Source organism: Sphingomonas mollis (assembly GCF_016427505.1).
Classification (GTDB): Bacteria; Pseudomonadota; Alphaproteobacteria; order Sphingomonadales; family Sphingomonadaceae; genus Sphingomonas; species Sphingomonas mollis.
The window spans coordinates 171,901-226,104 of sequence record NZ_JAELXS010000008.1; the positions used below are offsets into that span (position 1 = coordinate 171,901).

Consider the following 54,204-nt stretch of genomic DNA (forward strand, 5'->3'; position numbering starts at 1 on the left):
CAGCAGGAGACGGCGCTGCTGTCGGCGCGCAACGGTTTGACGCAGGCGCGCGCCGATGCGTCGTCGGCGCAGATCGCGCTGTACGTCGCGCTCGGCGGCGGATGGGATGCAACGACCGTGCCCGAAGCGCCGCCGCGGACGATCGCCGCCGGCACCAGCGCCGTGCCCGTTCCCGTGACGACGACCACTCCCGCAAGCGAGACCCGTTGATGGCCGACCAGAGCACCGATGAATTTCTGGGCGTGAAGGCGGCGCCGGCGTGGCGTCGCTACGTCAAATGGGTGGTGATCGCGGTCGTCGTGGTGGCGCTGGCGCTGTTGCTCAACCGTTGTTTCGGTGGATCGGATGCGGTGCAATATTCGACTGCTCCGGCGCAGCGCGGCAATCTGACGGTCAGCGTGTCGGCGACGGGCAAGCTGGCGCCGACCAATCAGGTGACGGTTGGATCGCAGTTGTCGGGTCTCGTCACCAAGGTGGTGGTCGATGTGAACGACCGCGTCACCGCCGGCCAGCCGCTGGCGCTGATCGATCCCGAACAGATCGACGACCAGATCCGCGCAGGCGAGGCGACGCTGGCCGCCAATCAGGCGCAGGTCGGGCAGGCGCAGGCGACGGTGGCCGAGGCGAATGCGCAGTTCGCGCGGTTGCAGGAGGTGTATCGCTTGTCGAATGGTCGTGTGCCGTCGGCCACCGAATTGCAGACCGGTCGCGCCAATGCGCAGCGCGCGGTGGCGGGGCTGAAGACCGCACAGGCCAATGTCGCCGCCGCGCGTGCGCAGCTGGCGCAATCGCAGACGCAGCGCAGCCGCGCGATCATCCGCAGTCCCGTATCGGGCGTGGTGCTGGCGCGGCAGGTCGATCCCGGCCAGACCGTCGCCGCCTCGTTCAACACGCCGACGCTGTTCGTGATCGCCGAGGACCTGACCAAGATGAAGCTGGAGGTCGCGATCGACGAGGCGGATGTCGGCGAGGTGAAGCTGGGCCAGAAAGCGAACTTCACCGTCGATGCCTTTCCGGGACAGACCTTTCCGGCGGAGATCACGCGGGTCGATCTGGGATCGAACCTGACGGTCAGTTCGGCCACCGCCTCGACATCGACCACCACGACGTCGACCACCGGGCAGGTGGTAAGTTATGCCGCCGATCTGACGGTCGCCAATCCGTCCGGGCAATTGCGGCCGGGGATGACGGCAACGGCGGATATCGTGACGTCGGACAAGCGCAACGTGCTGCTGGTGCCCAACGCGGCCTTGCGGTTCAAGCCGACGGCGGGAGCCGGTGGCGCGCAGGGAGGCATCGCCAGTTCGCTGACCTTCCGTCCGCGTCGCGACCGGCCGGAGCGGACCGCGACGCTGGGCCGGGGTGCGACACAGACGGTGTATGTGAAGTCGGCGGACGGCACGCCAAAGGCGGTGCAGATCACCACCGGCGACAGCAACGGCACGATGACCGAGGTGCTGGGCGGCGACCTGAAACCCGGTGCGCAGGTTATCACCGGGCAACTGGCGAGCGGCGACACCGCCGCCGCGCCGCGCGCGGGCGGGCAGCGTCGACAGGGTGGCGCCGGTGGGCAGTGAGGTGTTCTCCCTCTCCCCTTCAGGGGAGAGGGTCGGGGAGAGGGGGATGTCATTGACGTTTCGCACTCCCCCTCTCCCGCCATCGCTTCGCTCGGCACTCTCTCCCCTGAAGGGGAGAGGGCAGGGATGACCGTTCCCCTCATCTCCCTTCGCGGCGTCACCAAGGTCTATGGATCGGGGGCGACGCAGTTTCAGGCGTTGAAGGGCGTCGATCTCGATATCACCGGCGGCGATTTCGTGGCGGTGATGGGACCGTCGGGATCGGGCAAGTCGACGACGATGAACATTCTCGGCTGTCTCGACATGCCGTCGGCGGGCGAGTTCACGTTTCGCGGCCATCATATCGAGACGCTGGACCGCGATCAGCGGGCGTTGCTGCGGCGGAAGTATCTCGGTTTCGTGTTTCAGGGCTTCAACCTGTTGTCGCGCACCTCTGCACTGGAGAATGTCGAACTGCCGCTGCTGTATCGCGGCGAGGACAAGCGGTCGCGGCGAGAGCTGGGGATGGCGGCGCTCGACAAGGTGGGGCTGGCCGACTGGTGGGACCATACGCCCGCCGAACTGTCCGGCGGCCAGCAACAGCGCGTGGCGATCGCTCGGGCGATCGTGACCAGTCCCGACGTGCTGTTGGCGGACGAGCCGACCGGCAATCTGGATTCAGAACGCTCGGTGGAAATCATGCAACTGCTCACCACGCTGAACCGGGACAGCGGCATCACTGTGCTGATGGTGACGCACGAGCCCGACATGGCGGCGTTCGCGCGGACGGTGGTGCATTTCAAGGACGGGCTGGTGGAGCGGATCGAGGCGCAACATCGGCAGGGTGAGGCGGTGGAGGAATCCCCCTCCCGCTTGCGGGAGGGGTTAGGGGTGGGGCTGTCCCCAACAACTAGCTCCGATACTGGTGGACAGGCCCACCCCCAGCCCAGTTCGGGGTCGGCTGTGCCCCCGGCACAGCCTGAACAGCGTGGGACGCTGTTCACCCCGAACTCGCAAGCGGGAGGGGAGTAGATGTTCGGCACGACACTCGTCCTCGCGCTGCGGTCGATCCGGCGGCATCTGTTGCGGTCGTTCCTGACCATTTTGGGCATCGTCATCGGTGTCGGCGCGGTCGTAACGATGGTGACGCTGGGCAAGGCGACCACGGCGGCCGTGCAGCAGCAGATTTCCGCGCTCGGCACGAACGTATTGCAGGTCCGGCCGGGTCAGGGCTTCGGCCGGGGCGGCGGCGGACCGCGACCGCCCGATTTCAAGCCGGAGGATGTCACCGCGATCGCCAATCAGGTCGCCGGCGTGACCGCCGTCGCCCCGCAGGCCAGTGCGACCGCCACCGCGATCTATGAAGGGGCCAACTGGTCCACGACGATCAACGGTACGACGGCGGCGTTCCTGACGGTGCAGCCATGGCCGCTGACCGCCGGGCGATACTGGACGCCGGCGGAGGAAGAGGCGGGCAAGGCGGTGTGCCTGATCGGCAATACCGTGCGCCAGAACCTGTTCCGGGGTGGCGCGGCGGTCGGTACGCGGATGCGATTGGGCAATATCAGTTGTGACGTGATCGGCACGCTGTCGACGCGCGGGCAGGGCGGGTTCGGCGATCAGGACGATGTCGTGGTCATGCCGATCAAGGCGGTGCAGCGCCGCTTCACCGGATCGCGCGACATCCGGTTGATGATGGTCGGCGTCGATACCGCCTATTCCACCGCGACGGTGCAGGCGGGGATCATGGACCTGCTGCGCGAGCGGCGGAATATCACCGGCGGCAAGGAGGATGATTTCAACATCTTCGACACCAAGCAGATTTCGGACACGCTGACCGGCACGACGACGCTGTTGACGCGCATCGTCGCGGCGGTAGCGGGGATCAGTCTGGTGGTCGGCGGCATCGGCATCATGAACATCATGCTGGTATCGGTGACGGAGCGGACGCGCGAGATCGGCATCCGCCTGGCGATCGGTGCGGTCGCGCGCGAGGTACTGTTGCAGTTCCTGGTCGAGGCGGTCGCGCTGTCGTGCCTGGGCGGGCTGATCGGGCTGGCGCTGGCGCAGCTCGTCATCCTCGCGCTGGTGCCGGTGATGCAGGTGCCGTGGACGTTCGATCCGCAGATCAACGTGGTCGCCTTCGCGATCTCGGCGGTGATCGGTGTCGTCTTCGGCTATTTCCCCGCCCGGCGCGCGGCGGCGCTCAATCCGATCGACGCGCTCCGGCACGAGTGATCGCTTCCGGCGCGTGGACCAGCGCGCGGAGCTGCTCCAGTTCCTCGGGCGTATCGACGTCGATCAGTTCGGCCGGGGCGGTCACGACATGGCGGCCCGCCTTTATCATCTGACTGGCGCCGTGTTCGCCGGTCAGCGCGAGCAATTCATCGAAGCGGTCGCGGCCGAACAACGCGGGGGGCCTGGGTTCGCGACCGTCGCTCGACGCCACGACCGCACCCATGCCGTCCACCGCATCGTACAGGCGATAGATGTGCGTGGCGGTGACGCGTGGCATGTCGGCCAGCGCGATCAGCACCGCGTTCGCGCCCAGTTCCCTGGCACGCTGCACGCCGATCTTCACCGATTTCGACATGCCCTCGCCCGGATCATGATTGTGCAGCTGGGTGAAGCCATGGGGCGTGTAATCGATCCGGCCGCCGTCGACGATCGCCAGACGTTCCATGAACGGCATGCTTTCCAGCGCGACGGCAACGTGCAGGCCCAGTTCGCGGCCCAGGAACGGTTCGGTCAGCTTGGACCCGACATCGCCGAAGCGGCGCGACTGGCCGGCGGCGAGGAGGATCAGGACGGTGTTCTCAACGCTTATCATGGAACGCTCCCACCATGGCGGCGGCGATCGACAGGGCGATTTCCGACGGGCCGATCGCGCCGATGTCGATGCCGACGGGGGCGTCGATGCGGTCGATCTGCTCCGTCGCAACGCCCGCGGTGGCCAGCCGCTCCCGCCGTGCGGCATGGCTCCGGCGGCTGCCGAGCGCGCCGACATAGGCGGCGTCGCTGGCGAGCGCCGCAATCAGGCCGGGATCGTCAATCTTGATATCGTGGCTGAGCGTGACGACGGCGGTGGCGGGGCCGGGCCGATACGCCGCGATCGCCTCGTCAGGCCAGCGATCGTCCAGCGTCACGCCGGGGAACCGTTCCTCGGTCAGGAAGCGCGCGCGGGGATCGATCACCACCGTCGCGATACCCAGTTCGCGGGCAAGGCCGGCGAGCGCCTGTGCGATCTGGACCGCACCGACGATCAACAGGCGGCGCGGCGGATCGTAGCGGTTGAGGAACACCTCGCCGGTTTCGGCGGGGCGCAGATCGGAATGGCCGGTCGCCAGATCGGTGGTGACGGTCAGCGCGTCGCCCTGATCGCGGGCCTCGGCGATGCGGTCGAACAGTTCGGGGTCGAAACCCTCGGCCGATACCGGCTGCACCATCACCGCGATCTCGCCGCCACAGGGCAGGCCGACTTCCCATGCCGCGGCGTCGGCGACGCCATAGTTCCTTACCTGGAACGGCGCGCCCGCGATCACCTCGGCGGCGGTCTGGAGGATGTCGCTTTCGACGCAGCCGCCCGACACCGACCCCTCGAACCGGCCATCGGCGTGGACGAGCATGTGGCTGCCGCGGGGACGCGGGGCGCTGCCCCAGGTCGACACGACGGTCGCCAGTGCCAGCTTCTCGCCCTTCCAGTCGCGTGCTGCCGCCAGCACGCTGTCATTTTCGGCCATGGTCTCTTCTCTCGTTTTCCCCTCTCGCGGGGCGGATTTCAGATCGGCGGCAGGTCCGCCAGCAATTTGTCCAGCGTCACCGGCATGGCGCGTACGCGGACGCCGGTGGCGTTGTAGATCGCGTTCACCACCGCCGCGCCGGCGCCGGAGATGCCCAGTTCGCCCACGCCCTTGGCACCGACCGGATTGGCGGAATCATCGATTTCCTCGATGAAATGCGCCTCCAGTGCCGGAATGTCGGCGCTGACGGCGACGTGATATTCGCCGAAATCGGGGTTCACGAAGGTGCCGGTACGGGTGTCGACCACCGCATCCTCGGACAGGGCATAGGCGATGCCCCAGGCCATGCCGCCGATCAACTGGCTGCGCGCGGTCTTGGCATTCAGGACGCGGCCGATATCGAACACGCCGAGCATCCGCCGCACGCGGACCTCGCCGGTGACGGCGTTCACCGCGACCTCGCAGAAATGGACGCCGTGGCTGGCCTGGCTGGTGCGCTGGCTTTCCTTGCCGGGGCCGGTCTTGCCGTAGCCGGTCAAAGGCTCGCCGCGCAGCAGGTCGGCGAGCGGGACCTGCCGTCCGCCCGCCATGACGCAGCCGTCCTTCAGGCGCAGTTCCTCGGGCGAGGCGTTCATCCGGCGGGCGAGTTCGGCGAGGATGTCCTCGCACGCCAGTGCCACGGCGGAGCCGGCGCTGCCTGCGCCGAATGACCCGCCCGATCCCGCGCTGGGTGGCAGGTCGGTGTCGCCGAGCCGGACATCGACGCGTCCTATCGGCAGACCCAGCATCTCGCCGGCCACCTGCGCCAGCACGGTATAGGTGCCGGTGCCGATATCGGTCATGTCGCACTCTACCATCGCGCGACCGTCCGGCGTCACATGTACCCGTGCCTCCGCCTTCACGGTGAAATTACCACGCAGCGCCGCCGCCATGCCGATGCCGACCAGCCACTCGCCGTCGCGGACCGACGCCGGATCGGGCAGCACGTCCGGCCAGCCGAACCGCCGTGCGCCCTCGTCGTAGCAATCAAGCATCCGCCGCGTGGAGAAAGGCTTGCCACTGGTGGGATCGACCGTCGGTTCGTTCAGCCGGCGAAAGGCGAGGGGGTTCAGCCCCAGCCGTTCCGCCATCTCGTCCATCCCGCATTCGACCGCGAAGGTGCCGACCGCCTCGCCCGGTGCGCGCACCGCGCCGGTTTCGGGCAGGTCGACGCGGACCAGCCCGGTCGTGAACCTGCGGGCCTTGCCGGCGTAGAGCGGCAGCGTGCCGAAGGGGACGGGTTCCAGGAACTGCCCCTGATCGTTCTGGGCGACGACGCTCTCGTGCGCCATGGCGGCGATGTGGCCCGCCGCGTCGCAGCCGATGCGGATACGCTGCACTGTGTCGGAGCGATGGTGGACCATATAGGCGGTCTGGCGACGGGGCAGGGCGATCTTGACCGGCCGGCCGACATGTTGGGCGGCGATCGCCGCGAGGATCGCCTCGGCCCCGACGCCCGTCTTGCCGCCGAAACCGCCGCCGACATAGGGGGCGAGCACGCGGACCTTGTCCTTGTCGACTTTCAGCGCCTGCGCGATCGTGTTGCGGGCGGCGCCGATCACCTGGTTGCTGATCCGCAGCGTCACCGCATCGCCGTCCCACCACGCAGTGGTCGCATGCGGTTCCAGCGCGGCGGGAAAATGCACGGGCGTGGTATAGGTCGCGTCCAGCGTGACGGCGGCATCCGCCATCGCGCTATCGACATCGCCGATCTCGATCGGCGGCAGGAAGCCGATGCCGGGCTTTGCCTCGACCGGCTGGGCGCGTGGATCGAAGCGGCCGGGGGCGGCTTCGACCTCGACATGGACCAGCCGTGCCGCTTCGTTGGCGATGGCCTGCGTTTCCGCCACGACGATCGCCACGGGCTGGCCGTAATGGAAGATCGTGTCGGTCTGAAAGGCGGGCATCGCGCGGGAATTGGCCTGTCCCGCCGGCATCCGGGGATCGTCGGTGATGACCGCCACGACACCGTGGATCGCTTCGGCGGCCCTGGTGTCGATGCGGATGATCCGGCCGGCCCCGACGGGTGTGCCGACGATGGCCGCCACCGCGACGCGATCCGGGGCGTGTTCGAAGGCATAGATCGCAGCACCGGCGACCTTGGCCGGCCCGTCGATGCGATCGAGGGGCCGGCCCAATATCTGCTGCTGGCCCTGCGCGAGACCCGAGGGGCGCAGGGGATCGTCCATCATCACGTCACTCAACCGCGCCATCCTCTTGTTCTTCGCGGATGTAAGAGCGCGGAAGGCGCTTTACAGGGGCGGCAACCCGTCCAGCAACTTGTCGCAGGTGATCGGCATGTCGCGCACGCGGACGCCGCACGCATTGTAGATCGCGTTCACTACTGCCGCCGCAGCGCCGGCGATGCCCAGTTCGCCGATCCCCTTGGCATGGATCGGGTTGGCATGGATGTCGCGTTCGTCGATGAAATGCACTTCCAGTTGCGGCACGTCGGCGTTCACCGGCACATGATATTCGGCGAGATCGCGGTTCACCAGCTTGCCGTCGCGGGTATCGTGGATCAGGTCTTCGGTCAGGGCGGTGCCGATGCCGAAGGTCATGCCGCCCAGACATTGCGAGCGCGCGGTCTTTGCATTTAGCACCCGGCCCGCCGCGAAGATGCCGAGCATCCGCCGGACGCGAACCTCACCCGTCACCACGTTCACGCCGACTTCGGCGAAATGCGCGCCGTACGACGCCTGCGTGGTTTCCTTTTCCTGCTTGCCCGGCTTGATCTCGCCGGTGGCCTCCATGCCCTTGCCGACCAGATCGCCGATGGCGCGCGAGCGGTTGTCGCCGATCGCCATGCCGTCCTTCAGCGTCAGCGAATCTTCCGGTACGTCCATCGCCTTCGCGAGATTGCTGCGCAGCATTTCGCAGGCGAGGTAAACCGCCGATCCGGCCGACCCCGCGCCCCACGATCCGCCCGACCCGGCGGCGGGGGGATCATTGGTGTCGCCCAGGCTCATCGTGATCGTCTCGACCGGGATGCCGAGGATTTCCGACGCGATCTGCGCCAGGATCGTATAGCTGCCGGTGCCGATATCGGTCATCGCCGACGATACCGTGGCCGACCCGTCCGGGTGGATTTCCACCTTCGCGGACGATTGTTGCAGCATGTTGGCGCGTGTGGCGGAGGCGACGCCCATACCGATCAGCCATTCGCCCTCACGCTGGATGGCGGGTTTTGCGTGGCGCTTGTCCCAGCCGAACAGTCGTGCACCATCGTCGAGCGCGCGACTCAACTGGCGCGACGAGTGCGGCACCTGCTTTTCGGGATCGGTCTGCGTGTCGTTCACCTTGCGCAGCGCGATCGGGTCCATCCCCAGCTTTTCGGCCAGTTCGTCCATCGCGCATTCCAGCCCGACCATGCCGACCGCCTCGCCCGGTGCGCGCATCGATCCCGATAGCAACAGGTTCAGCCGCACCATGTCGTGCGTGATCGACCGGTTCTCGCCGGCATAGAGGAAGTGGGTGCCGATACCGACGGGCTCGAAATATTCCTCGCTGGCGAGGTTAGAGGTCAGCGAGTCGTGCCCGATCGCGGTCAGCTTGCCGTCGCGGCCGGCGGCCAGCCGCACGCGCTGTTCGGTATTGGATCGGCGCACGGTCGCGTCGAAAACCTGCGTACGTGCCATCACCGCCTTCACCGGCCGGCCAAGCTGCTTGGCGGCGATCGCCGCCGCAACGCTTTCCGGGGCGATGCCCAGCTTCGATCCGAAGCCGCCGCCGATATAGCGCGCGATGATCCGGACCTTCTTGGCGCTGATGCCGAGCGACTTGGCGAGCTGTTGCGCGCCCGATGTCGGCATCTGGTGCGAGCTGTACAGCGTCAGTGCGTCGTCTTCCCACACCGCGATCGACGCGTGCGGCTCCATCGCCGCCGAGTTCTGGCTGGGGGTGATGTAGGTCAGGTCGACGGTGACATCGGCATCGGTCATCGCCTGATCGACATCGCCCTGCGTGTAATGGGCGGGGATCATCGCGTCGGAGGGCTTGTCGGCTTCGTCGCGATGGGCGGCGAAGTCGTAGGTGCCTTCCGACTTTTCATAGGTAATCGGCAGCAACTGCGCCGCTTCCCGCGCCGCTTCGAAACTCTCGGCCAGCACGATCGCGACGATCTGGCCGAAATAATCGATCTCCTTGACGCCCTGCGTCGGCGCGCCCGTCTCGCCACCCTGTTGCGGCACCTTGATGAAGGTGTCGAAGTCGGTGACGACGTCGATCACGCCGGGCAGGGATTTCACCGCATCGGCATCGACCGACACGATCTTGCCGTGGCCGATCTTCGCACCGACCAGCACGCCATGCGCCAGACCGTCGATCTGGTATTCCGCCGAATAGGTGGCGCTGCCCGATACCTTGAGCGGCCCGTCCACGCGGTCGAGCGGGTGCGAGATCACGCCCTGCACACCGGTATCGAGCAGGCTGACGGGATGCGGCTTATCCATCGTCAGGCTGTTGGTCTTGCCGTCACCGAAATCGAACATCGCTTATGCTCCCGTCAGCTCACGCAGCGACGCGATCAGCGTGCGCCGCATGAGCGGAATCTTGAAATCGTTGGACCCGAAGCCGCGCGCGTCGGCCAGCAGCGCATCCGCCGCCGCCGCGAACGTCGCATCGCTCGCTTCCTTGCCGACCAGCGCGGCCTCCACCGCCGGGTTGCGCCAGGGCATCGGGCCAAGCCCACCAAAGGCGAGTGCGGCGGACTTCACCGTCGTCCCGTCCATCACGACGACCCCGGCGACCGACACCAGCGCAAAGGCATAGGAGGCACGGTCGCGGACCTTGCGGTACAGATGCCGCGCGCCCTCGACGGGTTTGGGCAGCTCGACCGCGGTGATGAGTTCGCCCGGTTCCAGCACCGTCTCGATCTCCGGCGTCTCGCCCGGCAGGCGATAGAAGTCGGCGATGGCGATGCGGCGGCGGTCGCCGTCCGCCTTCAGCGTCACGATCGTCGCATCCAGCGCGCGCATGGCGACGGCCATGTCGGACGGATGCGTCGCGATGCACTTGTCGCTGGTGCCAAGCACGGCGAGGATACGGTTGAAGCCGCCGATCGCCGAACAACCGCTGCCCGGCTCCCGCTTGTTGCAGGGGGTGGCAGTGTCGTAGAAATAATAGCAGCGCGTCCGCTGGAGCAGATTGCCGCCGGTCGTCGCCTTGTTGCGCAACTGACCGCTGGCCCCGGCGAGGAGCGCCCGGCTGAGCACTTCGTAACCCTCGATCACGCGCGGCTCGGCCGCCAGATCGCTGTTCGGCACCAGCGTGCCGATCGTCAGCCCGCCATCGTCGCGCGACTCGATATCGCCCAGCGGCAGACGGGTGATGTCGACCAGCTTGCCCGGCGTTTCGATCTGCAGTTTCATCAGGTCGAGCAGGTTGGTGCCACCGGCGATGAATTTCGCGCCCGGCGTGGCGGCATCGGTCGTGGCGGTTTCGGCGCTGGCGGCGCGTTCGTACTGGAACGTCTTCATGCGCCCACCTCCCCGGCGGCGACCAGCACCGGTTCACGATCGCCGAGGCCGGCAACCTCGCGGATCGCATCGACGATATTGGGATAGGCGGCGCAACGGCAGATGTTGCCGCTCATCCGCTCCGAAATCTCGGCATCGTTCAGTTCCGCATCGGTCAGCGAGGCGGAGGCGTGGCTGGCCCAGCCCTTCTTCGCCTCGTCCAGCATGCCCACCGCCGAGCAGATCTGGCCCGGCGTGCAATAGCCGCACTGATAGCCGTCATGCTTCACGAATGCGCTCTGCATCGCGTGCAGGTTGCCGACCTGACCCAGCCCCTCGATCGTCATGATCTCGTCGCCGTCGTGCATCACCGCCAGCGTCAGGCAACTGTTCACGCGGCGGCCGTTGACCAGCATGGTGCAGGCCCCGCACTGGCCATGGTCGCAGCCCTTCTTGGAGCCGGTCAGGCCCAGATGTTCGCGCGCCAGATCGAGGAGCGACGTCCGCACGTCGACCTCCGCTACATATCGCTGCCCGTTGATCGTCCACTGCATGCCGCTAGCCCTTTGAGCTGATTACGGTTTGCTGAACGCAGGCTGGCGTGTCCGGCTCCCGTTGCGAGTGGTTATCAGCGCACTGACGTGCCATGGCAGCGACAGAATCTTCATCGATGCCGGTATAGGGCGTCGTGATCCGTCGGAGTTTCTACCATGCGTCAGTTTCTGCCTTTCCTGCTCGTCCTGCCGCTCGGTGGCTGCGTCAGCACCGCCGCGTCGATCGTGAAGGCGCCGTTTCAGGTCGCCGGCAAGGCGGTGGACTGGACCACGACCAGCCAGGAGGAATCCGACCGCAACTACGGCCGCAAGATGCGCAAGGAAGAGGCGCGCGAAGGCAAGGAGCGGCGCGAATGGGAAAAGCAGTGCCGCAAGCGCCCGGACGATTGCCGGGCGTATGACGGGTTCGTGGCGGGGCGGCGTTAGTCCCGCGCCCTAATCTTCGCCGACGATCGCGTCGATCGCCTGCGCCATCTCGATATCGCGTGACGACAGGCCGCCGGCATCGTGGGTGGTCAGCAGCACGTCGACCCGGTTGTACACGTTGGACCATTCGGGGTGATGGTTCATCCGCTCCGCGATCAGCGCGACCTGCGTCATGAAGCCGAACGCCTCGATGAAATCGGCGAACACGATGCGGCGGACGATGGCGTCGCGCGCCTCGTCATGATCCCATTCGGGCAGGCCATCCAGCGCGTCGGCCCGTTCGGTTTCACTCAGCGACTCGATCATCCACCCCTCCGTCTTGCCGCCACCCGGCCACCCCGCCTATGGCGGTCGGCATGGATCGGCAAGGCTTCCCCGGCACGGCACCCGACGCCGCCCAGATCGAGGCGATCGCGCGGGCGACGATCGAGCGGCTGCCGCCCGAGTTCGCCCGGCATCTGGGCGATGTGGTGTTGCTGGTCGAGGAGGTCGCCGACGACGAGACGCTCGCCGCGCTGGGCATCGAACATCCGCTGGACCTGACCGGCATCTATAGCGGCCGGCCGGTGGGCGAGAAGTCGTCGGGCGAGTCGGGGGCGCTGCCCGATCGCATCCATCTGTATCGCCGTGCGATCCTGGACGAATGGGTCGAGACCGGCGTGCGCCTCGACGATCTGGTCGCCCATGTCACCATCCATGAAATCGGCCATCATTTCGGCCTGTCCGACGCTGACATGCACGCGCTGGAGGAAGAGGTGGGGGAGGAAGAAGTGGGCGAGCGCGGTTGAGCGTCGGGCTGGTCGCCACCGGTCTCGGCGCCCGGCGCGGCGGCCGGACGGTGTTCGCCGATCTGTCGTTTTCGCTGCATCCCGGTGAGGCGCTGCTCGTCACTGGGCCCAATGGTGTCGGCAAATCGACGCTGATCCGCCTGTGCGCGGGGCTGTTGCAGCCGGCGGCCGGTACGCTGGACTACACCGCTACGCCCGATCGGCCGCCCGTCGCGTTGCTGGCCGAGGCGGCGGCGTTGGATGGTGAACTGCCGCTGGGTGAGGCGCTTCGTTTCTGGGCGCGGCTGGACGGGCGGGCTGATGCCATCGACCGGGTCGCGACCGCGCTGGCCGAGGTCGATCTGGCCGCGCTGTCGACGGTGCCGGTCCGGTTGCTCTCGACCGGGCAGCGCCGTCGTGCCGCGCTGGCGCGCGTGGTCGCCAGTGGCGCCCTGCTCTGGTTGCTGGATGAGCCGGCCAATGGTCTGGATGCAGCCGCCACCGCGCGGCTGGAAGTGTTGGTCGAACGGCATCTGGAACAAGGCGGCATGGCGATCGTCGCCACGCATCTGCCGCTGCGTCTGCCGGGGATGCGGACGCTGGCGCTGGGGGGCGTGGCATGAGCGGATCGCTATGGCCGCTGATCCGGCGCGACGTGCGGCGTGGCTATGCCGGCGGTGGTGCGACGCTGGTGGTGGTGTTCTTCCTGCTCGTCGCCACGCTGTTCCCGTTCGCGATCGGGCCGGATGCGGCGTTGCTGGCGCGGGTCGGCGGCGGCGTGATCTGGGCGGCGGCGTTGCTCGCCGCGCTGATGCCGGTCGAACGGCTGGTCGCGCCCGATCTGGAGGCGGGGGTGTTCGATCAACTCGCGATCCGGGGCCAGTCGCTGGCGGCGGTCGCGGCGGCGCGGATGCTGGCGCACTGGCTGGCCTTTGCGCCGCCGCTGATGCTGGCGACGGTGATCGCGGCGGGGTTGCTCGATCTGTCGGCCGAGACGCTGCTGCTGGTCGAGGCGGGGCTGGCGATCGGTACGCCCGGTCTTGCCGCGCTCGCGGTGGCGACAGCGGCGCTGACCGCCTCGCTGCGCGGGGCGGGGGCGATCGCGGGGCTGGTGATGCTGCCGCTAGCGGTGCCGTTGCTGATCTTTGGCGCCGGTGCCCTGTCGGGCGGGGCGAGTGCGCTGAAGTTGCTGGCGGCGGTCAGCCTGTTGCTGGTCGCCGGGGCGCCGTTCGTGGCGGGGGCGGCGATCCGCGCGGCGATGGAGTAGCCTCCCGCCAGATACCTGGAGCGAGATCGTCGAGCGTCCAGTCGCCGATGCGCCACCGCACCAGCCGCAGGGTCGGCAGCCCGACGGCGGCGGTCATCCGACGAACCTGCCGGTTCCGCCCCTCCTCGATCGTCAGCCGCAGCCAGCCATCGGGTACCGTCTTGCGGAACCGGACGGGCGGATCGCGCGGCCAGAGATCGGGGGTGTCGATGCGTTCGACCCTGGCGGGGCGGGTCCGGCCGTCCTTCAGGTCGACACCGCCGCGCAGCATCGCGAGATGCGACTCGTCCGGATTGCCCTCGACCTGCACCAGATAGGTTTTGGGCATCTTGAACTTCGGATCGGCGATCCGCGCCTGCATCCGGCCGTCGTCGGTGAGCAGCAGCAGCCCCTCGCTGTCGAGATCGAGCCGCCCCGCCGGATAGACGCCGGGCAGATCGATAAAATCCGACAGGGTAGGACGCGGCGATACGGTGCCGCGATCGGTGAACTGGGTCAGGACGCCGTATGGCTTGTTGAAGAGGATCAGTCGCGACATAGCCTCAATCCTTGTCGAAACAGGCGTCAGCGGCTCCAGCGCGCCCAGATCGCGGTCGGCAGTACCAGCCCGCGCGCTTCCTCGCGCACGCCCAGCTCGCCGCATTCCACCGTTCCCGGCATGTCGGCGAACGCCTGGCGCACCAGCTCGCCGATCGCCAGCGCCGACATGCGGACGGCATAGACGGTCAGGAACAGGAAGCGCGAATTCTCGTCGAGCAACTGCCGGCAATTCGCCACCAGCGCGGGCAGGTCTTCCTCGAGCCGCCAGATCTCGCCTTCCGGGCCACGGCCATATTTGGGCGGATCAAGCAGGATGCCATCATAGCGTCGTCCCCGCCGGACCTCACGCGCCACGAACTTGGCGGCGTCGTCGATCAGCCAGCGGATCGGCGCGTCCGCCATGCCGGACAGGGCGGCATTGCCCTTGGCCGCCTCGACCGATTTCTTCGATGCATCGACATGCACCATGCGCGCGCGCCTGGCGGCCAACGCCAGCGTGCCGACGCCGGTATAGCCGAACAGGTTCATGCATTCCGGCGCGTCCATCCCGGCGATACGTTCGCGCATCCAGCCCCAGACCGGCGCCATGTCCGGGAAGAAGCCGAGATGGCGGAACGGCGTGCATTGGGCGTTGAACGTCACCGTGTCCCATTTCAGCCGCCAGCCGTCACGCGGGACCTGTTCGTTATAGCGCCACTGGCCGCCGCCATCCTCGTCCGATCCCGGTACGAATTCGGCCGCCGCCTGCCAATCGTCACTCGCGGGTGCCCACATCGCCTGCGGTTCGGGGCGGATGAAGCGGTAGCGGCCATAGCGTTCCAGCTTACGGCCATGGCCCGAATCGATCAGGCCGTAATCGGCCCATGGCTCGCCGATCAGCGTTCCCGGCGTCATGTCGTTCATCGCGACGGGTGGGCGTGGGCGGCGACGTAATCGCCCACCGCCGCCAGCGTGGCGGGCAAGGTCACATAGCGTTCCTCCCGCTCGAACAGGTCGCCGACCCGCGCGGGCAGCACCGGCCGCGCGCCCGTCGCCCGTTCCACGGCGTCGCGGAACTTGGCGGGGTGAGCGGTGGCGAGCGTGACGATCGGCACGCCTGGCGCCAGCGCTTGCCGGCGCGCGGCGGCGAGGCCGATGGCGGTGTGCGGATCTATGACCTGTCCCGCCTTTTCGCAGGCCCAGCGCATCGCCATCGCCATATTGTCGGGATCGACCCGCTCGCTGCCGAACAGACCGGCTGCGCCCTGACTCTGCGCGTTGGTCAGACGCATCGCGCCGGTGGCCTCGAAGCCCTTCATCTGCGCGGCCAGCGCATGGCCGTCGCGACCGCCGAGATCGAACAGCAGCCGTTCGAAATTGGACGAGACCTGGATATCCATCGACGGCGTCGCGGTCTGTTCGACGGTTCCCTTGGAATAGTCGCCCGCGGTCAGCGCGCGGTGGAGGATGTCGTTGACGTTGGTGGCGACGATCAGCTTCGCGATCGGCAGGCCCATCCGGGCGGCGACATATCCGGCGAAGACGTCGCCGAAATTGCCCGTCGGCACCGCGAACGCCACGGGCCGCTCCGGCCCGCCGAGGCGGACGGCGGCGTAGAAATAATAGACCACCTGCGCCATCAACCGCGCCCAGTTGATCGAATTGACCGCCGACAGCGCATAGGTGTCGGCGAGCGCCGGTGTCGCGAACATCGTCTTCACCAGCGCCTGCGCGGTGTCGAAATCGCCCTCGATCGCGATGTTGTGGACGTTGGGCGACAGCACCGTCGTCATCTGACGCCGTTGCACCTCGGACACTCGGCCGACCGGGTGCAGCATGAAGATATCGACGCCCTCGCGCCCCGCCACCGCATCGATCGCCGCCGATCCGGTATCGCCGCTGGTCGCGCCGATGATCGTCAGGCGCTTGTCGGTTCCGGTCAGGAAGCGTTCGAACAGCAACCCCAGCAGCTGCAACGCCACGTCCTTGAACGCCAGTGTCGGGCCGTGGAACAGTTCCAGCAGCCACTGGTCGTGATCCAGCTGGACCAGCGGCGTGACGGCGGCGTGGCTGAAGCGGCCATAGGCGGTTTCGCACAGGTCGCGCAGTTCGTCTTCGGTCAGCGCATCGCCGATGAACGGCGCCATGATCCGGACCGCGGTTTCGGCATAGGACAGGCCGGCCAGGCCGGCGATCGCCTCGCGCGACAGCGTCGGCCATGTCTCCGGCACATAGAGTCCGCCATCGGCGGCCAGCCCGGCGAGCGTCGCCCCACGGAAATCGAGAACGGGCGCGGTCCCGCGCGTGCTGAAATAACGCATGGGCAGGTTCGCTAGCGGCGGGGCGGCCCCGACACAACCCGCTGCGCCCTCCGACAGCCTAAAGCCACGCTACCGATCGTTCCGCCGCCGGGCCGCCAGTACATAGATGATCGCGGCGATGGCGGCGAAAAAGAACCACTGGCCGGCATAGGCGATGTGATTGTTGGGCACCGACGCGATGTCGGGCGGGGCATTGGCCTGCAGGCCGGCGAGCGGCGGTGTCGCGACCAGCATCAGGCGCGGTTGTTGCGGACTGAGCGCGGCACCGATCAGCGAGCGGCCATCGGGCGCGTGGCCGATATAACCGGTGACCAGCCCGCCGGCGTATGTCACCATCGCCTTGGGGTCGCGGGTCGTACCCAGTTGGACCGTCATGCCGTTGCTGCAATCGGCGATCGCCCGGAACCCGGCCTTGCCGGCGCCGGCCAGCCGCACCGCGACCGGTGGCAGGCAGTCCCCTGCGGATTGGCGGAACAGCAGCCGGTCGTCAGGCAGGCGGGGAAAGCCGATCGGCGATTTCGTCGGATTGCTCTCCAGCTGGGCGAGGAACGCTTCCTTCCTCGGCAACCGGTCGAGTAACTGCCACAGGCCGAGCGCGATCATCGTCGCCACGGCGAGCGCGACCAGCAGCGTGGGGATCGGTCGGAATCGGGTCATGTGTCGCTCGCGATCCGGCCTTCGCGCGCGGCGTTGTGGTATTCGGCGGCCATCAGCGCGCCCTTGGCGATCCGCAGCGCACCGATCACGCCGCCGGCGGTCACGGGTATCCAGAGCAGGACATGCACCCACCATGGCGGTCCGACCGCCAGTTCCAGCCAGACCGCCAGCCCGACGACGATCGCACCGAGAATGAGCGTCAGGAACGCCGCCGGTCCGTCACCGACATTGAAGGGGGTAAAATCGAGCCCGCAGGCTCGGCAGCGATCGGCGAAACCGATCCAGCTGCCGAACAAAGTCGGCTTGCCACAACGCGGACACAGGCCGCGCAGGGCGACCTGTGTCATCGTCGGTTCACCCGACGCGGTCGGTGGAGCGGCGGCCGGGATCGTCCGGCCGCGATCGTCGTCAGCGTTGCCGCTCACCCCCCATGGACCGGCGCGCCCCAGCCGCCCCAGACATAGACGGTGACGAACAGGAACAGCCACACGACGTCGACGAAGTGCCAGTACCAGGCCGCTGCCTCGAACCCGAAATGCTGACGCGGCGTGAAGTCACCCTTGTAGGCGCGCACCAGGCAGACGATCAGGAAGATCGTGCCGATCAGGACGTGGAAACCATGGAAGCCGGTCGCCATGAAGAAGGCGGCGCCATAGTTGATGCCCTTGAATGGGAACGGCGCATGGGCATACTCATACGCCTGGATCGCGCTGAACACCGCGCCCAGCACCACCGTCAGCCACAGGCCCTTCAGCACGCTGTCGCGGTTGCCGACGCCCAGCAGGCCCCACGCACCCGTCTTCTCGCCGCCGCGCTGGTTGTGGATCAGCGCATGGTGCGCCCAGGTCACCGTCGTACCAGACGTCAGCAGGATCAGCGTGTTGAGGAGCGGCAGTTCGAAGGCGTTGATGACCTCCAGACCCTTGGGTGGCCAGCTGGCGACGATCGCGGTCGCGCCTTCGACCGCGCGTTCTACCTGACCATCGACGAACTGCATCGCGGTGGGGAACAGGGAGAAGTCGAAGAACGCCCAGAACCAGCCGACGAAGAACATCACCTCCGACGCGATGAACAGGATCATGCCGTAACGGAAATGCAGCTGCACGACGGGGGTGTGATCGCCGTGATGCGCTTCCCGCACCACATCGGCCCACCAAGAGTACATCGTGAACAGCACGGCGGTCAGGCCGCTGAGGAACACCCAGCCGCCGCCGCCGTAATCATGCATGAACATGATGCCGCCAACCGCCATGACGAAGGCGGACATCGATCCGACAAGCGGCCACGGACTGGGTGGCAGGATATGGTAATCGTGATTCTTGGCGCCGGCCATCGTCGCATCCCTGTTATATTTTTGCGATCCTAGCTCGCTGTCTTGCCGGAATCCACCGGGTAAAACGTATAGGACAGCGTGATCGTCTCGACATCGGCCGCGTCCGGGTCGGCCAGCATCTTGGGGTCGACGTAGAACACGACCGGCATCCTGACCTTTTCACCCGGCTGCAACGTCTGTTGGGTGAAGCAGAAGCACTGGATTTTCGTGAAATACTTGCCCGCCTGCGCCGGGGTGACGTTGAACGTCGCGGTGCCGGTGATCGGCCTGTTCGAGGTATTGGTGGCGGAAAAGAACGCCATGTCGCGCGCGCCGATCGCGACCGTGTCGGACGGTGTTTCGGGGCTGAACTTCCATGGTAGCTTCGGGCTGACATTCGCGTCGAAATCGACCCGTACCTGCCGGTCGGTCGCGCCGGGGGCGGCAAGCCCACGCTGCGTCGTGCCGTTCAGGCCCGTCACCTGACAGAACAGGCGATAGAGCGGGACGCTGGCCCAGGCGAGCCCGGTCATGAAGCAGATGCCGATCACCGCCAGCATCGCCGTGCGGCCGCGCCGGTCGATCCGGGGTGCCGTCATTCGTTCATGCCCAACTGGATCTTGGCGATCGAGATGGCGAAGATCAGCAGGACGAGGCTGCCGAGCAGGATTGCCATCACCCGCGCCCGGCCGCGCTGGCGCTTGCGGATCAGCTCAAGCTCGTCGGGCGTCATGCGAGCACCCAGCGATCGACGACCAGCGCGCCGAAGATGACGAACAGATACAGGATCGAATATTTGAACAAGGCCTTCTCCGGCTTCATCGAATCGCCATCCGCGGCGGTGGTTCGCGTCGCCACGCGGAAGGCGAGCGCCGCGAAGATCGCTGTCGTCACCGTCGCTACGCCGCCATAGATCGCCCCCGTCAGTCCCAGCGGCCAGGGCAGGACCGCAGCGAGCGCCATCGGGATGGTATACAACCCGATCTGCGTCCGCGTCACCCGCTCGCCCGCAACGACGGGTAGCATCGGCACGCCGGCATTGGCGTAATCGATCTTGACGAACAGCGCGAGCGCCCAGAAATGTGGTGGTGTCCACAGAAATACCAGCATGAACAGCAGGAAGGGGAGCAGCGCGACCTGTCCCGTCGCCGCCGCCCAGCCGATCAACGGCGGAAAAGCACCCGCCGCGCCGCCAATGACGATGTTCTGCGGCGTCCGCCGCTTCAGCCAGACGGTATAGACAAGGACGTAGAACAGGATCGACACGAGGAGGATCGCGGCGGCGGCGATGTTCACCGCCAGCCCCATCAGCAGAACAGAGAAGGCGGACAAGCCGACGCCAAAATGCAACGCCGCCTGCCGGTCCATGCGCCCCGCCGGCAGCGGGCGCCTCTGCGTGCGGCGCATCACCGCGTCGATATCGGCCTCGTACCACTGGTTCAGCGCACCCGCGGCACCGGCGCCGAGCGCGATGCACAGGATGGCGGTGAAGCCGATCACCGGATGCACTGTGCCCGGCGCGGCGAGCATGCCGCACAGGCCGGTGAAGACGACGAGCGTCATCACCCGCGGCTTGGTCAGCGCCAGGAAATCACGCCAGTCGGCCGGCGGTAGCAGGGGGGCGGCAATGGTCATATCAGGGACCGGCCTATACGCCGACGCGCGGGCCATGGACAGTCGAACTTGCGGTACGGCCGACAGGTCAGGCGGCGATCTCGGCGGGGCCGCGCCGGCGTTGCCATGTCGGCAGCACCAGATGCTCGATGAACGCAATCAGTTCGGTGCGGCGGCGTGGTTCCTCGGCCACCTGTGCGTCGATGCCGAGGCGCCACCAGAGTGCGTGGTCGTCAGGCGCGTCGTGCAGGGCGTCAAAGAGGGCAGCCTGTGCTTCGACGTCGTCACCGTCGCGCGCCAGTCCGTCCTCGATCAGGCCGTCCGCCTGCCGACGCAGCGCCGCGCCGATTTCGCCGGGGGCCAGTTCGGGGTGATATTGCACGCCCCAGAAGATGCCTTCTTCGCCATGACGAATCTCGACCGCCTGCACGCGAACGGCGGCATTGCCGGCGAGCAATGTCGCGCCTTCGGGCAAGGTTTCGACCTCGTCGCCGTGGATCGCGGGGGCGTCCCATACCGCCGGGCGGGCGGCAAGCATCGGGTGGTTGCGGCCGGCGGGGGTGGCGGTCAGGCGTCGGGCGAGGCCGGCTTCCTGCCGATGCGGCATCTTGCGTACAGTACCGCCCGCCGCCGCGACCGCGACCTGCAAGCCGGCGCAGGAGCCGAACGCGGGGGTGCCGCTGGCGTAGACGGCGCGCATGAAGTCCAGCTGCCGGCGGGTTTCGGGCTGGTCTTCCCAGACTTGGATGGGCGATCCCGACAGGAACACCGCATCATAACCGGCGAGCGTGTCGGGCCGCATCGGGGCGTGATCGGCGTCGGAGGGCGTGACGCGATCGATCGTGCAGCCGGGCATCAGTTGCACCAGCGTGGCCGCATAGCTTTCGCCCGCGCTGCGACCGGCGCTGGCGCGGCGTTCCTCGCGTTCCTGAGGGGTTTCGCTTTCGACGACGAGGAGGCGGAGGGGATTGGAAGTCGGCATGATGGGGATAACGTGCCGGGGGTGCCGATGGTGCATTAGTCGGTGTAAAATGTTGATGGAGAAACGAAAACGCCCCGGTTTTTGGCCGGGGCGTTTCGGTTGTCGGGCCGGACACGGGAGTGAATCCCGTGTCGTCGATCGTGGCTTTGCCACGTCGGCCGTAAGCGCGTGTGCGGCAATGCCGCACCGGCGTGGAGCACTTGCTCCACACCTCACGCGCTTAGTCAATGCGCGGCAGGGTTTCGAACTGGTGGTACGGCGGCGGGCTGGAGATCGTCCATTCCAGCGTCGTCGCACCTTCGCCCCAGGGATTGTCGGCAGCTTTCTTGCCGGCGACCAGCGACCAGAACAGGTTGACGAAGAAGATCGCCATGCCCGCAGCCATGATCATGTAGCCGACCGTCGCGACCGTGTTCCAATGCGCATAGGCGTCCGGATAATCCGGATAGCGGCGCGGCATGCCCTGCAGCCCGAGGAAGTGCATCGGGAAGAACATCACGTTCACGCCAATGAAGAACACCCAGAAGTGAAGCTGGCCGAGCAGCTCGTTGTACATCCGCCCCGACATCTTCGGGAACCAGTAGTAGAAGCCCGCGAACAGCGAGAACACCGCGCCCAGCGACAGGACGTAGTGGAAGTGAGCGACGACGTAATAGGTGTCCTGCATGTAATCGTCGATGCCGCCATTGGCGAGCACGACGCCGGTGACGCCGCCGACCGTGAACATGAAGATGAAGCCGATCGCCCAGACCATCGGCGTCGGGAAGCGCATCGATCCGCCCCACATCGTCGCGATCCACGAGAAGATCTTGATGCCGGTCGGCACCGCGATCACCATCGTCGCGGCGGTGAAGTACATCTTGGTGTTCACCGACAGGCCGGTCGTGAACATGTGGTGCGCCCACACGACGAAGCCGACAACGCCGATCGCGACCATGGCGTATGCCATGCCGAGATAGCCGAAGACGGGCTTGCGGCTGAACGTGGCGATGATCTGGCTGACGATGCCGAAGCCCGGCAGGATCATGATGTACACTTCGGGATGGCCGAAGAACCAGAACAGATGCTGGTACAGCACCGGATCACCGCCGCCGGCCGGATCGAAGAACGTCGTGCCGAAGTTACGGTCGGTCAGCAGCATCGTGATCGCCGCCGCCAACACCGGCAGCGCCAGCAGCAGCAGGAACGCGGTGACCAGCATCGACCACACGAACAGCGGCATCTTGTGCAGCGTCATGCCCGGCGCGCGCATGTTGAAGATCGTGGTGATGAAGTTGATCGCGCCGAGGATCGAGGACGCACCGGCGAGGTGCAGCGACAGGATCGCCATGTCGGTCGATGGCCCCGGCTCACCATAGGTCGAGAGCGGAGCGTACAGCGTCCAGCCATTGCCCGCGCCGCCGAAGAAGGGCGAGGCGAGGAGCAGCGTGAAGGCCGGGATCAGCAGCCAGAACGATACGTTGTTCATGCGCGGGAACGCCATGTCCGGCGCGCCGATCATGATCGGCACGAACCAGTTGCCGAACCCGCCGACCATCGCCGGCATCACCATGAAGAACACCATGATGAGGCCGTGCGCGGTGATGAGGACGTTCCACAGATGCAGCGACTGGTCGAGACTCTGTGGTCCGCCATGCAGCATCGATGCCCAGGTCCCCAGATACTGGATGCCGGGATGCGCCAGTTCGGCGCGCATCAGGCCCGAGATCGAACCCCCGATGATCCCCGCGACGATCGCGAAGATCAGGTAGAGGGTGCCGATGTCCTTGTGGTTGGTGGACATGAACCAGCGCGCGAAGAAACCCGGCTTGTGATCGGCATCGTGATGATGCGCCTCATGGCCGTGGTCGTGCGCCTGGAACGCGGACGGATGGAGAGCGGTGTCGGTCATCTTACTGTCCAGCGTTGCCCGTGGCGGGGTTGTTGGTGGCGCCCTGCGGCGCAGTCGGCGCGGCGGTGGTGACGTTTTCGGTCGGGCCGGTCACGGCGTCGGTGGCGTTGGCGGTCGTCGCCTCGGCCGCCGATCCGTCGGCACCCGGCTGCGGAATGACCTTGTTCGACGCCTGGCCGCGGGCCGGCATCGTGCCGCCCTTGGCCGCGATCCATGCCGCGAACTGGGCGGGCGTCACCGCCTCGACCGCGATCGGCATATAGGCGTGGCGAGCGCCGCACAGTTCCGAACACTGGCCGAAATAGACGCCCGGCTTCTCGATGGTGAAGCTGGTCTCGTTCAAGCGGCCGGGGATCGCGTCGAGCTTGATCCAGAAGGCGGGGACCGCCCAGCTGTGAATCACGTCGTTCGATGTGGTAATGAGCCGGATCGGCACACCCACCGGCAGCACAATGCGGTTGTCGGTCGCCAGCAGGCGAGGGCCGTCGGCATCGGTGCGGGTACGCTCGCCGGCGGCGGCCTCACCCTTTTCCTTCAGCAGGTTGGCGGTGATCTCGAACCCGCCATGGTCGGGATATTGATAGGTCCAGTACCACTGGTTGCCGATCGCCTTAAGCGTCACGGCGCCAGCGGGCGCGGGCTTGAACTGCGCCTGCAACAGCCCGATCGACGGGACCGCGATCAGCACCAGCGCCAGTACCGGGAGCAGCGTCCACAGCACCTCGATCGTGGTGTTGTGGCTGGTCTTCGACGGCACCGGGTTCGCAGCCGCGCGATAGCGGAAGACGACCCAGCCGAGCAGCGCCAGCACGAACAGCGAGATCGCCGTGATGACCGGGAACAGCACGATGTTGTGCATCCAGTGCGCGAATTCGCCGTTGCGCGTCACCTGCGGCTGGAGGCCGTATACGCCGTTCACAGGTTGCCCGATGCCGGCCTTGATCTCGCCACCCGGCGCGCCGTCGCGGGCCAGCAGCGGGCTGGCGGGGGCGGCGGGCGGCGTGGCGGCGGCGGTGGTCGGTGCTACGTTGGAGACGCCCGCGGGGGCAGAGGCAGCCTGCGGCACCGGTGCCGCGGCATGGCCGGCGATGCTGCCCAGACCCGCCATGGCGAGTCCGGCGGCGATCGCGATTCGTTTCAACCCCTTGATCGACATCTCTCTTCGTTACCCCGTTGCTCGATTGATGGCCCGTGGCACGACCGGGCAGACAGAAATGGGTTTGTCCCAAGCCTGTTTGGGAACGACCTATAGGGCGGGGGTGCCGCCGCCTCAAGCGCTCGTGACGGAAATCGGCGTGAACGTTGCTTTGCGTTGCCTGGCGTGGCGCGCGGCTCTATCCGCACGACCGATACTGGCCCTATGGGAGCGACCATGACCGACGACGATGTGCTGGCCGAATTCCGCGCGGCGGAGGCCCTGCTGGAGGGGCATTTCATCCTGTCGTCCGGCCTGCGTTCGTCCCGCTATCTGCAGTGCGCGCGGGTGCTGATGGACCCGCGTCGCGGCGCCCGGTTGTGCGAAGCGCTGGTCGAACGCCTGCCCGCCGATGTCCGCAGCGGCATCACCGCCGTCGTCGCGCCGGCGATGGGCGGCGTGATCGCAGGGCACGAGATGGCGCGGGCGCTGGGCGTCGAGGCGATGTTCCTCGAACGGCCCGAGGGAACCTTCGAGCTTCGTCGCGGCTTCCGCCTCGATCCCGGTCAGCGGGTGTTGATGATGGAGGATGTGGTGACGACCGGGCTTTCCTCACGCGAGGCGATCGCGGCGATCGCGCGTGCCGGCGGCGAGACGGTGGCGGCGGCGTCGCTGGTCGATCGCTCGAACGGCACGGCCGATCTGGGCGTACCGTTCTTCCCGCTGATCCGCCTCGACGTACCGAGCTATGCCGCCGACGCGCTGCCGCCCGAACTCGCCGCCATTCCCGCGATCAAGCCGGGCAGCCGGGCCGCCGCATGAAGCGTCTGCTGGCCGCCCTGATGCTGCTCGCCGCGCCCGCCGTGGCCCAGACCGGGGCGGCGGGCGATGTCGCGCGGGCGGACGCGGCGGCCAAGGCGCGGATCGATGCGGCGGTGCCGGCGTCGGGTTTTGTCGGCGTCTATACCGTCTATCAGGGACCGCGCCGGATCACCGGCGGCAGCGTCGGGGTGGCGGCGGTCGGCCAGCCGGGTGGTTTCGCGGCGGAATCGGTGTGGCCTTGGGCGTCGGTGACCAAGCAGGTGGTGGCGACGATGGTGATGCAGGAGGTCGACAAGGGCCACCTGTCGCTGGACGTGCCGGCTGGTCGTTACCTGCCCGCGCTGGGTGCGTCGGCGCCGACGCTGCGCCAGTTGCTTCGGCATCGCGCCGGACTGCGCAATCCCGACGACAGCGTGAAGGATGCGAACGGACAGCCGGGTTTCTATACGACGGGCGAGACCGGACTGGGCTGGTGTCTGAGAGGACGCGGAGCGGTCGGGGGGCAGTGGCGATATAATAATTGCGATTATATCGTGCTGGGAGCGATCTTGGAACGGACGACGCGTACGGCATTGCCGGCCTTGTTCGCGCAGCGGATCGCCGCTCCGCTCGGGCTGACCGCGCATTTTGCGACGGCGGCACCCGCCGATGTCGATGAAGCATGGAACGGTGGTCCCGATGCGGCGGAGCGTGCGACGCTGGTCCGTTATGGGGCGGCCGGTGGGCTGGTCGGCACCGCTGGTGATATGGCGACGTTCGACCGGGCGTTGCTGTCGGGATCGCTGCTGAGCCGGTCCGCGCTGGCGACGATGTGGGCGGGCGATCCCGCGCTCGGCCACATGGCGCTGGGCCAATGGGCGTTCACCACGCCGTTGAGCGGCTGTGCCGCGCCCGTCCGCATCGTCGAGCGGCGAGGCGCGATCGGGCGGTTTCAGGTGCGCAACCTCATCCTGCCCGATCAGGGGCTGACGATCGTCCTGTTGACCAATCGCGGCGATTTCGATTTCGGCGAAATCTGGCAGGGCAAGGGCCCCAGCCATGCCATCCTTTCTTCGGCGACCTGCGCATGAACCATCCTATTCGTCTCGGCGTGAACATCGATCATGTCGCCACCGTCCGCAATGCGCGGGGGGCGGGCTATCCTGATCCGGTGCGCGCTGCACTAATGGCGGCGGATGCGGGGGCGGATGGCATCACCGCGCATCTGCGCGAGGATCGCCGGCACATCACCGATGACGACATCGCCCGGCTGGCGGCCGAACTCACGATCCCGCTTAATCTGGAAATGGCGGCGACGGACGAGATGCTGGCGATCGCGCTGCGCCACCGGCCGCACGCGGCGTGCATCGTGCCGGAGAAGCGCGAGGAGCGGACCACCGAGGGCGGCATCGACGCGGCCGGCCAGCATAACCGCCTCGCGCCGTTGGTCGGCGAACTGGCGGCGGCGCATATCCGGGTGTCGCTGTTCATCGAACCCGACGCGCGCCAGATCGAGGCGGCGATCCGGCTGGGCGTGCCGGTGGTGGAGCTTCACACCGGCCGTTATGCCGAACTGGACGGAGAGGCACGGACCGATGAGCTGCGCCGGCTGTCCGATGCGGCGGCGCTGGCGGCGAAGAACGGAATCGAGGTTCATGCCGGGCATGGCCTGACCTATGACAATGTCGGGCCGATCGCGGCCATTCCGCAGGTGCGCGAGTTGAACATCGGCCATTTCCTGATCGGCGAGGCGCTGTTCCTGGGGCTGGACGAGAGCGTGCGGCGGATGCGGGCGGAGATGGATGCGGCGCGTGGTTGATGCTGCATCCTCTTCGGTGCGAGGGTGACCGGTCGGTGATCATCGGGCTGGGATCGGACCTTTGTAATATCGAGCGTATTCAGGCGTCGCTCGACCGGTTCGGCGCGCGGTTCGAGGGCCGGGTCTTCACCGAGGTCGAACTGGCCCGCGCCGCCCGCCGCCCCTTCACGCGCGCCGGCACGCTCGCCAAGCGGTTCGCGGCCAAGGAGGCGTTTTCGAAGGCGGTCGGCACCGGATTCCGGGCGGGCGTGTTCATGAAGGACATCGGCGTCGTCAACGCCCCTTCCGGCGCACCGACGCTGGCGCTGACCGGTGGCGCGCAGGCAAGGCTTGACGCCATGATCCCGCATGGCATGGCGGCGCGTATACATTTGACCATGACCGACGATCATCCCTGGGCGCAGGCCTTTGTGATCATCGAGGCGATACCGGACCCTGCCACATGAAGGACGCGCTGTTGAACGGCAATCAGGGCCCGCAGGCCAGCCCCGGCGAATGCACACCGCCCGAGACGGTCAAAGGCCAGCGCGACGTGAAGCGCTCCGGCACCGACTGGTGGGCTGAGGTGAAGGGCATCTTCTGGTTGATCCTGATCGTGCTCGGTTTCCATAGCTTCATCGCCAAGCCGTTCTACATCCCGTCCGAATCGATGCTGCCGGGCCTGCAGGTCGGCGATCGGCTGGTGGTGTCGAAGTTCGCCTATGGCTGGTCGTTCGTATCGCCGACCATTCCCGATCCGATCTCCATCTTCCGCGGCGCGGTGCTGCGGCAACCGGTCGACAGCTGGAGCGCGCAGTTGCCGTTCATTAAGGGGCGGCTGTTCGGATCGCTGCCGACGCGCGGCGATGTCGTGATCGTGACGCCGCCGGGGACGCACACCGATTATATCAAGCGGGTCATCGGGTTGCCGGGTGACCGACTGGAAGTGCGGGACGGCGTCGTCATCCTGAACGGGCAGGCGGTTCGTCGCGGCCGCGTGCATGACACGCTGATCCCGGTCGATACCAACACGCCCTGTTCGGAAACCGATTATCCCGGCGCGCGCGAAACGCTGGGATCGGGCAAGATCGTCTGCCGCCTGCCGACGATTACCGAGACGCTGCCCAATGGCCGTCATTACGACACGATCGAACTCGGCTGGAGTCCCGGTGACGATTACGGCCCGATCACCATTCCCGCCGACCATGTCTTTCTGATGGGCGACAATCGCGATCGCTCTGCCGACAGCCGGTATTCGCTGGTCGAACAGGGGCTGGGCGGGCCGGTGCCATACGAGAATTTGGGTGGCCGCGCCGAATTCGTGACGTTCAGCCTGGATGGCGACGCGTCGCTCAATCCGCTGACCTGGTGGGGGTCGTTGCGCTCAGGCCGAGCGGGCACTTCGCTGCATCCGGCCGAGTCGGAGAAGTGAGCGAACGCCCGTCGCCGGCCGCGGATGTCCCGGTCGAGGCGGGACCGATCGAATCGCGCGACCCGTTCGTCGGGAAAGAGGTGAAGCGCGCGGCGGTCTGGCTGGGGATGGCGGGGGGCATCGCCCTGGTCGTTCTGCTGATCCAGCCGCTGCTCATCATCTTTGCCGGGCTGGTGTTCGCGGCGTTGCTGGATGGCGGCGTGCGCCTGCTAGGGCGGGTGTTGCCGATCGGGCGTGGCTGGCGATTGCTGATCGTCGTGCTGCTGACGGTCGCGTTCCTGTTCGGCACCTTCTACCTGACGGGCGTTCAGGTGGCCGAACAGGTCACGCAGTTGCGCTCCACGCTGGAAACGCAGGCGAACCGCTTCACCAGCTGGCTGAGCGGTCAGGGGCTGATGCCCGGAGCGTCGGACGTCAACGGCATCGTCAGACAGGCGCTGGGATCGGTCGGGCGGATCACGTCATGGGTCGGCAGCGCGGTGGGCGCGCTGACCAGCATGTTCATGATCATGGTCATCGGCCTGTTCGTGGCGATGGACCCGACGGCGTATCGACGCGGGCTGGAATGGATGATCCCGCGCGATCAACGGGCGGAATTTTCGATCACGATCGAACGGATGGGCAATACGCTGCGCCGCCTGCTTGCCGGGCGACTGCTGGGCATGGCGGCGGAGGGCGTCATCACCTGGTTCGCGCTGATGATCGGCGGCGTGCCGATGGCGATGATCCTGGGCATCCTGACCGGGTTGCTGGCGTTCATCCCCAATATCGGCGCGTTCATCAGCGGCGCGTTGATGATCGCGGTCGGCTTCTCGGCCGGAACGCATATCGGGTTCTGGGCGATCGGCACCTATCTGGTCGTGCAGACCTTCGACGGATATGTCCTGTTGCCGATCGTCGCCAAGAAGACCGTCGATCTGCCCCCCGCGCTGACGCTGGGCGCGCAGATCCTGATGAGCGCGTTGTTTGGCATCATGGGGCTGGCGCTGGCCGACCCCTTCACGGCCATGGCGAAATCCGCGCTGGAGCGTCGGTCGCAGCGGAACGAGGAAAAGGACGAGGCGGCCTGATCGTCCGGTCATGATGAAATTGGCTCGACCCGAATCGTCGTTGCGAGCGTAGCGAAGCAATCCAGTGTCCCGCGCGCTGCCCTAGATTGCTTCACTGCGCTCGCAACGACGAACATTTATCGTTCGTCATCAATGGCATCGGGTATCAGATCCGCGCAGCATGTTTCAGGCCGTCTTGAAGTCTTCAGCCGTGCGTCGCGGTGAGCAGGTAATCGAGCGAGGTCGATGCCCCGAGCGCGAAACCGCGTGACGGGGTGAACACCAACCCCTGTATGTCGCGTACCACCATGCCTTCGCTCGCCAGCAGCGTCGTCAATTCCTCAGGCGTCAGGAACCGGTCCCAGTCATGCGTTCCCGGCGGGATCGCGCCCGTCCCCTCGGCCAGCGTAATCATCGCCAGTCGTGACAGCGGCGTGCGGTTGGGCGTCGACAGGATCATCAACCCGCCCGGTGCCAGCGCCGAGACGAGGCCGCGCACGAACGCGGGCGGCGAGGATACATGTTCGATCACCTCCAGACTGGTGACGAGGTCGAACTGCTCGCCCGCCACCGTTTCGATCCCGCCCGCGCGGTAATCGATCGACAGGCCGCAGGCGGCGGCATGCGCGGTGGCGGCGGCGATGTTCTGAGGCGCGGCGTCCACCCCCGTCACGCTTGCACCGAGCCTCGCCAACGGCTCGGCCAGCAATCCCGCGCCGCAGCCGACGTCCAGCGCGCGCTTGCCGGCGAGCGGCGCGAAACCGCGTGTCTCGCCGCCCCAATGCGTGTCCACCGCGGCGCGCAGATAGCCCAGCCGCACCGGGTTCAGCCGGTGGAGCATGGCGGACGATCCCTTCGGGTCCCACCATGCCGCCGCCATCTTGCCGAAATGGGCGGCTTCGTTCGGATCGATCGTGTCGCTTGCGCTGTGCATGTCCGGTTCCTATCAGGGCCGCCGCTTTTACCCAAGGAGGTCGATCGCTTTACATGGCGCGTATCGTGATGAAGTTCGGCGGCACGTCGATGGCCGGGATCGAGCGCATCCGCAGCGTCGCCGCGCGCGTGAAGCGCGAGGTCGATGCCGGCAATCAGGTGGCGGTCGTCGTATCGGCGATGGCGGGCGAGACGGACCGGCTGGTCGGTTTCTGCCGCGAGGCATCGGCGCTGTACGATCCGGCGGAATATGACGTCGTCGTCTCGGCCGGCGAACAGATCACCAGCGGGCTGCTGGCGATCGCGTTGCAGGCGGCGGGCGTGCCCGCGCGCTCGTGGCTCGGCTGGCAATTGCCGATCGCGACGTCGGACGCCCATGCCCGCGCCCGCATCGGTGAGATCGACATGATTGCACTCGACGCCAGCCTGAACGCGGGCGAGGTCGCGGTGATCCCCGGTTTCCAGGGCGTCACCGCCACCGGCCGCGTCACGACGCTGGGTCGCGGCGGATCGGACACCAGCGCGGTCGCGGTCGCGGCGGCGATGAAGGCGGAGCGGTGCGACATCTACACCGATGTCGACGGCGTCTACACCACCGACCCCCGCATCGTGCCGCGCGCGCGCAAGCTGGCGCGGGTGACGTATGAGGAAATGCTGGAGCTGGCCTCGGTCGGCGCCAAGGTGCTCCAGACCCGTTCGGTGGGTCTGGCGATGAAGGAACAGGTCCGCGTTCAGGTGCTCTCGTCCTTCACGGGCGAGGATGCGCCGATGGCGGACACGCTGCCCGGCACGATGATCGTGGGGGAAGAGGAGATTACCGACGTGGAACGCCAGCTCATCACCGGCATCGCGCATGACAAGAACGAGGCGAAGATTACCCTCGTCGCAGTGCCCGATCGCCCCGGCGCGGTCGGATCGATCTTCGCGCCGCTGGCCGATGCGGGCATCAACGTCGATATGATCGTCCAGAACGTGGCGCATTCGGTCGGGTCGACCGACGTCACCTTCACCGTGCCGATGGCCGATCTGCCGCGCAGTCTCGACGTGCTGAACGGCGCCGAGATCGGGTTCGAGAAGCTGGTCCACGACACGCGCGTCGCCAAAATTTCGGTCGTCGGCGTCGGCATGCGCAGCCATGCGGGCGTCGCCGCCACGATGTTCACGACGCTGGGTGAACGCGGCATCAACATCCAGGCGATCACCACGTCGGAAATCAAGGTCAGCGTGTTGATCGAGGAGGATTACACCGAACTGGCGGTGCGTGTGCTGCATACGGCTTATGGTCTGGATGCCGACTCGCCGGCTGAGTAACTCGGCGATTTGCTGACCACCCCCGCCGCCTCGAAACAGTTGATCGCTGTTCGAGGCGACGGGGCAGGAAAGCGGCCGCTGCTTGTAAGCAGCGGCCGATAATGCCATATATTGGGAACGCACCGCCTCATGGCATTGTTTGCCTTGGCGGCATCCCGAGAATTCCATCCAAGAATTCCATGACGATGGGCGAGGACTTTGAGCAGCGGTCGCGCTCGGTCCATTCGATACGGATGATCGGCGTGACCGGACCAGCAATCCGGTGACGGTGCCGTTGTGTGTTCCTGCCCCGTCGGGCCGGTGAGCGACATGGCCCGTGCCGACATCAACGAGGCATGACGGTGCAATTCGAATCGAACGATAACAATACGGGGTCACGCGCCGGCGGCGTAACCCGACGCGGTCTGCTGGGCTCGGCGATCGTCGCGGGGTCCGCCGCGATGGTGCCTGGGGCCGCCAGCGGCGCGGCGACCGAGCGTAACGTCGACGTGCTGCTGATCGGTGGCGGCATCATGAGCGCGACGCTGGCCGTGCTGCTCCACCAGCTGGAGCCAGGCTGGACGATCGAACTGGTCGAGCGGCTGGATCAGGTGGCCGAGGAAAGCTCGGGCGGCTGGAACAACGCCGGCACCGGCCACTCCGCGCTGTGCGAACTGAATTACACGCCGGTGAACGCCGCCGATGGTCTGGTCGAGATCAAGAAGGCGGTGGAGATCAACGAGCAGTTTCAGGTCACGCGCCAGTTCCTGAGCCATCAGGTGAAGGCGGGCATGCTCGCCAATCCCCGGTCGTTCATCAATTCCACGCCGCATATGAATCTGGTCTGGGGCGATGACAATGTCGCCTTCCTGCAAAAGCGGCATGCCGCGCTGGAGGCGAGTCCGCTCTTTTCCGGCATGGAGTTCACGACCGACCCCGCGCAGATCGCCGCCTGGGTGCCGTTGATGATGCAGGGTCGCCCGGCCGGCACGAAGCTGGCCGCCACCCGGTCGCCGCTCGGCACCGATTGCAACTGGGGCGAGGTGACGCGGCAATATATCGCGTCGATGACGAACCAGCCCGGCTTCACCCTGACCACCGGTCACGAGGTACGGTCGCTGGAACGCGAGACGGACGGTCATTGGCGCGTCACCGCTCGCGATATGAAGAGCGACGAGAAGCAGGTCATCAAGGCCCGCTTCGTGTTCGCGGGCGCCGGTGGCGGGGCGCTGCCGATCCTGCAGAAATCGGGCATCCCCGAAGCGGATGATTATGCCGGCTTCCCGGTCGGCGGCTCGTTCCTGGTCACCGACAATCCCACGATCGCCCGGCGTCATCTGGCCAAGGTCTATGGCAAGGCGGCAGTGGGATCGCCGCCGATGTCGGTGCCGCATCTCGACACGCGCTATCTGGACGGCAAGCAGGTGCTGTTGTTCGGGCCGTTCGCGACGTTTTCGACCAAGTTCCTGAAACAGGGTTCGTATTTCGATCTGCCGGCGTCGGTGACGATCGACAATTTTCGACCGATGCTCAGCGTGGGCTGGGACGATTTCGATCTCGTCGAATATCTCGCTGGCCAGCTCATCATGTCGCAGGAAGACCGGATGAACGCGCTGCGCGAGTATTTTCCGGGGGCGAAGGACGCCGACTGGCGGCTGTGGCAGGCGGGGCAGCGCGTGCAGATCATCAAGCGCGATCCCGACAAGGGTGGCGTGCTGAAACTCGGGACCGAGATCGTCGCGTCGAAGGACGGTTCGATCGCCGCGCTGCTCGGCGCGTCGCCGGGCGCCTCGACCGCGCCGTCGATCATGCTGGACCTGTTGAAAAAGGTTTTCGGCAACCGGCTCGCAACGCCGCAGTGGCAGGCGAAGATCCGCGAGATCGTTCCCAGCTATGGCACCGCGCTGAACGACGATCCGGACGCGATCGCGAAGACCTGGGCATCGACGGCCGAGACGCTGCAACTGGCGGTCGCCTCGCCCGCCGTCCACGTCACAGAACGGCCCCGGCCGGCGGCAACGCGGGTCAAGGTGGATCGCAGCCCCGATCTGGCCCTGTAGCCCGCTGATGTAACCCGCTGACGTAACTTGCGGATTGGCCACGGCTTGCCGCCGCCCCGCCACCCGCGCTAGGCAGGGGGATGACCGACACCCTCGTTGCCGCATCCCCCGCCACCACCGCCTCCACCGTGGGCGAGGAACGCCTCGCCCGCCGCATGGCGCGGGGCGCGGCGTTCCTCGGCACCGACGTGGCGATCATGGCCGGTGCCATGTCGTGGGTGTCGGAACGGCATCTGGTCGCCGCGATCTCGAACGCGGGCGGTTTCGGCGTGATCGCGTGCGGGGCGATGACCGTCGATCTGCTCGACCGCGAGATCGCCGCGACCAAGGCGATGACGGACAAGCCGTTCGGCGTGAACCTCATCACCATGCATCCCGACCTGATGGCGCTGATCGATGTCTGTGCGCGCCACGGCGTCGGCCATGTCGTGCTGGCGGGTGGTCTGCCGCCCAAGGGGTCGCTGGAGGCGATCAAGGCGGGCGGTGCCAAGGTAATCTGCTTCGCGCCGACGCTGGCGCTGGCGAAGAAGCTCATCCGGTCGGGCATCGACGCGCTGGTGATCGAGGGGATGGAGGCGGGGGGGCATATCGGTCCTGTCTCGACCAGCGTGCTGGCGCAGGAGATGCTGCCCGAACTCAGCGAGCAACTGCCCGTGTTCGTCGCCGGCGGTATCGGCCGGGGCGAGGCGATCGCCGGGTATCTCGACATGGGGGCAGCCGGTGTCCAGTTGGGCACACGCTTCGTCTGCGCCACCGAATCGATCGCCCATGCCAATTTCAAGAAGGCGTTCATCCGCGCCTCGGCCCGCGATGCCGTCGCCTCGGTCCAGCTCGATCCGCGCCTGCCGGTCATTCCCGTGCGGGCGTTGAGGAATGCGGGTGGCGAGCTGTTCACCGCCAAGCAGCGTGAGGTGGCCGGGCATCTGGACGAGGGCCGGGTCGCGATGGCCGAGGCACAGTTGCAGATCGAGCATTACTGGGCGGGGGCGCTGCGCCGCGCGGTGATCGATGGCGACGTCGAGCACGGTTCGGTGATGGCTGGCCAGTCCGTCGGCATGGTGACGAAGGAAGAGCCCGCCGCCGCGATCATCGCCGAATTGATGGCGGAGGCCGAGCACGCGCTGGACAAGCGCGCGGGCTGAAAAATACCGTGCGGATCGCGGTAAACGAGCGGGAAACCGTCACCGGTAACCGACGGTAGAGCCGATGCGGGTCAGTCTAACCCCCTGAATATTTGGGGGGCTCCATGGTACGCGTATCGTTCCGCATCGTCGCATTGGTGGCGTCTTTCCTGTCGCTGCCGGTGGCCGCGCAGGAGATGTTGTCGGCACCGGCATCGATGGTGCCGGCGGTCGCGGTGATCGACGACGCGGCGCCGATGCTGCCGGCAGGAGCATCGCCCAATTTCGAACCGCCGGTCGCCGATGGCGCGGGCGGCTACCTGACCCCCAATCGCGGTCTGTCGGCCGAGGAAACCACGTGGCACCTGCGCGTGGCGTTGAACGTCGCGGCGCTCGGTTGTCGCGGGGCGGCGGCGGACCAGTTGATCGATGGGTACAATGCTCTGCTGACCATGCACAAGGCGACGCTGGCAACGATCACCGATGCGGTGGCGCAGCGGTACAAGGCGCGGTTCGGTGCCAACTGGCAGGCGTATCAGGACGATGCGATGACCCGGCTGTATAATTTCTGGGCGCTGCCGCCGGCCAAGGAGGCGTTCTGCGCCGCGGCGCTGGGCGTTATCCGCGACTTGGGCGCCATCGCGCCAGATGCGCTGCCGGCCTTTGCCGCCACCGCGCTACCACGGCTGGAGGCGCCGATGCTGGCGTTCTTCGTGGAGTTCGATCGGTATCGCATCGCCCGTACCGCGTGGCAGGCCCGCCATGCGCCGGCGTCCGTCATGATCGCCGCGCAGGCCGCGCCGGTGCAGATCGCCTCCGTCCGGGTCGGCGTCGGCGAACCGTGATCGCTCAGATCATTCCTTGATCGGCGATCCGATCGACCAGCGATGGCCGAAGGGGTCGACCACCTGCCCGTACCGGTCGCCCCAGAACTGATCCGCGACCGGCATCGTCACGACCGCCCCCGTCGCCGCGGCGCGGGCCACCCAGCGATCGGCATCGTCGACCTGAAGGTGCAGCGTGACGCCCGCCGGTGGCGGCGCGGCATGGCCGGTCCACTCTGGAAATTCGTCGGACAACATGATCCAGCCGCCGTTCAGGCGCAGCGACGCCTGCATCAACCGCTCGCCATCCTCGGCCACATTGCGTTCCACCACCTCGGCGGCGAAGGCGCGTTCGTAGAAGGACAGCGCCTCGCGCCCGCGCCGCTGCGCTATGGTCAGGAACGCGGTCACGCCGCCGGTCGGTCGATCCGCCATCATCTCTCTCCTCGAACCCGACACGCTATGCCGAACCGCATGAGCCGCCAAGCGGGTTCCTTCCGCCGCCCGCTTCGGTTAACGCCTGGCCCGATGAACGGCCTGGATCAACCGGCGGCAGGACGCTTCGAGGGACCCGAACACCGGTTTCCCTTGCGCGTCTATTTCGAGGACACCGACCTGTCGGGCGTCGTCTATCACGCCAATTACCTGCGCTACATGGAGCGCGCCCGGTCCGACATGCTGCGGGTCGCCGGGATCGACCAGCGCGCGGTGTTCGAGGCGGGCGAGGGGGCCTATGCCGTCGCCAGCCTGAACATCCGTTATCTCGCGCCCGCCCGTCTCGACGATGCGCTCGTCGTCGTGTCGCGGGTGGTCGAGGTGGGTGCGGCGCGGGTCGCCATTCATCAGACAGTCAGGTGCGCCGAACGAGTGCTGGCACAAGCGGATGTGGTCGCGGCGCTCGTCGCCGCATCCGGCCGTCCGCGTCGCCAGCCGCGTGCCTGGATCGACATCTATGCCAAGCTCGTCGCTCAAGGGGGCTGAATGAATCCGGTTTTGAACATGGACGCGGCGACACTCTCGCCGATCGCGCTTTTCCTGCAGGCCGACTGGGTCGTGAAGTCGGTGATGGCGGGGCTGTTGCTCGCCAGCATCTGGACCTGGGCGATCATCATCGCCTTTTCCGGCCGCCTGCGCCGCACCCGCGCCGAGATGGGCCGGTTCGAGCGCGATTTCTGGAAGGCGGAGGATATCGACGCGTTCCACAAGGCCGAATCGAACCGCGACCTGCCATCGGCCCGCGTCTTTTCGGCCGGCGTGCAGGAATGGCGCCGCTCGACCGCGAGCGGCACGGTGGACAAAGGCGGCACGCGCGAGCGGTTGGCGACGTCCATGGGCGCCGCCGTCGCGCTGGAGATCGACAAATTGTCCGATCGCCTCAATATCCTCGCCACGATCGGATCGGTCGCGCCGTTCGTTGGGCTGTTCGGCACCGTGTGGGGCATCATGCGCAGCTTCACCAGCATCGCCTCCGCACAGAATTCGTCGCTCGCGGTCGTCGCGCCGGGCATCGCCGAGGCGCTGTTCGCCACCGCGATCGGCCTGTTCGCGGCGATTCCGGCGGTGATCGCCTACAACCGCTTCAGCCACGGCGTGAACAAGGTGGAGGCGGGGCTGAACCGTTTCGCCGACGGGTTCCACACGACGCTGTCGCGCCAGCTCGACGCGGCCCGCTGAAGGAGCCGCTGACATGGCGATGAACCTTCCCTCCGGTCGTCGGGGCCGGCGTGCGCCGATGGCGGATATCAACGTCACGCCGCTGGTCGACGTGATGCTGGTGCTGCTCATCATCTTCATGGTGACGGCGCCGCTGCTGACCGCGGGCGTGCCGGTGGACCTGCCCGATGCGCGGGCCAAGGCGCTGGATCAGGACCAGCAACCGGTGGCGCTGTCGATTGACCGGCAGGGCCGGCTGTTCATGGGCGAGGACGAGGTGGCTGATGCCGCGCTGCCCGGCCGGCTGGAAGCGATCGTCGCCAAGGCGCGCGGGTCGCAACCGCCACAGGTTCTCCTGCGCGCGGACCGGGCGCTGGATTACGGTCGCGTGATGCGGGTGATGGGCGAACTCAATCGCGCGGGGCTGAACCGCGTCGCGCTGGTCAGCGTGGAGCAATAACGGTGGAACGCGGCGAAAAGCTGGCGATCGGTATCGCGGTCGCGGGGCATGCGGTGCTCTTTGCGCTGCTGTCGCTCGGCTTCCTCGCCAGTCCGGAACCACTGAAGCCCAGTGTGCCGCCGGTGGAGGTGTCGCTGGTCGAGGATATCGCGCTCGAGCAAACCTCGCCTGCGCCGACCGCCGAAGCGGCACCGTCGATCGCGCCCGAACAAGGGCCGCCCGAGGATGCCGCGCCGCCGGCGCCCGCCGAGTACGCGCCAGCGCCCGAACCGGCTCCTGCTCCCGTCCCCGCGCCTGCACCGAAAGTCGCGCCCGCCCCGGCACCGCAGCCGCGCCCCAAGCCTGCGCCGGCTCCGGTTCCCGTGCCGAAGCCCAAGCCGGCGCCGCCCCGGCCGACGCCGGCCGCCGAAAAAGCCGCGCCAGCCAAACCGGCACCCGCGAAGCCGGCTGCCGCGACACCGGCCAAGGCCGCCCCCGCCAAAACCGCGACGGCCGCCGCCAAGCCGGCCGCCAAATCTGCTGCGGCCAAGGGCAGCGGCGCATCGCCCACGGCAACCGCAGCGCGCCCGCGTGGCTCGCGCCTGGGTGACGATTTCCTGAAGGGGCTGTCCGACCGCCCCTCGCCATCCAAGGCAGAGGCCGCGCCGGCGGCGAAGATGGGGGCGCAGGCCGCCGCCAATATCGGCTCCGCGATCCTGCGGCAGGTGCAACCCTGTGCCAATCGTCAGGTCAATCCCGGCCCTGGTGCCGAGCGTATCCGCGTCGCGATCAACCTGCGCCTGAACCGTGACGGCACGCTGGCCGGCAAACCCCGCGTCGTCGGCCATACCGGCGTCGATGACGAGAACCAGCGTTACGTCGACCGGGTCGACGATCTGGCCATCGCCACCTTCACCGGTTGTTCGCCCCTTCGCGGCTTGCCCGATGAGTTGTATGACGTTCAGAATGGCTGGAGCAACTTCACGCTCCGTTACAAGCTGCCTGGTTGAGGATGCCCATGTTCCGCTCGCCTTTCGCCCTTGCGCTCCTGCTCGGCACCGCTGCCGCCGCCCAGCAACCCGCCCCCGCGCCGCAATCCCCGCCGGCCGCCGCTGGCCAGCAGCCGGCGGGGCAGGGTGACGGCGGCCTGATCGTCGATGTCGAGGGCGGCATCTCCGCGCCGACGCCGATCGCGATTCCTGTCATGCCCGCCGCCGCGGTGGTGAACACTCCTGCCGGCTCCACCGATGCGCTCGGCCGCCAGTTGTCGGATATCATCGCCAACGACCTGCGCAATTCCGGCCTGTTCACGCCGCTGTCGCCCGGCCAGTTGAAGTCGGTGTCGTTCCCGGAAGTGACGCAGCCCGCCTATGACCATTGGCGCGGCACGCAGGCACAGGCATTGGTGCAGGGGTATATCCGCGCCAATGGCGACGGCACGCTGACGGTCGGCTGTTATCTGTACGACGTGTCGGCGCAGCGTGAACTGGCGCGGCAGGGTTTCGTCGTGCCGCCCGCTGACTGGCGCCGCGCCGCGCATAAGTGCGCCGACACGGTCTATTCGCGGCTGACCGGCGAGGGTCCGTATTTCGACAGCCGCGTCGTCTACGTCGCCGAGACGGGGCCGAAGGACAAGCGCATCAAACGACTGGCGATCATGGATCAGGATGGTGCGAACCACCGCTTCCTGACCAACGGCCAGTCTATCGTGCTGACGCCGCGCTTCGCACCGAACCAGCAGTCGATCGTGTATATGAGCTATGTCGGGCGCATCCCGTCGATCTATGTCTACGATATCGGGTCGGGCCGGCAGCGTCTGGTGGTGCAGAACGTTGCGACCACCTTCGCGCCGCGCTTCTCGCCCGATGGCCGCAATATCCTGTTCTCGATGGCGACGGGCGGCAACACCGACCTGTACCGGGTATCGAGTCAGGGGGGCACGCCAACCCGGTTGACGACGTCGCCCGGCATCGACACCGGCGGCAGCTATTCGCCCGATGGCAGCCGCATCGTGTTCGAATCGGATCGCTCCGGCGGCCAGCAGATCTACGTCATGAACGCCGATGGATCGAACCAGCAGCGGATCAGCTTCGGCGGCGGTCGTTATGCCACCCCGGTCTGGAGCCCGCGTGGCGACCTGATCGCCTTCACCAAGCTGGCGGGCAATTTCCGCATCGGCACCATGTCGCCATCGGGCGGTGGTGAGAAATTGCTGACCAACGACTGGTCGGACGAGGGGCCGAGCTGGTCGCCGAATGGCCGCGCGATCACTTTCTATCGCTCGGGCCGGGGTTCATCGGGCAAGGCGACCCTGTGGATGGTTGACCTGACCGGCGTCAACGAACGCCGTATCCCGACCCCGCTCGACGGTTCCGACCCCGCCTGGGGGCCGCTGCGCCCCTGAATTTTCGATACACACTGGGAGATAATGTTATGGCCAAGCTGAAGACCAGCCTCATCATCGCCACCGCCGCGCTGGCGATCGCCGCCTGTTCCAAGAAGCGCCCCGAGGTATTGCCGCCCGCGCCCGTGCAGAACACGGGCGACACCGGCCCGACCGGCCCGGTCACACCGACCGATGGCGCGATCACGCCCGGCTCGGATGCCGATTTCAAGCGGTCGGTCACGTCTAACACCGTGCTGTTCGGCCTCGACCAGTATGACATCGATCCCGCCGCGCGCACGATCCTCGACAATCAGGCACAGTGGCTGGCCCGCTATCCCAATGTCCGCATCACGATCGAGGGGCATTGCGACGAGCGCGGCACCCGCGAATACAACCTCGCATTGGGCGATCGTCGCGCCAACGCCGCCAAAAACTATCTGGCGGCGCGTGGCGTATCGGCCACGCGGATGACGACGATCAGCTATGGCAGCGAACGCCCGGTCGCGACCGGTTCGGACGACGAGGCCTATGCCCAGAACCGCCGCGCGGTGACGATCGTCCTCGGCTGATCCCATCGGCGGTAAATGAACTTGGCTGTGACAGCGGCGTTGTCATTGTTTCGCCCCAAGGAGCAATTCGATGAAACAGCTGATCGCCGCCTTCGCCGTGGCCGCCATAGTCACCCCCATGGCCGCTGCGCCCGCCGAGGCGCAGCGCCGCGAATCGCGTGACAACCGCTGGCAGGGTGATCGCGACGGCAATTGGAACCCCCAGGACAGCTATCGCAAGGGCAATTACCGTGAGCGCCGGCTGGGTCGGAACGATCGCATCTATCGCGGTCAGGACGGCCGGGCCTATTGCAAGCGCAACGATGGCACGACGGGACTGGTGATCGGCGCGGTGGGCGGCGGTCTGCTAGCCAACCTGATCGGCGGCGGGACGCTCGGCACGCTGGCCGGTGCCGGTGGTGGTGCGCTGCTGGGCCGGTCGGTCGATCGCGGCAAGGTGAAGTGCCGCTGATCGATTATCGTCGGTAAGCCTGAGGCGCCGGTGGAGATAGCTCCGCCGGCGCCTTCGTTTTTACGAACGGCTTGCCAACCTCTCGAAAACGATATTAAAGTGATATCAGATTAAGGGAGGCAGAGATGGCAATCGTATCATCGAACGAACGACAGGCACTCACCCATTCGCGCGAATATGGCGCATCGACCTTCAGCGGGCTGGCGATGCTGGGCGCGCTTGCGCTGTTGATCCTGTTCGGGGCGTACGGCGTCTACAGCCTGGCCAGCGAGGCGTGGCCGCTGATTCTGTCGGTGGTGCCGATCGGATGCATGCTGGCGGCGCTGTTCATCGTCTGCGGTTTCTACATGCTGCAACCCAATCAGGCCGCGGCCATCACCCTGTTCGGTGCCTATCGTGGCACCGACCGGGTGGCGGGGCTGCGCTGGGTCCTGCCGTGGTTGATCCGTCGCACCATCTCTGTCCGGTCGAACAACGTCATCTCCGAACGCATCAAGGTCAACGATCTGCGTGGCAATCCGATCGAGATGGCGGCGCAGGTCGTCTGGCGCGTTACCGATACTGCGCAGGCGCTGTTCGATGTCGACGATTACAAGGCGTTCGTGAACGTCCAGATCGAGGCCGCCGTCCGCACCATCGGCTCGCGCTATCCCTATGACGATTACGAGCATCAGGAGATCACGTTGCGTGGCCATCACGATCAGGTCGGCGGCGAGCTGCGCACCGAACTGATCGCGCGACTGGTCGTGGCGGGGATCACCGTGGACGAATGCGGCTTCACGCATCTGGCCTATGCACAGGAGATCGCCGGGGCGATGCTCCGCCGGCAACAGGCGCAGGCGGTGGTCGCGGCGCGATCGACGCTGGTCGAGGGCGCGGTCGGCATGGTCGAGATGGCGCTGGCGCTGCTTAGTGAAAAGAACGTCGTCGAACTGGACGACGAACGGCGTGCGGCGATGGTATCGAACCTGATGGTCGTGCTCTGCGGCGAGCGCGATACGCAGCCGGTGGTCAACGCAGGGTCGCTGTACCAGTAATGTCGAGCGCGCCGCGTAAGTCCTTTCCGCTTCGTCTCGATCCGGCGCTGTATGCCGCGATCGAGCGGGCGGCGGCGGGCGATCTGCGCAGCGTCAATGCCGAGGTCGAATGCCTGTTGCGCGAGGCGCTGGCGCGGCGTGGCGTGAAGCTGGATGTCCCCGTGCCGGCCCGGCGCGGACGGCCACCGAAAGAGGAATGAGATGACCGTTCGCAAATTGATGTTCGGCCTGGCCGCCGCGATCGTCGTCCTGTCCTGCGCCGCGATGTCGGTCGCGGCGGCGCGGGCGCTGGGGTTCTTCTAGCGGCTATCCCAGCGACGCGTCGAGCAACCGCGCCAGTCGCAGACCGCCCTTCACCACCTCGTCGCGGGCCAGCGGGACCAGCCGGGCGATCGTCGCTTCGTCGAGCTTCAACCGCGCCGGGGTCGGTGCGCAGGGATCGCCGCCCATCGCCGCTTCATAGGCGATGCGGGCATCCCGCCAGCTTTCGCGGCTCCAGTCGGTGGTGGTGCCCGCCCCCAGCCGCCGGCGGACCGCCGCCGGGTATCGCTTCACCAGCGGCGGCGGCGTCGAGATCGCACGTTCCGCCAGCAGTCCGTCCCAGATCGAATGCAGGTTCAGTCGGAGCGGCGCATAGATGCCATAATCCGCCTTGGCGTCGTTGCCGCCCTTGTCCCCCTTGTCGCCAGCATGCAGCGGCTGGTGGAGATCGCCGACGAAGTGGACCAGGAACGCCAGCGCCATCGCCCGGTCCTTCGCGCTCGCCCGCCGGTTTTTCAGCACCGCCTGCTGCCGGTCGATCTGGGTCGACACGCAGTCGCCGTCCTTGCATGCCGGTTCCAGCGTGAAGGGCTGGCAGATGTTCACGTTCTGATAGTGCCAGCTATAGGCGTAGCCGAAGCGCGACTGGCCGGCGGCGTCCTTCAGCGGCTTGATGCAATCGGGCCAGATGCTCGCTGCCTCGATCGTCCGCGCCGGGCAGGTCGGCGTGTCGAGTTCCGCCTGCGCCGCCAGCACGCGGCGGATCGCCACCCGCGTCGCCGGCTTCACATTGGCCCAGGCGATCGCCGCGACCGTTTCATGGCCATATTCCCAATACGCAGATGCGGGCTGCGCGGTCATCAGCAGGGCGAGCGTAGCGAGCAGACGGCGGATCATGCCTCGTCACCATAGATCGCCACGACCGGTTCGCCGGCCGAGGTGATCGAGCCGCGATACATGCCCGGCGTGGCGAAGCTCCACACCGCCTCGCCGCCGGGACCGGTGACGATCACGCCGCCGGTGCCGCCGAGTGCCTTCACGCTGGCGATCACCGTGTCGGCGGCCTGTTGCAGCGATTCGCCCAGCATCCGCACCCGCGCGCCGATCTCGTGGCCGACGCTTTCGCGGATGAAGAATTCGCCCGATCCCGTCGCCGATACGGCCACGGAGCGATCGTCGGCATAGGTGCCGGCGCCGATCAGCGGCGAGTCGCCGACCCGGCCCCAGCGTTTGCCGGTCACGCCGCCGGTCGAGGTCGCGGCGGCGACGTGGCCGGCCATGTCGCACGCCACCGCGCCGACGGTGCCGTACTTCATATCGACGTCGAACCAGTCGTCATCCGCCTTCATCGATTCGAGTTGGTGGCGACGCGCCGGGATCACGAACCAGTCGTTATCGACCGGCTCGACCCCCTGTTCGGCGGCGAAGCGTTCGGCGCCAGCGCCGGCGAGCAGGACGTGCGGGCTGTGCTCCATCACTGCACGGGCCAGCGCCACCGGATGCCGCGCCGTGGTGACGCCCGCCACCGCGCCCGCGCGCCGGCCGGTGCCCTCCATGATCGCGGCGTCCAGCTCGACCCCGCCCTCGAACGTCAGCGCCGCGCCGTGGCCGGCGTTGAAGGCGGGATCGTCCTCCAGCACCTCGATCGCCGCCTGCACCGCATCGATTGCCGCGCCGCCGCCGGTCAGCACCGCGCCGCCGGCGTCCAGTGCGCGGGCGAGGGCGGCGCGGGCGGCGGCGTCCGCCTCCGCGCTCAGCGTCGATCGTTCGATGATGCCCGATCCGCCGTGGATCACCAGCGTCCAGTGTCGTTGGTCGGTCATTGTGGGTCAGGCTCCATGCGGTAACTGGCGCCGCGCCGGTAGCAGATCGGCGGCCGCTCGCCATGGTCTTCCTGTTGTCATCGTGGCGGCGTATAGGTTGCGCCATGTCCATTCGTCCGTGGCGCGACATCGTGCGCCGTCCGAGCCGCCAGATCATGGTCGGCAATGTCCCCGTCGGCGGTGACGCCCCCGTCACCGTCCAGACGATGACCAATACACCGACCGACGACGCGCGGGCGACGATCGACCAGATCCGTCGCTGCGAGGATGCTGGCGTCGACATCATCCGGGTGTCGTGCCCCGATGTGGAAAGCACCGCCGCGCTGAAGCAGATCGTCCGCGCGTCGCGCGTGCCGATCGTCGCCGACATCCATTTCCACTATAAGCGGGCGCTGGAAGCCGCCGATGCGGGCGCGGCGTGCCTGCGCATCAACCCCGGCAATATCGGGTCGTCGGCGCGAGTGAAGGAGGTCGTGAACGCGGCCAAGGCCAATGGCTGCGCGATCCGCATCGGCGTGAACGGCGGCAGCCTCGAAAAGCATCTGCTCGAAAAATATGGCGAGCCGTGCCCCGATGCGCTGGTCGAATCGGCGATGGATCACATCAAGCTGTTGCAGGATCATGATTTCCACGAGTTCAAGGTCGCGGTGAAGGCGTCCGACCTGTTCCTGGCGGTCGCGGCGTATCAGCAACTGGCCGAACAGGTCGATTGCCCGCTGCATCTGGGCATCACCGAGGCAGGCGGCTTCGTCGGCGGGACGGTGAAGAGCGCGATCGGGATGGGGTCGCTGTTGTGGTACGGCATCGGCGACACGATCCGCGTCTCGCTGTCGGCCGAGCCGGAAGAGGAGGTGCGCGTCGGCTTCGAGATCCTGAAGTCGCTGGGCATCCGCAACCGCGGTGTCCGCGTCGTGTCGTGCCCCAGCTGTGCGCGGCAGGGTTTCGACGTGATCCGCACCGTGCAGGCGCTGGAGGAGCGGTTGCAGCATATCCGCACACCGATGTCGCTGTCGGTGCTGGGTTGCGTGGTCAACGGCCCCGGCGAAGCGCGGGAAACCGATATCGGCATCACCGGCGGCGGCAATGGCAAGCACATGGTCTATCTGTCGGGCGTCACCGACCATCATGTCCAGGACGCCGACATGATCGAGCATATCGTGAAGCTGGTCGAGGCGAAGGCCGCCGAGATCGAAGCAGCGTCGGAGCCCGTCGCGGTGGCGGCGGAATAAGGGGGGGCAATGGGTTTTCAGATCAGTTGGCTGGCAGCGAGGGCGCCGAAGGCGACGCTGCTGGAGGCATTGCACCTGACCGACACGGGTGTACCGGACGAGGCGAACGAGGCGCCGTTTTCGGTCGCGGAGCTTTCCGGCGGCTGGTCGCTCATCTGGTCGAACGACGTGGAGTGGGCACTTCCGTCCCGCGTTCCGGTGCTGGTCACGCAGACTGCCGTGGTCGCGTTCATGGTATTCGAGGGCATCGACGCCTCGTTCGTCGACTATGCCGGTCCCGATGGAAACTGGTCCGTCAGTTATGGTCTGGAGGACGGGGGCGCATTGCATGGTGAATGGCCCCCGGCGCTGGCGCCCGTAGCGGCCGCGGCCAGCGGACCATTTGACGTGCCGGGCGATCTGGCGCGGGCGCTTACCGGCTACGCTTATAATCGAGCGGACGATGGAATTCGCTTCACGATCGCCGAGATTGAATCGGCGTCGGGGGCAGCGTCGGAGCCGGTCGCGGTGGCGGCGGAATGACGCTGGCGATCCGCCGGGTCGAACCCGGCGACGTGGTCGCGATCCTCGACCTGATCGTCGCGCTGGCGGTATACGAGCGTGAACCGGATGCGGTGCGGGCGACCGAGGCGTCGCTGCATGCCACGCTGTTCGGTCCGGCGGCGGAAGTCTTCGCGCATGTCGCCGAGATCGATGGCCGGGTCGAGGGCGTGGCGCTGTGGTTCCGAACCTATTCGACATGGACGGGACGGCCGAGCCTGTATCTGGAGGATCTGTTCGTGTCCGAGGCGGCGCGCGGCACCGGGGCGGGCAAGGCGTTGCTGACCGCGCTGGCGCAGGAAGCCAAGCGTCAGGATTGTGCGCGGATCGACTGGGCGGTGCTCGACTGGAACGACACGGCCAAGACCTTCTACAGCCATATCGGCGCCAAGCGGTCGGCCGGCTGGGAGCCGTGGCGGCTGGAAGGCGAGGCGCTGGACCGGCTGGCCGGCGAAGGGTGAGGCCGACACCGACCGTCGTCTTCGCGGTTGCGGCGCTGGGGATCGGCGTCTTTTCGGTCATGGATGCCGCGATGAAGGCGCTGGTGCTGGCGATCGGCGTGTACAACACGATGTTCTGGCGCGCGTTCGGCAATGTCGCGATCGGCGGGGCGTTGTGGAGCGTGGGGCCGCGCATCTGGCCCGATCGCCGGACGCTGGGGCTGCACCTCGCCAGAGGCGGCGTGACGACGGCGATGGCGCTGCTGTTCTTCTGGGGACTGGCGCGGGTGCCGATGACGCTGGGCGTGGCGATCGGTTACACCGCGCCGATCCTCGCGCTGGGGCTGGCGGTGCTGTTTTTGGGCGAGCGGGCCGGGTGGCGGGCGCTGGTCGCCGGGATCGCGGCACTGGCGGGGATCGCCATCATTCTGGCGGGGCAATCACGGAGTGCGCCGGCACCGGCGGCGTGGTGGGGATCGGTGGCGATCCTCGCATCAGCGGTGCTGTATGCGATCAACCTGATCCTTGCGCGCTTGCAGGCGCTGGCGGCCAAGCCGGTGGAGATCGCGCTGTTCCAGTCGGTCGTCGTGCTGGCGACGCTGGCGCTGGCGGCGCCGTGGCTGATGGTGGTGCCGCCGGTCGGGCTGGTTCCGTTGCTGGGACTCGCTGCCGTGCTGGGATCGATATCGATGCTGCTGCTCGGCTGGGCCTATGCGCGGGGCGAGGCGAGTTATCTGGCGGCGACCGAATATACCTCGTTCGTCTGGGCAGCAGCGCTGGGGTGGATCGTGTTCGGCGAGGCGGTGTCGATGTGGACGCTGGCGGGGGCCGGGGTGATCGTGGCGGCGTGCCTGTTCGCAGGCCGGCGGCGGGATATATTGGCGAGTGCGGAGGTCGGGGCGCAGGCCTGATTGGTTGCAGGTTTCGGGCGCGGAAAGTCCCGAAAGTCACACCTGCGCATACGCGTGTACGCGTGCGCGAGGGTTTGCGCGGTTCGGGGTGGGCGGACGATGGGAAAGAGCTGGGTTTGCTCTACCCGATTCTGTCGGGTGTAGGACAGGCGGGTTTCTGGCGCGCTTCTTCACCGTTTTCCCGCGAACGCGGGAATTCAGGGCCAGATGGAACGACGCTTCGTTGGTTGTGGCTCTGGGCTCCTGCTTTCGCAGGAGCACGGGGTGTGTTGCGGATGCCGGGTCCAGTTGGGCGAAGGGTCGTGATAACTCACTGCCGCCTTCCCAACTGGGCCCCGGCCTCCGCCGGGGAACATTTCTTCGGAGCTTATTCGCGGCCGAGGTCGGCGGCGTTGTCCATCGGTTCGTGGCCGGCGGCCTTGGCGTTCTCGTAGCGCTCGATCGCCTCCAGCGTGATGCGGCGGGCCTCGTCGGCGTCGCCCCACTTGCCGACGCGGACCCACTTCTTCTTTTCGAGGTCCTTGTAGTGCGTGAAGAAGTGTTCGATCTGCTCGAACACGATCTCCGGCACATCGGCGCGGCTGCCGACGTTCGAGTAATAGGGGAAGACCGAATCGGCGGGCACGCAGACGAGCTTTTCGTCGCCGCCGGCTTCGTCTTCCAGGTTCAGCACCGCGATCGGCCGGGCGCGGACGACGCAGCCGGGGATGAAGGGCGAGCGGGCGATGACGAGCGCGTCGAGCGGATCGCCATCGGGCGACAGCGTGTGCGGCACGAAGCCGTAATTCGCCGGATAGCGCATCGGCGTGTGCAGAATGCGATCGACGAACAGCGCGCCTGACGCCTTGTCGAATTCATACTTCACCGGTTCGCCGCCGGTCGGCACCTCGATGATGACGTTCAGGTCGTCGGGCGGGTTCACGCCGACGGGAATCAGATCAATACGCATATCTACCCCTTTTCGAATAATAACCGGTCACCGCGGCGCAAGCAGGCGATCGAGGCCCGTCTCGCCGGTGCCGGTCTTCTGCAGGCGCGGATAGCGGGGGCCGTCGTGATAGTCGATGACGACATCGCGGAAGCGTTCCCCATTCCGGACAAGCAGCCGGATCGGCTCCTTCGTGCCACGCGCGGCCAGGATCGCGGCCTTCAGCCGGTCGCCGCTGTAAGACTGGCCGTTCACGCCCTCGATCTGCGAACCGACATCGATTGAGGCGGTATAGGCGGGCGAATCCCAGATTGACGTGGTGACGGCGCCTTCCTTGTTGACGACGAGGCCCAGCGAATAGCTGACATCGGTGCCGCGCGTCCGCTCGGACTTGGTGAAATAGCTGGTCGGTTCGGTCGTGTAGATCAGGCTGTAGCCGTTCATCGCGAACCCTTGCGTCGGGGCGGGCTTGCCCGTCTCGGTCAGGCGCTGTTGCAAGAAGCCGGCCCAGTCATAGGGCAGGATGCGGTTCAACGTCGCGGCGACATCGGCGAAGGTGTACGTCACCTCGCCCCAGTCACCGTCGCGGATGCCGAAGAAGGCGCGGGCGAAATCGTCGATCGACTTCGTGCCGCCGGATTTCTGGCGGAGCATCGCATCGACCTCCATCCAGACCATCAGCCCTTCATTGTAATAATCCTCCGACCGTTGCCAGCTGGTCCAGCCCTTGGGCTTGCGGGCCGAGATGATCGGATCGTTGGTGGTGTCGATCAGCGGCCGCCACTGGCGACCACGGGCCGCGTCGTAGATCGCGATCGTCGCGGCATAGGCGTCGAGCGTATCCTGTTTCGACACGAGGCCGGAGCGGGCCTGCAGCACATAGCCCCAGAACTGGGTCTGGCCCTCGTACACCCACAGCAGCGAGTTGCGCATGGGCGTGCGGAAATCGGGCGTCCACAGGTCGGCGCCACGGCGGAACTTGCCGTCCCAGCTATGCGTGAATTCGTGCGGCAACAGGTTACGGCGGGTGACGCTGTTTTCCCAGTCGATGAAATAGCCGGGGTTCACGCCGTTTTCGGAACTGCGATGATGTTCCAGTCCGATGCCGCCCAGCTGATCGGTGATCGACAGCAGGAATTCATATTTGTCGTAATGCTGCGCGCCGAAGGTCTTCACCGCCTGATCGACCAGCCGCTTGTGCGCGTCGATCTGTTCGGGGGTGGCGGCCAGTTCCTTCGGATCGTCGGCGAAGACGTTCAGGTTCACGCGCGGGGTCAGCGCCCAGGTCTTGCCGTACTTGCCGGCGAGGACGGGCGAATCGACAAGGATCTCATAGTTCGTCGTGTCGTAGGTATAGGTCGATCCCGACATCTTGGCCGGCAATGCGCCGGCGGCGGTCCAGCCGGTCGGGAACCGCGCGGTCATGCGGATCGGAATGCGGCGGGTGTAATAGCCGGCCGGATACAGGCTGACCGAATTGGGTTGCAGGCTGACCATCGTCGGGGTCACGGCGATGCGGCCCTGATCGGCTTTGGTCGCCGACAGGAACTGGAACTGCACGTCCAGCGACTTGGCGCCTGACGGCACGTCGATGTGGAAGGCGAACACGTCGACCGGATCGCGCGTCCACGGCACGATGCGGCCACTGGCGCGGATGACGAGGCCGGCGAGCTTTTCGATCTCGCCGCGCGGCGAATGCGCGCCGGGCAGCCATTTCGGGAACAGCAGCGTCATCGCCCCGGCTTGTGCCACCGGGATCGTCTCCTTCACGCGCAGGATGCCGCGTTCGGTGTCCGTCGCATCCACGTCGAGCTGGATCGTGCCGGGATAGGCGATGTCGCGCGCCGCCGGGATGGTATCGACGATCGGCACCGGTTGCGGCGCGGTGTTGCCGGCGGGGACTTGCGCGGCGAGGGGGGCGGCAAGGGGGATGGCGAGAGCGGACGACAACAGGCAGGCGACGACTGGCTTGACGGTCATGAAGAACCCTTATGGATGGGGATGGTCGCAGGTTTAGGCGGGCGAAAGGTCAGCCGTCCAGTCCTTTAGCCGCCGCCGCCGAGGACGTTGATGGTGAACGCCAGCACGCCGATGTTGAACACGAAGGCGGCCATGCTCTGGCCCAGCACCACGCGGCGGATGCGGCGGTTGCCGATCTCGACGTCCGACGTCTGGAACGTCATGCCGAGCGTGAAGCTGAAATAGGCGAAATCCCAGTAATCGGGCGTGCCGTCACCGGGGAAGCCCAGCCCGCCCTCGTCCTTGCCGTCGTCGCCTTCCGAATAATAGAGATGGGCGTAGTGGAGCGCGTAGATGGTGTTCGAGAACAGCCAGGCGAGCACCAGCGTGCTGACGACGAGGACGATCGACAGGGTGTCGTTGCGCCCCTTCAGCTCGCCGGCCACCGCGACGAGGATGACGATCATCGTGACGCCGGTGAAGCCGAGCAGGACGGCGCGGTTTGCGTCGTTCAACCGCGCGGCGGCGCGCATCCGGGCGGCCTCGCCATGCCCCAGCAGCGTGGCGATCGAGATCAGGAACACGGTCGCGCCGATATCGAACGCGGCCATGATGCCCCGCCCGCGCCCCAGCCAGGGGATGCACGCGGCCAGCGCGGCGAGGAAGACGATCACGAACAGGACGAAGCGCGGTGGCGCCACGCGTTGTCCCAGACCCCACCACACCGATTGCGTTTCGAGCTTGTGCGCCATGTGTGGGCGCTAGCGCTTGTCCGTCCGCTCGCCTAGATAGCCGCGCTCTTATGGCCCGTATCCAGACCCCCCATCGCGTGCGCGGCACGCAGGACATCTTCGGCGACGAACAGCGGCGTTTCGCGCATGTGCTGGCGACGTTCGAGCGCGTGCGTGCGCTGTATTGCTTCCAGCGCGTCGACATTCCCGTGTTCGAGGCGACCGAGGTGTTCGCCCGGTCGATCGGCGAGACGACGGATGTGGTGTCGAAGGAGATGTACTCCTTCCCCGATCGCGGCGGTGATTCGCTGACGCTTCGCCCCGAATTCACCGCCGGGCTGGCACGCGCGTACCTGACCGAGGGGTGGCAGCAATATGCGCCGCTGAAGCTGGCAACGAGTGGCGCGGTGTTCCGGTACGAGCGGCCGCAAAAGGGGCGGTATCGTCAGTTCCACCAGATCGACGCCGAGGTGATCGGCGCGCCCGAGCCGGCGGCGGATGTGGAATTGCTGGTGCTGGCGGACCAGTTGTTGCGCGAACTGGGCATTGAGGGCGTGACGCTCCAGCTGAATACGCTGGGCGATGCGGAGACTCGCGATGCGTGGCGCGAGGCGCTGGTCGCGCATTTCGAGGCGCACCGGGCGGACCTGTCCGAAGACAGCCTGACGCGGCTGGCGAAGAACCCGCTGCGCATCCTAGATTCGAAGGACCCGCGCGATCGGCCGGCGGCGGATTCGGCGCCGGACATCGATGCGTATCTGACCGTGGAGGCGCGGGCGTTCTTCGATGCGGTGACGGCTGGACTGGATGCGGCGGGGGTGGCGTGGGTGCGCAATCCGCGGCTGGTGCGGGGACTGGATTATTACCGGCATACCGCGTTCGAATTCGTCACCGACCGGTTGGGGTCGCAGGGCACCGTGCTGGCGGGCGGGCGCTATGACGGGCTGATCGAGTCGCTGGGCGGGCCGGCGACGGCTGGCGTCGGCTGGGCGGCGGGGGTCGAGCGGTTGGCGATGCTGGTGCCTGAGGTTGAGGCGTCTCGGCCCAGTGTCACTGTGATTCCTGAAACGGCGGCGGCTGAAATGATAGCGACGCAGATGCTTGCTGTGCTTCGACGTGCTGGACTTAGCGCCGACATGGCTTTCCGAGGCAAAGCGAAAAAGCGATTTGAAGAGGCTTCTAGGGTAAAGTCCGGTGGACGGGTAATCGTTGCTTGTGACCAGTTTGGACCCGATCAGCTTGGTCATGCAGGTGTGTCGGTTCGGGCAAATCATGAGCACGAACTGGGTGATGCCCACGTCGCGACGATAATTGCCGTGCTTGAACGAAATTTTCGTGTCAGCAAATCTTGGGAGACACCGCGAGGTGCTCAGCTAGATGTCGTCGTAAGTCCTTTGGCATGACCCCCATTTCCCCAGACCGCATCCGCGCGATCGAGGCGCGGCGGGATGAACTCGCGGCGCAGATGGCGACCGGCGATCTGCCCGGCGATCGCTTCGTGGCGGTGTCGAAGGAATATGCCGAGCTGGAACCCGTGGCGCAGGCGGCGGGCGAGGTGCGGCGGCTGCGGGCGGAGGCGGAGAGCTTGGCCTATATGGCCGAGGATAATGGCGACGAGGAACTGCGGCAGATGGCCGCCGACGAACTGCGCGACAACAAGGCCGCGCTCGATGCCGCGCATCATCGCCTGGCGCTCGCGCTGTTGCCGCGCGATGCGGCAGACGAACGCGCGGCGATGCTCGAAATCCGCGCCGGCACCGGCGGCGACGAGGCGGCGCTGTTCGCGGGCGACCTGTTCCGCATGTACCAGCGCTATGCCGACGGGCAGGGATGGCGCGTCGAGATGATCTCGGCCAGCTCGTCGGACGCGGGCGGCTTCAAGGAAGTCGTCGCGTCGGTGACGGGGCAGGGCGTGTTCGCGAAGCTGAAGTTCGAATCGGGCGTCCACCGCGTGCAACGGGTGCCGGCGACCGAGGCGGGCGGGCGCATCCACACCTCCGCCGCGACCGTCGCGGTGCTGCCGGAGGCGGAGGAGGTCGATGTGAAGATCGACGAGGCGCGCGACCTGCGCATCGACGTCTATCGCTCGTCCGGCCCCGGCGGCCAGTCGGTCAATACCACCGACAGCGCGGTCCGCATCACGCATCTGCCCACCGGGCTGGTCGTGATCCAGCAGGACGAGAAATCGCAGCACAAGAACAAGGCCAAGGCGCTGAAGGTGCTGCGGACGCGGCTGTACGAGGCGGAGCGCGAGCGGCTGGCGTCCGAACGGTCCGGCACGCGCAAGGCGATGGTGGGATCGGGCGACCGGTCGGAGCGGATTCGCACCTATAACTTCCCGCAGGGGCGGGTGACGGATCATCGCATCAACCTGACGCTGCATCGCCTGCCCGAGATTCTGGTCGGCGAGATGGACGAGCTGATCGGCGCGCTGATCGCCGAGGACGAGGCGGAGCGGCTGGCGAGCCTCGATGGCTGAGATGCCGCGCGGCGCGGTGCGGGCGGCGCTGGCCGGGGCGGCGGCGCGATTCGGGTTTTCGGATACGCCACGGCTCGATGCCGAACTGCTGCTGGCGCATGCGCTGGGGATCGACCGGTCGGCATTGCTGCTGGATATGGAACGGTCGGTGCCGGCGGACTTCGCGGCGCTGGTCGAGCGGCGGGCGGGGCATGAACCCGTCGCCTATATCACCGGCGTGCGGGGGTTCTGGACGCTGGATCTGGCGGTCGGCCCCGGCGCGCTGGTACCGCGTGCGGACAGCGAGACGGTGATCGCCGCGGCGCTGGCGCATTTCGCGGGGCGACCGCCGGCCAGCGTACTCGATCTGGGCACCGGGCCGGGGACGTTGCTGCTGGCGCTGCTCGACGAATGGCCGGCGGCGCGGGGGCTGGGGATCGATCGGTCGGCGGCGGCGCTGGCCTATGCCCGGCGGAACGCGCGGGGCTTCGGGGGTCGGGTCGCGCTGGTGCAGGGCGACTGGACGGCGGCGGTGGCGGGTCGGTTCGACCTGATCGTCGCCAATCCGCCCTATATCGCCACCGACGAGACCCTGCCGCCCGAGGTGGCGGCGCATGAGCCGGTGTCGGCGCTGTATGCCGGCGCGGACGGGCTGGACGATTACCGGCGGCTGGTGCCGGCGTTGCCCGGCCTGCTGGCGCCGGGTGGCGCGGTGGTGCTGGAGATCGGCTGGACGCAGGCGCAGGCGGTGGGCGATCTGCTGCGCGCGGCGGGGCTGGGCGTGACGGAACACCGCGATCTGGGCGGCCGGTCGCGGGCGTTGCTGGCCAGCTAAGCGGGCTTTT

At 67.1% G+C, this 54,204-nt stretch carries 59 protein-coding genes and 1 pseudogene (1 of these 60 only partly in view); 34 read left to right on the top strand and 26 right to left on the bottom strand.

What is annotated here, in order from left to right; all coding sequences use genetic code 11:
• The 4 genes and pseudogenes from JAO74_RS14665 to JAO74_RS14680 all read left to right on the top strand — a co-directional run.
• A protein-coding gene (locus JAO74_RS14665; protein WP_199039657.1) for an efflux transporter outer membrane subunit crosses the window boundary here: on the top strand, positions 1-210 show its 3' portion. Its footprint begins 1,308 nt before the window's first position; only the last 210 of its 1,518 coding nucleotides appear in the window; its start codon lies beyond the left edge, outside the window; its stop codon occupies positions 208-210.
• Complete coding sequence (locus JAO74_RS14670) at positions 210-1,577, top strand: efflux RND transporter periplasmic adaptor subunit (RefSeq protein ID WP_199039659.1); 1,368 nt, start codon at positions 210-212, stop codon at positions 1,575-1,577. The genes JAO74_RS14665 and JAO74_RS14670 overlap by 1 nt, the downstream gene beginning before the upstream one ends.
• A gap of 126 nt (positions 1,578-1,703) precedes the next feature.
• Positions 1,704-2,384: pseudogene (locus tag JAO74_RS14675) on the top strand (ABC transporter ATP-binding protein); the annotation flags it as partial.
• Positions 2,385-2,588: 204 nt separating this feature from the next.
• On the top strand, positions 2,589-3,794 hold the full coding sequence (locus JAO74_RS14680) for an ABC transporter permease (protein WP_199039661.1): 1,206 nt from the start codon (positions 2,589-2,591) through the stop codon (positions 3,792-3,794).
• On the opposite strand, the gene JAO74_RS14685 is transcribed toward JAO74_RS14680, so the two are convergent.
• The 6 genes from JAO74_RS14685 to JAO74_RS14710 are packed head-to-tail and all read right to left on the bottom strand — an operon-like array spanning position 3,763 to position 11,345.
• Complete coding sequence (locus JAO74_RS14685) at positions 3,763-4,386, bottom strand: nucleotidyltransferase family protein (protein WP_199039663.1); 624 nt, start codon at positions 4,384-4,386, stop codon at positions 3,763-3,765. The two genes, JAO74_RS14680 and JAO74_RS14685, sit on opposite strands and share 32 nt — an antisense overlap.
• Complete coding sequence (locus JAO74_RS14690; RefSeq protein ID WP_199039665.1) at positions 4,373-5,296, bottom strand: XdhC family protein; 924 nt, start codon at positions 5,294-5,296, stop codon at positions 4,373-4,375. The genes JAO74_RS14685 and JAO74_RS14690 overlap by 14 nt, the downstream gene beginning before the upstream one ends.
• A gap of 38 nt (positions 5,297-5,334) precedes the next feature.
• Positions 5,335-7,527 carry a xanthine dehydrogenase family protein molybdopterin-binding subunit gene (locus JAO74_RS14695; RefSeq protein WP_233151031.1) on the bottom strand — a complete coding sequence of 731 codons (2,193 nt, stop codon included), beginning with the start codon at positions 7,525-7,527 and terminating at the stop codon, positions 5,335-5,337.
• A 60-nt stretch (positions 7,528-7,587) separates the two neighbouring features.
• The gene (locus tag JAO74_RS14700; RefSeq protein WP_199039667.1) at positions 7,588-9,825 is read right to left on the bottom strand and encodes a xanthine dehydrogenase family protein molybdopterin-binding subunit; all 2,238 of its coding nucleotides are present in this window, start codon (positions 9,823-9,825) and stop codon (positions 7,588-7,590) included.
• Between the two features lie 3 nt (positions 9,826-9,828).
• Positions 9,829-10,812 carry an FAD binding domain-containing protein gene (locus tag JAO74_RS14705; protein ID WP_199039670.1) on the bottom strand — a complete coding sequence of 328 codons (984 nt, stop codon included), beginning with the start codon at positions 10,810-10,812 and terminating at the stop codon, positions 9,829-9,831.
• Positions 10,809-11,345, bottom strand: coding sequence for a 2Fe-2S iron-sulfur cluster-binding protein (locus JAO74_RS14710; protein WP_199039673.1), 537 nt, complete (start codon positions 11,343-11,345; stop codon positions 10,809-10,811). Before JAO74_RS14710 ends, JAO74_RS14705 begins: the two co-directional genes overlap by 4 nt.
• Positions 11,346-11,501: 156 nt before the next feature.
• Here JAO74_RS14710 and JAO74_RS14715 point away from each other — a divergent pair, with 156 nt between their 5' ends.
• A complete protein-coding gene (locus JAO74_RS14715) occupies positions 11,502-11,771 on the top strand; it encodes a hypothetical protein (RefSeq protein ID WP_199039676.1) in 270 nt (89 codons plus the stop codon).
• A gap of 9 nt (positions 11,772-11,780) precedes the next feature.
• Here JAO74_RS14715 and JAO74_RS14720 read toward each other — a convergent pair whose 3' ends face one another.
• Complete coding sequence (locus JAO74_RS14720) at positions 11,781-12,077, bottom strand: 4a-hydroxytetrahydrobiopterin dehydratase (protein WP_199039679.1); 297 nt, start codon at positions 12,075-12,077, stop codon at positions 11,781-11,783.
• Between the two features lie 50 nt (positions 12,078-12,127).
• Between JAO74_RS14720 and JAO74_RS14725 the strand changes: the two genes are divergently transcribed.
• From JAO74_RS14725 to JAO74_RS14735, 3 genes are read left to right on the top strand one after another with little or no spacing between them, the layout of a single operon-like run.
• Entirely contained in the window at positions 12,128-12,559 is a 432-nt protein-coding gene (locus tag JAO74_RS14725; RefSeq protein WP_233151032.1) for a metallopeptidase family protein, read from the top strand.
• The gene (gene ccmA, locus JAO74_RS14730) at positions 12,556-13,161 is read left to right on the top strand and encodes a heme ABC exporter ATP-binding protein CcmA (protein WP_199039685.1); all 606 of its coding nucleotides are present in this window, start codon (positions 12,556-12,558) and stop codon (positions 13,159-13,161) included. The genes JAO74_RS14725 and ccmA overlap by 4 nt, the downstream gene beginning before the upstream one ends.
• The gene (locus JAO74_RS14735; protein ID WP_199039688.1) at positions 13,158-13,805 is read left to right on the top strand and encodes a heme exporter protein CcmB; all 648 of its coding nucleotides are present in this window, start codon (positions 13,158-13,160) and stop codon (positions 13,803-13,805) included. The genes ccmA and JAO74_RS14735 overlap by 4 nt, the downstream gene beginning before the upstream one ends.
• Here the strand turns inward: JAO74_RS14735 and JAO74_RS14740 are convergent.
• From JAO74_RS14740 to coxB, 12 genes are all read right to left on the bottom strand, one after another.
• The gene (locus JAO74_RS14740; protein ID WP_199039691.1) at positions 13,738-14,343 is read right to left on the bottom strand and encodes a pseudouridine synthase; all 606 of its coding nucleotides are present in this window, start codon (positions 14,341-14,343) and stop codon (positions 13,738-13,740) included. The two genes, JAO74_RS14735 and JAO74_RS14740, sit on opposite strands and share 68 nt — an antisense overlap.
• Before the next feature lie 26 nt (positions 14,344-14,369).
• Entirely contained in the window at positions 14,370-15,239 is an 870-nt protein-coding gene (locus JAO74_RS14745) for a class I SAM-dependent methyltransferase (protein ID WP_199039841.1), read from the bottom strand.
• Between the two features lie 5 nt (positions 15,240-15,244).
• The gene (gene thrC / locus JAO74_RS14750; RefSeq protein ID WP_199039693.1) at positions 15,245-16,645 is read right to left on the bottom strand and encodes a threonine synthase; all 1,401 of its coding nucleotides are present in this window, start codon (positions 16,643-16,645) and stop codon (positions 15,245-15,247) included.
• 69 nt (positions 16,646-16,714) lie between these two features.
• On the bottom strand, positions 16,715-17,302 hold the full coding sequence (locus tag JAO74_RS14755; protein WP_199039696.1) for an SURF1 family cytochrome oxidase biogenesis protein: 588 nt from the start codon (positions 17,300-17,302) through the stop codon (positions 16,715-16,717).
• Positions 17,299-17,649, bottom strand: coding sequence for a DUF983 domain-containing protein (locus JAO74_RS14760; RefSeq protein WP_199039844.1), 351 nt, complete (start codon positions 17,647-17,649; stop codon positions 17,299-17,301). Before JAO74_RS14760 ends, JAO74_RS14755 begins: the two co-directional genes overlap by 4 nt.
• Positions 17,650-17,723: 74 nt before the next feature.
• The gene (locus JAO74_RS14765) at positions 17,724-18,635 is read right to left on the bottom strand and encodes a cytochrome c oxidase subunit 3 (RefSeq protein WP_199039699.1); all 912 of its coding nucleotides are present in this window, start codon (positions 18,633-18,635) and stop codon (positions 17,724-17,726) included.
• Positions 18,636-18,664: 29 nt separating this feature from the next.
• Positions 18,665-19,213 (bottom strand): cytochrome c oxidase assembly protein, encoded by a 549-nt coding sequence (locus JAO74_RS14770; protein ID WP_199039702.1) that lies wholly within the window; start codon positions 19,211-19,213, stop codon positions 18,665-18,667.
• A complete protein-coding gene (locus JAO74_RS14775) occupies positions 19,210-19,347 on the bottom strand; it encodes a hypothetical protein (protein WP_199039705.1) in 138 nt (45 codons plus the stop codon). Before JAO74_RS14775 ends, JAO74_RS14770 begins: the two co-directional genes overlap by 4 nt.
• Complete coding sequence (locus JAO74_RS14780) at positions 19,344-20,249, bottom strand: heme o synthase (protein WP_199039707.1); 906 nt, start codon at positions 20,247-20,249, stop codon at positions 19,344-19,346. Before JAO74_RS14780 ends, JAO74_RS14775 begins: the two co-directional genes overlap by 4 nt.
• Positions 20,250-20,316: 67 nt before the next feature.
• Positions 20,317-21,210, bottom strand: a complete 894-nt coding sequence (locus tag JAO74_RS14785) for a type 1 glutamine amidotransferase (protein ID WP_199039711.1) — start codon at positions 21,208-21,210, stop codon at positions 20,317-20,319.
• Positions 21,211-21,430: 220 nt separating this feature from the next.
• Positions 21,431-23,101 carry a cytochrome c oxidase subunit I gene (ctaD, locus tag JAO74_RS14790; RefSeq protein WP_199039713.1) on the bottom strand — a complete coding sequence of 557 codons (1,671 nt, stop codon included), beginning with the start codon at positions 23,099-23,101 and terminating at the stop codon, positions 21,431-21,433.
• A gap of 1 nt (position 23,102) precedes the next feature.
• Positions 23,103-24,257: a cytochrome c oxidase subunit II gene (gene coxB, locus JAO74_RS14795; protein WP_199039716.1), complete on the bottom strand. Its 1,155-nt coding sequence runs from the start codon at positions 24,255-24,257 to the stop codon at positions 23,103-23,105.
• 216 nt (positions 24,258-24,473) lie between these two features.
• Between coxB and pyrE the strand changes: the two genes are divergently transcribed.
• From pyrE to JAO74_RS14825, 6 genes are read left to right on the top strand one after another with little or no spacing between them, the layout of a single operon-like run.
• Positions 24,474-25,058 carry an orotate phosphoribosyltransferase gene (pyrE, locus tag JAO74_RS14800; protein WP_199039720.1) on the top strand — a complete coding sequence of 195 codons (585 nt, stop codon included), beginning with the start codon at positions 24,474-24,476 and terminating at the stop codon, positions 25,056-25,058.
• Complete coding sequence (locus JAO74_RS14805; RefSeq protein ID WP_199039723.1) at positions 25,055-26,128, top strand: serine hydrolase domain-containing protein; 1,074 nt, start codon at positions 25,055-25,057, stop codon at positions 26,126-26,128. Before pyrE ends, JAO74_RS14805 begins: the two co-directional genes overlap by 4 nt.
• Positions 26,125-26,856, top strand: a complete 732-nt coding sequence (locus JAO74_RS14810; protein WP_199039726.1) for a pyridoxine 5'-phosphate synthase — start codon at positions 26,125-26,127, stop codon at positions 26,854-26,856. The genes JAO74_RS14805 and JAO74_RS14810 overlap by 4 nt, the downstream gene beginning before the upstream one ends.
• Before the next feature lie 35 nt (positions 26,857-26,891).
• On the top strand, positions 26,892-27,302 hold the full coding sequence (acpS, locus tag JAO74_RS14815; RefSeq protein WP_199039847.1) for a holo-ACP synthase: 411 nt from the start codon (positions 26,892-26,894) through the stop codon (positions 27,300-27,302).
• On the top strand, positions 27,299-28,267 hold the full coding sequence (gene lepB, locus JAO74_RS14820; RefSeq protein ID WP_199039729.1) for a signal peptidase I: 969 nt from the start codon (positions 27,299-27,301) through the stop codon (positions 28,265-28,267). The genes acpS and lepB overlap by 4 nt, the downstream gene beginning before the upstream one ends.
• Positions 28,264-29,337, top strand: a complete 1,074-nt coding sequence (locus tag JAO74_RS14825; protein ID WP_199039732.1) for an AI-2E family transporter — start codon at positions 28,264-28,266, stop codon at positions 29,335-29,337. The genes lepB and JAO74_RS14825 overlap by 4 nt, the downstream gene beginning before the upstream one ends.
• A 184-nt stretch (positions 29,338-29,521) precedes the next feature.
• Here the strand turns inward: JAO74_RS14825 and ubiG are convergent, their stop codons facing one another.
• Positions 29,522-30,250: a bifunctional 2-polyprenyl-6-hydroxyphenol methylase/3-demethylubiquinol 3-O-methyltransferase UbiG gene (ubiG, locus tag JAO74_RS14830; protein ID WP_199039735.1), complete on the bottom strand. Its 729-nt coding sequence runs from the start codon at positions 30,248-30,250 to the stop codon at positions 29,522-29,524.
• A gap of 53 nt (positions 30,251-30,303) precedes the next feature.
• On the opposite strand from ubiG, the gene JAO74_RS14835 reads away from it, so the two are divergent.
• From JAO74_RS14835 to JAO74_RS14850, 4 genes are all read left to right on the top strand, one after another.
• Complete coding sequence (locus tag JAO74_RS14835) at positions 30,304-31,560, top strand: aspartate kinase (protein WP_199039738.1); 1,257 nt, start codon at positions 30,304-30,306, stop codon at positions 31,558-31,560.
• Positions 31,561-31,895: 335 nt separating this feature from the next.
• Positions 31,896-33,599 (top strand): malate dehydrogenase (quinone), encoded by a 1,704-nt coding sequence (mqo, locus tag JAO74_RS14840; protein WP_199039741.1) that lies wholly within the window; start codon positions 31,896-31,898, stop codon positions 33,597-33,599.
• 155 nt (positions 33,600-33,754) lie between these two features.
• A complete protein-coding gene (locus tag JAO74_RS14845; protein ID WP_199039865.1) occupies positions 33,755-34,741 on the top strand; it encodes an NAD(P)H-dependent flavin oxidoreductase in 987 nt (328 codons plus the stop codon).
• Between the two features lie 104 nt (positions 34,742-34,845).
• Positions 34,846-35,565, top strand: coding sequence for a hypothetical protein (locus JAO74_RS14850; RefSeq protein WP_199039745.1), 720 nt, complete (start codon positions 34,846-34,848; stop codon positions 35,563-35,565).
• Positions 35,566-35,574: 9 nt separating this feature from the next.
• On the opposite strand, the gene JAO74_RS14855 is transcribed toward JAO74_RS14850, so the two are convergent.
• Positions 35,575-35,979, bottom strand: coding sequence for a VOC family protein (locus JAO74_RS14855; protein WP_199039748.1), 405 nt, complete (start codon positions 35,977-35,979; stop codon positions 35,575-35,577).
• Positions 35,980-36,072: 93 nt separating this feature from the next.
• Between JAO74_RS14855 and ybgC the strand changes: the two genes are divergently transcribed.
• The 9 genes from ybgC (at position 36,073) to JAO74_RS14900 (ending at position 42,279) form a co-directional block, all read left to right on the top strand.
• Positions 36,073-36,525 carry a tol-pal system-associated acyl-CoA thioesterase gene (ybgC, locus tag JAO74_RS14860; RefSeq protein ID WP_199039751.1) on the top strand — a complete coding sequence of 151 codons (453 nt, stop codon included), beginning with the start codon at positions 36,073-36,075 and terminating at the stop codon, positions 36,523-36,525.
• Complete coding sequence (tolQ, locus tag JAO74_RS14865; RefSeq protein ID WP_199039754.1) at positions 36,526-37,218, top strand: protein TolQ; 693 nt, start codon at positions 36,526-36,528, stop codon at positions 37,216-37,218. It begins immediately after the preceding gene.
• 13 nt (positions 37,219-37,231) lie between these two features.
• A complete protein-coding gene (gene tolR / locus JAO74_RS14870) occupies positions 37,232-37,657 on the top strand; it encodes a protein TolR (protein WP_199039757.1) in 426 nt (141 codons plus the stop codon).
• Between the two features lie 2 nt (positions 37,658-37,659).
• Entirely contained in the window at positions 37,660-38,646 is a 987-nt protein-coding gene (locus tag JAO74_RS14875) for a cell envelope biogenesis protein TolA (protein ID WP_199039760.1), read from the top strand.
• Between the two features lie 2 nt (positions 38,647-38,648).
• Positions 38,649-40,040, top strand: a complete 1,392-nt coding sequence (tolB, locus tag JAO74_RS14880) for a Tol-Pal system beta propeller repeat protein TolB (protein WP_199039868.1) — start codon at positions 38,649-38,651, stop codon at positions 40,038-40,040.
• A 29-nt stretch (positions 40,041-40,069) separates the two neighbouring features.
• The gene (gene pal / locus JAO74_RS14885) at positions 40,070-40,591 is read left to right on the top strand and encodes a peptidoglycan-associated lipoprotein Pal (protein ID WP_056532031.1); all 522 of its coding nucleotides are present in this window, start codon (positions 40,070-40,072) and stop codon (positions 40,589-40,591) included.
• A 70-nt stretch (positions 40,592-40,661) separates the two neighbouring features.
• Positions 40,662-41,042, top strand: a complete 381-nt coding sequence (locus JAO74_RS14890; RefSeq protein ID WP_199039763.1) for a glycine zipper 2TM domain-containing protein — start codon at positions 40,662-40,664, stop codon at positions 41,040-41,042.
• A gap of 125 nt (positions 41,043-41,167) precedes the next feature.
• On the top strand, positions 41,168-42,079 hold the full coding sequence (locus JAO74_RS14895) for an SPFH domain-containing protein (protein WP_233151034.1): 912 nt from the start codon (positions 41,168-41,170) through the stop codon (positions 42,077-42,079).
• Complete coding sequence (locus tag JAO74_RS14900) at positions 42,079-42,279, top strand: type II toxin-antitoxin system antitoxin (RefSeq protein ID WP_199039766.1); 201 nt, start codon at positions 42,079-42,081, stop codon at positions 42,277-42,279. Before JAO74_RS14895 ends, JAO74_RS14900 begins: the two co-directional genes overlap by 1 nt.
• A gap of 106 nt (positions 42,280-42,385) precedes the next feature.
• On the opposite strand, the gene JAO74_RS14905 is transcribed toward JAO74_RS14900, so the two are convergent.
• Together JAO74_RS14905 and JAO74_RS14910 are read right to left on the bottom strand one after the other, a co-directional pair.
• Positions 42,386-43,237 carry a S1/P1 nuclease gene (locus tag JAO74_RS14905; protein WP_199039769.1) on the bottom strand — a complete coding sequence of 284 codons (852 nt, stop codon included), beginning with the start codon at positions 43,235-43,237 and terminating at the stop codon, positions 42,386-42,388.
• Positions 43,234-44,163, bottom strand: a complete 930-nt coding sequence (locus JAO74_RS14910) for an isoaspartyl peptidase/L-asparaginase family protein (protein WP_199039771.1) — start codon at positions 44,161-44,163, stop codon at positions 43,234-43,236. Before JAO74_RS14910 ends, JAO74_RS14905 begins: the two co-directional genes overlap by 4 nt.
• Before the next feature lie 104 nt (positions 44,164-44,267).
• Here JAO74_RS14910 and ispG point away from each other — a divergent pair, with 104 nt between their 5' ends.
• Genes ispG through JAO74_RS14930 form a run of 4 tightly spaced genes read left to right on the top strand, consistent with a single transcriptional unit; the run spans position 44,268 to position 47,283 of the window.
• On the top strand, positions 44,268-45,392 hold the full coding sequence (gene ispG / locus JAO74_RS14915; protein WP_199039773.1) for a flavodoxin-dependent (E)-4-hydroxy-3-methylbut-2-enyl-diphosphate synthase: 1,125 nt from the start codon (positions 44,268-44,270) through the stop codon (positions 45,390-45,392).
• Between the two features lie 9 nt (positions 45,393-45,401).
• Positions 45,402-45,914, top strand: coding sequence for a hypothetical protein (locus JAO74_RS14920; protein ID WP_199039775.1), 513 nt, complete (start codon positions 45,402-45,404; stop codon positions 45,912-45,914).
• The gene (locus JAO74_RS14925; protein WP_199039777.1) at positions 45,911-46,393 is read left to right on the top strand and encodes a GNAT family N-acetyltransferase; all 483 of its coding nucleotides are present in this window, start codon (positions 45,911-45,913) and stop codon (positions 46,391-46,393) included. The genes JAO74_RS14920 and JAO74_RS14925 overlap by 4 nt, the downstream gene beginning before the upstream one ends.
• Complete coding sequence (locus tag JAO74_RS14930; RefSeq protein WP_332908823.1) at positions 46,390-47,283, top strand: DMT family transporter; 894 nt, start codon at positions 46,390-46,392, stop codon at positions 47,281-47,283. The genes JAO74_RS14925 and JAO74_RS14930 overlap by 4 nt, the downstream gene beginning before the upstream one ends.
• A 367-nt stretch (positions 47,284-47,650) precedes the next feature.
• Here JAO74_RS14930 and ppa read toward each other — a convergent pair whose 3' ends face one another.
• From ppa to JAO74_RS14945, 3 genes are all read right to left on the bottom strand, one after another.
• Complete coding sequence (ppa, locus tag JAO74_RS14935; RefSeq protein WP_199039779.1) at positions 47,651-48,232, bottom strand: inorganic diphosphatase; 582 nt, start codon at positions 48,230-48,232, stop codon at positions 47,651-47,653.
• A gap of 27 nt (positions 48,233-48,259) precedes the next feature.
• On the bottom strand, positions 48,260-50,191 hold the full coding sequence (locus JAO74_RS14940) for a M61 family metallopeptidase (protein WP_199039781.1): 1,932 nt from the start codon (positions 50,189-50,191) through the stop codon (positions 48,260-48,262).
• Positions 50,192-50,256: 65 nt separating this feature from the next.
• Positions 50,257-50,922 carry a DUF1345 domain-containing protein gene (locus JAO74_RS14945; RefSeq protein ID WP_199039783.1) on the bottom strand — a complete coding sequence of 222 codons (666 nt, stop codon included), beginning with the start codon at positions 50,920-50,922 and terminating at the stop codon, positions 50,257-50,259.
• A 50-nt stretch (positions 50,923-50,972) separates the two neighbouring features.
• Between JAO74_RS14945 and hisS the strand changes: the two genes are divergently transcribed.
• The 3 genes from hisS to prmC are packed head-to-tail and all read left to right on the top strand — an operon-like array spanning position 50,973 to position 54,194.
• Positions 50,973-52,304: a histidine--tRNA ligase gene (gene hisS, locus JAO74_RS14950; protein ID WP_199039788.1), complete on the top strand. Its 1,332-nt coding sequence runs from the start codon at positions 50,973-50,975 to the stop codon at positions 52,302-52,304.
• On the top strand, positions 52,301-53,380 hold the full coding sequence (gene prfA / locus JAO74_RS14955; protein ID WP_056532006.1) for a peptide chain release factor 1: 1,080 nt from the start codon (positions 52,301-52,303) through the stop codon (positions 53,378-53,380). Before hisS ends, prfA begins: the two co-directional genes overlap by 4 nt.
• A 1-nt stretch (position 53,381) precedes the next feature.
• The gene (gene prmC / locus JAO74_RS14960; RefSeq protein ID WP_199039878.1) at positions 53,382-54,194 is read left to right on the top strand and encodes a peptide chain release factor N(5)-glutamine methyltransferase; all 813 of its coding nucleotides are present in this window, start codon (positions 53,382-53,384) and stop codon (positions 54,192-54,194) included.
• Positions 54,195-54,204: the final 10 nt, after the last annotated feature.

Excerpts from the sequence above, each read along its gene's own strand:
- coxB (WP_199039716.1), bottom strand. The coding sequence starts at position 24,257 with ATGTCGATCAAGGGGTTGAAACGAATCGCGATCGCCGCCGGACTCGCC.
- thrC (WP_199039693.1), bottom strand. The coding sequence starts at position 16,645 with ATGCGTTATTTCAGCACGCGCGGGACCGCGCCCGTTCTCGATTTCCGT.
- JAO74_RS14725 (WP_233151032.1), top strand. The coding sequence starts at position 12,128 with ATGGATCGGCAAGGCTTCCCCGGCACGGCACCCGACGCCGCCCAGATC.
- JAO74_RS14700 (WP_199039667.1), bottom strand. The coding sequence starts at position 9,825 with ATGTTCGATTTCGGTGACGGCAAGACCAACAGCCTGACGATGGATAAG.
- JAO74_RS14895 (WP_233151034.1), top strand. The coding sequence starts at position 41,168 with ATGGCAATCGTATCATCGAACGAACGACAGGCACTCACCCATTCGCGC.
- JAO74_RS14925 (WP_199039777.1), top strand. The coding sequence starts at position 45,911 with ATGACGCTGGCGATCCGCCGGGTCGAACCCGGCGACGTGGTCGCGATC.
- JAO74_RS14690 (WP_199039665.1), bottom strand. The coding sequence starts at position 5,296 with ATGGCCGAAAATGACAGCGTGCTGGCGGCAGCACGCGACTGGAAGGGC.
- JAO74_RS14835 (WP_199039738.1), top strand. The coding sequence starts at position 30,304 with ATGGCGCGTATCGTGATGAAGTTCGGCGGCACGTCGATGGCCGGGATC.
- ppa (WP_199039779.1), bottom strand. The coding sequence starts at position 48,232 with ATGCGTATTGATCTGATTCCCGTCGGCGTGAACCCGCCCGACGACCTG.
- ispG (WP_199039773.1), top strand. The coding sequence starts at position 44,268 with ATGTCCATTCGTCCGTGGCGCGACATCGTGCGCCGTCCGAGCCGCCAG.
- JAO74_RS14805 (WP_199039723.1), top strand. The coding sequence starts at position 25,055 with ATGAAGCGTCTGCTGGCCGCCCTGATGCTGCTCGCCGCGCCCGCCGTG.
- JAO74_RS14710 (WP_199039673.1), bottom strand. The coding sequence starts at position 11,345 with ATGCAGTGGACGATCAACGGGCAGCGATATGTAGCGGAGGTCGACGTG.
- JAO74_RS14680 (WP_199039661.1), top strand. The coding sequence starts at position 2,589 with ATGTTCGGCACGACACTCGTCCTCGCGCTGCGGTCGATCCGGCGGCAT.
- JAO74_RS14920 (WP_199039775.1), top strand. The coding sequence starts at position 45,402 with ATGGGTTTTCAGATCAGTTGGCTGGCAGCGAGGGCGCCGAAGGCGACG.
- JAO74_RS14775 (WP_199039705.1), bottom strand. The coding sequence starts at position 19,347 with ATGACGCCCGACGAGCTTGAGCTGATCCGCAAGCGCCAGCGCGGCCGG.
- pal (WP_056532031.1), top strand. The coding sequence starts at position 40,070 with ATGGCCAAGCTGAAGACCAGCCTCATCATCGCCACCGCCGCGCTGGCG.
- mqo (WP_199039741.1), top strand. The coding sequence starts at position 31,896 with ATGACGGTGCAATTCGAATCGAACGATAACAATACGGGGTCACGCGCC.
- JAO74_RS14810 (WP_199039726.1), top strand. The coding sequence starts at position 26,125 with ATGAACCATCCTATTCGTCTCGGCGTGAACATCGATCATGTCGCCACC.
- ctaD (WP_199039713.1), bottom strand. The coding sequence starts at position 23,101 with ATGACCGACACCGCTCTCCATCCGTCCGCGTTCCAGGCGCACGACCAC.
- prmC (WP_199039878.1), top strand. The coding sequence starts at position 53,382 with ATGCCGCGCGGCGCGGTGCGGGCGGCGCTGGCCGGGGCGGCGGCGCGA.
- JAO74_RS14910 (WP_199039771.1), bottom strand. The coding sequence starts at position 44,163 with ATGACCGACCAACGACACTGGACGCTGGTGATCCACGGCGGATCGGGC.
- JAO74_RS14850 (WP_199039745.1), top strand. The coding sequence starts at position 34,846 with ATGGTACGCGTATCGTTCCGCATCGTCGCATTGGTGGCGTCTTTCCTG.
- JAO74_RS14685 (WP_199039663.1), bottom strand. The coding sequence starts at position 4,386 with ATGATAAGCGTTGAGAACACCGTCCTGATCCTCCTCGCCGCCGGCCAG.
- JAO74_RS14945 (WP_199039783.1), bottom strand. The coding sequence starts at position 50,922 with ATGGCGCACAAGCTCGAAACGCAATCGGTGTGGTGGGGTCTGGGACAA.
- JAO74_RS14755 (WP_199039696.1), bottom strand. The coding sequence starts at position 17,302 with ATGACCCGATTCCGACCGATCCCCACGCTGCTGGTCGCGCTCGCCGTG.
- ybgC (WP_199039751.1), top strand. The coding sequence starts at position 36,073 with ATGAACGGCCTGGATCAACCGGCGGCAGGACGCTTCGAGGGACCCGAA.
- JAO74_RS14740 (WP_199039691.1), bottom strand. The coding sequence starts at position 14,343 with ATGTCGCGACTGATCCTCTTCAACAAGCCATACGGCGTCCTGACCCAG.
- tolB (WP_199039868.1), top strand. The coding sequence starts at position 38,649 with ATGCCCATGTTCCGCTCGCCTTTCGCCCTTGCGCTCCTGCTCGGCACC.
- JAO74_RS14940 (WP_199039781.1), bottom strand. The coding sequence starts at position 50,191 with ATGACCGTCAAGCCAGTCGTCGCCTGCCTGTTGTCGTCCGCTCTCGCC.
- JAO74_RS14745 (WP_199039841.1), bottom strand. The coding sequence starts at position 15,239 with ATGACGCCGGGAACGCTGATCGGCGAGCCATGGGCCGATTACGGCCTG.
- prfA (WP_056532006.1), top strand. The coding sequence starts at position 52,301 with ATGACCCCCATTTCCCCAGACCGCATCCGCGCGATCGAGGCGCGGCGG.
- JAO74_RS14715 (WP_199039676.1), top strand. The coding sequence starts at position 11,502 with ATGCGTCAGTTTCTGCCTTTCCTGCTCGTCCTGCCGCTCGGTGGCTGC.
- JAO74_RS14770 (WP_199039702.1), bottom strand. The coding sequence starts at position 19,213 with ATGACGGCACCCCGGATCGACCGGCGCGGCCGCACGGCGATGCTGGCG.
- JAO74_RS14890 (WP_199039763.1), top strand. The coding sequence starts at position 40,662 with ATGAAACAGCTGATCGCCGCCTTCGCCGTGGCCGCCATAGTCACCCCC.
- JAO74_RS14695 (WP_233151031.1), bottom strand. The coding sequence starts at position 7,527 with ATGATGGACGATCCCCTGCGCCCCTCGGGTCTCGCGCAGGGCCAGCAG.
- JAO74_RS14900 (WP_199039766.1), top strand. The coding sequence starts at position 42,079 with ATGTCGAGCGCGCCGCGTAAGTCCTTTCCGCTTCGTCTCGATCCGGCG.
- JAO74_RS14780 (WP_199039707.1), bottom strand. The coding sequence starts at position 20,249 with ATGACCATTGCCGCCCCCCTGCTACCGCCGGCCGACTGGCGTGATTTC.
- JAO74_RS14705 (WP_199039670.1), bottom strand. The coding sequence starts at position 10,812 with ATGAAGACGTTCCAGTACGAACGCGCCGCCAGCGCCGAAACCGCCACG.
- hisS (WP_199039788.1), top strand. The coding sequence starts at position 50,973 with ATGGCCCGTATCCAGACCCCCCATCGCGTGCGCGGCACGCAGGACATC.
- tolR (WP_199039757.1), top strand. The coding sequence starts at position 37,232 with ATGGCGATGAACCTTCCCTCCGGTCGTCGGGGCCGGCGTGCGCCGATG.
- JAO74_RS14670 (WP_199039659.1), top strand. The coding sequence starts at position 210 with ATGGCCGACCAGAGCACCGATGAATTTCTGGGCGTGAAGGCGGCGCCG.
- lepB (WP_199039729.1), top strand. The coding sequence starts at position 27,299 with ATGAAGGACGCGCTGTTGAACGGCAATCAGGGCCCGCAGGCCAGCCCC.
- tolQ (WP_199039754.1), top strand. The coding sequence starts at position 36,526 with ATGAATCCGGTTTTGAACATGGACGCGGCGACACTCTCGCCGATCGCG.
- JAO74_RS14785 (WP_199039711.1), bottom strand. The coding sequence starts at position 21,210 with ATGCCGACTTCCAATCCCCTCCGCCTCCTCGTCGTCGAAAGCGAAACC.
- pyrE (WP_199039720.1), top strand. The coding sequence starts at position 24,474 with ATGACCGACGACGATGTGCTGGCCGAATTCCGCGCGGCGGAGGCCCTG.
- JAO74_RS14760 (WP_199039844.1), bottom strand. The coding sequence starts at position 17,649 with ATGACACAGGTCGCCCTGCGCGGCCTGTGTCCGCGTTGTGGCAAGCCG.
- JAO74_RS14905 (WP_199039769.1), bottom strand. The coding sequence starts at position 43,237 with ATGATCCGCCGTCTGCTCGCTACGCTCGCCCTGCTGATGACCGCGCAG.
- JAO74_RS14855 (WP_199039748.1), bottom strand. The coding sequence starts at position 35,979 with ATGGCGGATCGACCGACCGGCGGCGTGACCGCGTTCCTGACCATAGCG.
- ubiG (WP_199039735.1), bottom strand. The coding sequence starts at position 30,250 with ATGCACAGCGCAAGCGACACGATCGATCCGAACGAAGCCGCCCATTTC.
- JAO74_RS14720 (WP_199039679.1), bottom strand. The coding sequence starts at position 12,077 with ATGATCGAGTCGCTGAGTGAAACCGAACGGGCCGACGCGCTGGATGGC.
- JAO74_RS14765 (WP_199039699.1), bottom strand. The coding sequence starts at position 18,635 with ATGGCCGGCGCCAAGAATCACGATTACCATATCCTGCCACCCAGTCCG.
- JAO74_RS14735 (WP_199039688.1), top strand. The coding sequence starts at position 13,158 with ATGAGCGGATCGCTATGGCCGCTGATCCGGCGCGACGTGCGGCGTGGC.
- JAO74_RS14845 (WP_199039865.1), top strand. The coding sequence starts at position 33,755 with ATGGCGCGGGGCGCGGCGTTCCTCGGCACCGACGTGGCGATCATGGCC.